Here is a 57,351-nt window from a genome sequence, read left to right as displayed (position 1 = left end):
GTGGTGTCGAGCAGGAACTCGTCGGCATAGACCATCAGCCACTGGGCCGGAAAACTGATGTGCGCAATGCCCTGGGGCACCGGCTTGTCTTCGGCCAGGCGCACCTTGAGCGGCACGCCGTCGAGGTTGAGGGTGAGGATCTTGTAGGTGCCGAGGTCTTCGACGTGCACGACCTTGGCCTGCAGGGCGTCCTCGAACGGCTCGTCCCAGACATGGACGAACTCGGGGCGGATGCCGACCTTGAGGTTCTTCCACTGGCCGTGCTCGATGTGGCGCTGCAGGGCCTCGGACAACGGCAGGTGGGTCGAGGCGAACCCCACCCCGCCGGGCTGCGGCTGCACCTCGATCAGGTTCATCCCCGGGCTGCCGATGAAGTAGCCGACGAAGGTGTGGCTCGGCCGCTCGAACAGTTCCCGCGGCGTGCCGAACTGGACGATCTGGCCGCCGTACATCACCGCGATCTTGTCGGCGAAGGTCGAGGCCTCCAGCTGATCGTGGGTGACGTAGACCATGGTGATGTTGAACTGCTCGTGGATCTGCTTGAGCTTGCGCCGCAGTTTCCATTTCAGGTGCGGGTCGATCACCGTCAGCGGCTCGTCGAACAGGATCGCCGAGACATCGTCGCGCACCAGCCCGCGGCCCATGGAGACTTTCTGCTTTTCGTCGGCGGTAAGGTTGCGGGCCTTCTTGTTCAGCAGGCTCTGCAGGTCGAGGACGTCGGCGATCTCCTGCACCTTGCTGTGCACCTTCGCCTCCGCCAGCCCTTGGTTGCGCAGCGGGAACGCCAGGTTGTCGAACACCGTCATGGTGTCGTAGACCACCGGGAACTGGAACACCTGGGCGATGTTGCGCTGCTCCGGCGACAGGTCGTTGACCGCTTTGCCGTCGAACAGCACATGACCCTGCGACGGGCTGAGCAGGCCGGAAATGATGTTGAGCAAGGTGGACTTGCCGCAGCCCGACGGGCCGAGCAAGGCATACGCGCCGCCCTGCTCCCAGACGTGATCCATCTCGCGGATCGCGTAGTCCTCAGGCCCCGCCGGGGTGCGGGTGTAGCTGTGGGCCAGGTGCTGCAAGCGGATCTCGGCCATCAGGCGACCCTCGCGACGCGCCGGCCCGGTGCCTGCACCAGACGGCCCTGCGCATCGAACACGAACAGTTTATGGGTGGGGATGTAGATGCGGATCGGCGCGTCGACGTCGTACTCGTGGACGCCCGGCAGGTGCAGCACCAGCAGGAAATGCTCGTTGCGCACGTGCAGGAAGGTTTCCGAGCCGCTGATCTCCGCCACTTCGACGGTGACCGCCAGCTCCAGGTCGTCATCGTTGCTCGGCACCAGCGAGATGTGGCTGGGACGCACGCCGAAGCGGAATTCGCCCTCGCCCACCGGGCGCAGGTCGACGTTCAGCGGGAAGTGCACGAAGTTGGCGAAGCTCACCTCGTTGCCGGCGATCCGGCCCGGCATCAGGTTGATCGGCGGCTCGGAGAACAGCTCGGCGGCCAGCACGGTCTTGGGCTGCTGGTAGACCTCGGTCGAGACGCCGCTCTGGATCACCCGGCCCTCGTGAAGGATGGTGGTGGTGCCGCCCAGGGCCAGCGCCTCGTTGGGCTCGGTGGTGGCGTAGACGGCGATGGTGTGGCGGGCCTTGAACAGCTCGCGCATTTCCTGGCGCAGTTCCTCGCGCAGCTTGTAGTCGAGGTTGACCAGCGGTTCGTCGAACAGGATCAGCTCGGCGTCCTTGACCAGTGCCCGGGCCATGGCCGTGCGCTGCTGCTGGCCGCCGGACAGTTCCAGCGGATGGCGCTTGAGGAACTTCTCGATGCGCAGCATCTTCGCCGTCTCCAGCACCTTGCCCTGGATCACGTCGTCGGCGATCCCGGCCTGGCGCAGCGGCGAGGCGATGTTCTCGAACACCGTCATGGTCGGGTAATTGATGAACTGCTGATAGACCATCGACACGTTGCGCAACCGCACCGGGCGCTGGGTGACATCGACGCCGTTCATCAGGATGCGGCCGCTGTCGGGCTTGTCCAGCCCGGCCATCAGGCGCATCAGGCTGGTCTTGCCGGACAGCGTGCGCCCCAGCAGAACGTTGAAGGATCCGGGTTCGAAGGTCAGGCAGGCATCGTCGATCCAGGTCTGGCCCTCGACGGTGCGGCTGACATGCTCCAGGGTGAGTGACATGGCTCGGCCTTTTTATTGTTGGAGTCCTGTGGCGTGTGCAGCAGAGCGACATTCGTGCCAGAAATCCCAAGCCGTTGATTTGTCGCGAAAATCGCCGAAAGCGCCGACAAACCCTGTTCATTGCTGAACACATTTGAACACCTCGGCGATTGACAATGAACACAGGTGAACAACACTCTACCGAGGCTTTCGCCCGGTTCCGTGGGCCCCATAACAACAATAAGAACGCTGCATCCGGAGGCTGACCGCCATGGCCGCACCCGCCCCGCCGCTGTCCCATGACGCCATCGTCCAGACCTCCTGGTCCCGCTGCCGCGCTTACGGCCTGAGCCATCAGAGCGTCCCGGCGTTCGACCAGTTGCCCGCCGCCGGCATCGCCCGCCTGCTCGACAGCCACCACTCGCTGGTGCAGACCACCCACCAGGAAGTGCTGCCCTACTACGAGAACATCCTGAGCAACTCCAACTGCCTGATCATGCTCGCCGACAACCAGGGCCAGGTGCTGACGTCCTGGGGCACCCAGCGCTTCATCGAGCCGAACCTGGCCCGGGGTTTCCAGGCCGGCGCCAGCTGGATGGAACGCTCCAGCGGCACCAACGCCATCGGCACGGCCCTGGCCTGCGAGCAGGCGGTGCACATCGAGCACGACGAGCATTTCCTCAAGGCCAACCGCTTCATGACCGGTTCGGCCGCGCCGATCTTCGACGCCGAACGCAAGGTGATCGCGGTGCTGGATGTCTCCAGCGACAGCTACCTGCCGCCCTCCCACACCCTGGGCATGGTCAAGATGATGAGCCAGACCGTGGAGAACCGGCTGATCCTCAACCTGTTCCGCGGCCAGCACTTCGAGCTGACCTTCAACACCGGGTTGAACAACCTCGACAGCCAGTGGGCCGGGCTTTTGGTCTTCGACGAAAGCGGCCAGGTGCTGTCGGCCAACCGCCGGGCCGACAACCTGCTGGGCCTGCGCCTGTCGCGGGTGAGCGTCGAAAGCCTGTTCCAGGTGTCGCTGCTGGAATTGATCAACCAGCCCGACGGCCTGCCGTTCGCGTTGCAGACCGCAGGGCGCAACCGCTTCCAGTGCCTGCTGAGGCGGCCGAAACAGGCGCTCGTCCAGCCCCGGGTGTTCGCCGAACCGAAGGCGGCTGCGCCCGCCGCCGTCAGCCTGGGCACCCTGCACTTCGGCGACAGCCGCGTGGAAAAGGCCGTGCGCCAGGCCGAACGCCTGCTGGAGAAAGACATTCCGCTGCTGATCCACGGCGAGACCGGCGTCGGCAAGGAGGTCTTCGTCAAGGCCTTGCACCAGGCCAGCTCCCGCAGCAAACAGGCGTTCATCGCCGTCAACTGCGCGGCGATCCCCGCCGAACTGGTGGAGTCCGAACTGTTCGGCTACGAAAAGGGCGCGTTCACCGGCGCCAACCAGAAAGGCAGCATCGGCCTGATCCGCAAGGCCGACAAAGGCACGCTGTTCCTCGACGAGATCGGCGACATGCCCCTGCCAACGCAGGCCCGCCTGCTGCGGGTGCTGCAGGAGCGTTGCGTGCAGCCGGTGGGCAGCGGCGAGCTGTTCCCGGTGGACTTGCGGATCATCTCCGCCACCAACCGCTCGTTGCGCGAACAGGTGCAGCTGGGGCGCTTTCGCGAAGACCTGTATTACCGCATCGGCGGCCTGACGCTGGAACTGCCGCCCTTGCGCGAGCGCAGCGATAAGGAGGCGCTGTTCAAACGGTTATGGGAACAGCATCGCGAACCCACGCAATGGGCGGGGTTGAGCCAGGAGGTGCTGGAATTGTTTGGCCGTCATCCGTGGCCCGGCAACCTGCGCCAGGTCAGCAGCGTGATGCAGGTGGCGCTGGCCATGGCCGAAGATCAACCGGTGCGACCCGAACACTTGCCGGATGATTTTTTTGTCGATCTGGAGATGGAGCCGGTGGAGACGATGGCGCCGTTGGGGATCGACCTGAACGATGCCGAAGCGCTGAACCGGGAGTTGCGGGCGGCCGGAGGGAACATTTCCCACTTGGCGCGGCGATTGGGGGTCAGCCGCAACACCCTGTACAAGCGGTTGCGCCAGGCTGAATGACGCACTAGACGGGCGGGCCTGATCGCTGGCAAGCCAGCTCCCACAGGGAATTGAGTCGTCCGCAAAACTGATGAACACCTGTGAAATCTGTGGGAGCTGGCTTGCCAGCGATAGCGTCAGCCCGGACGCCTCAGGATCCTGAGGCAGCAAAAAAACAAAACCCGCACAAGGCGGGTTTTGTTTTGCGGCAAGCAACGGCAATCAGTCAGCCAGACGCCAGGTCGTGCCGCCCTTGCCGTCTTCCAGCACCACGCCCATGGCGGTGAGCTGGTCGCGGATGCGGTCGGATTCGGCCCAGTCCTTGCCGGCCCGCGCCGCCAGGCGTGCAGCGATCAGCGCTTCGACCTCGGCCGCATCGACACGCCCTTCGGCGCCGGCCTGCAGGAAGTCGTCGGCCTCCAGCTGCAGCACGCCCAGCACGCTGGCCAGTTCCTTCAGGCGCGCCGCCAGACCGGCCGCCGCGTCGATGTCGCTTTCGCGCAGGCGGTTGATCTCGCGCACCATCTCGAACAGCACCGCACAGGCTTCCGGCGTGCCGAAGTCGTCGTTCATCACCGTGGTGAAACGCTCGACGAACGCCTCGCCACCGGCCGGCGCCACGGCCGGCAGGCCTTTCAACGCATGGTAGAAACGCTCCAGGGCGCCCTTGGCGTCCTTGAGGTTGTCTTCCGAATAGTTGATCGCGCTGCGGTAGTGGCTCGACACCAGCAAGTAACGCACGACTTCCGGGTGGTACTTGTCGAGCACGTCGCGGATGGTGAAGAAGTTGTTCAAGGACTTGGACATCTTCTCGCCATTGATGCGGATCATGCCGCAGTGCATCCACGCGTTGGCGTAGGTCTTGCCGGTGGCCGCCTCGCTCTGGGCGATCTCGTTCTCGTGGTGCGGGAACTCCAGGTCGCTGCCGCCGCCGTGGATGTCGAAGGTCTCGCCCAGGCAGCAGGTGGACATCACCGAGCACTCGATGTGCCAGCCCGGACGCCCGGCGCCCCACGGCGATTCCCAGCTCGGCTCGCCCGGCTTGGCCGCTTTCCACAGCACGAAGTCCAGCGGATCCTGCTTGGCCTCGTCGACCTCGATCCGCGCGCCGATGCGCAGGTCTTCGATCTTCTTGCGCGACAGCTTGCCGTAGCCCATGAACTTGCCGACGCGGTAGTACACGTCGCCGTTGCCCGGCGCGTAGGCGTAGCCCTTGTCGATCAGGGTCTGGATCATCGCGTGCATGCCCGGGATGTGGTCGGTGGCACGCGGTTCCATGTCCGGCTTGAGGATGTTCAGGCGCGCTTCGTCCTCGTGCATCGCCGCGATCATGCGCTCGGTCAGCGCTTCGAACGACTCGCCGTTCTCGTTGGCCCGGTTGATGATCTTGTCGTCGATGTCGGTGATGTTGCGCACATAGGTCAGGTCGTAGCCGCTGAACCGCAGCCAGCGGGTCACCAGGTCGAACGCGACCATGCTGCGGCCGTGGCCCAGGTGGCAGAAGTCGTACACGGTCATGCCGCACACGTACATGCGCACCTTGTTGCCGTCCAGCGGCTTGAAGGCTTCTTTGCTCTTGGTGAGCGTGTTGTAGATCGTAAGCACGTTAATTCCTTGACTGAATCACTGACCCCAGGAGTCGCGCAGGGTCACGGTACGGTTGAATACCGGTGCGCCCGGTTTCGAGTCCTTGATGTCTGCGACGAAGTAGCCTTCGCGCTCGAACTGGAAACGGTCTTCCGGCTGTGCGTTGCCGAGCGAAGGTTCGGCACGACAACCGGTGAGGACCTGCAGGGAGTCAGGGTTGATGTTGTCCAGGAAGCTGGCGCCGTCCTCGGCCTTCTCCGGGTTCGGAGAACGGAACAGGCGATCGTACAGGCGCACTTCGCACTCGACGCTGGCGGCCGCCGGCACCCAGTGGATCACGCCCTTGACCTTGCGGCCTTCAGGGTTCTTGCCCAGGGTGTCCGGGTCGTACGAGCAGCGCAGCTCGACGATGTTGCCGTCGGCGTCCTTGATGGCCTCGTCCGCACGGATCACGTAGCTGCCGCGCAGGCGCACTTCGCCGGCCGGCTCCAGGCGCTTGTAGCCCTTGGGCGGCTCTTCCATGAAGTCGTCGCGGTCGATGTAGATTTCCCGGGCGAACGGCAGGACGCGTACGCCCATGTCCTCTTTCGGGTGGCACGGCAGTTCGAGGTTCTCGACCTGGCTTTCCGGGTAATTGGTGATGACCACCTTCAGCGGACGCAGCACGCACATGGCGCGCGGCGCGCTCTGGTCGAGGTCGTCGCGGATGCTGAACTCAAGCATGCCGAAGTCCACCACGCCGTCGGAACGGTTGGTGCCGATCATTTCGCAGAAGTTGCGGATCGATTTCGGCGTGTAGCCACGGCGGCGGAAGCCCGACAGCGTGGACATGCGCGGATCGTCCCAGCCGTTGACGTGCTTCTCGTCGACCAGTTGCTTGAGCTTGCGCTTGCTGGTGATGGTGTAGTTCAGGTTCAGGCGACTGAACTCGTACTGGCGCGGGTGCGCCGGCACCGACAGGTTGTCGAGGAACCAGTCGTACAGCGGACGGTGGCCTTCGAACTCCAGGGTGCAGATCGAGTGGGTGATGCCTTCGATGGCGTCCGACTGACCGTGGGTGAAGTCGTAGTTGGGGTAGATGCACCACTTGTCGCCCGTCTGGTGGTGATGGGCGTGGCGGATGCGGTACAGGATCGGGTCGCGCAGGTTCATGTTCGGCGAGGCCATGTCGATCTTGGCGCGCAGCACGCGGGCGCCGTCCGGGAACTCGCCGGCGCGCATGCGGGCGAACCAGTCCAGGTTCTCTTCCACCGAACGGTCGCGGAACGGGCTGTCCTTGCCGGCCTCGGTCAGGCTGCCGCGGTATTCCTTGGCCTGGTCGGGCGTCAGGTCGCAGACGTAGGCCTTGCCGGCCTTGATCAGCTCGACGGCCCAGTCGTGCAGCTGGTCGAAGTACTGCGAGGCGTAGCGCACTTCGCCGGCCCATTCGAAGCCCAGCCATTTGACGTCGCTTTCGATGGCGTCGATGTATTCCTGGTCTTCCTTGGCCGGGTTGGTGTCGTCGAAACGCAGGTGGGTGACGCCGCCGAACTCCTGGGCCAGGCCGAAGTTCACGCAGATCGACTTGGCGTGGCCGATGTGCAGGTAGCCGTTGGGCTCAGGCGGGAAACGGGTGACGATCTGCGTGTGCTTGCCCGAGTCCAGATCCGCCTGGATGATCGGGCGCAGGAAATTGACCGGCACGGCTGGGCCGGTCTTGGCGTTCGAGGTCGGGTCGACGGTGGGCTTGCTCATAGGATCCTTGACGTACATGTGCGCGGCCGCCGTGAGGGGGCCAGACAAAACAAAGCCGCTATCATAGCCGATGCCGTCAAGGGGCTGACAGAGCAGGCCCCACAAAAGGAACGCATTTAATCGCGGACCGGTGAAAAACAGCCTCGAAATTCGCGCCCGTCACGCTAAACTGCGCACCTTGGCCGAAACCGGCTGAACCGGTGGCGGGGCCTGAGGCTCCAAGACCACGAATTCCTTATAAAGAGTAATGACCATGACTCAAGTCAAACTGACCACCAACCACGGTGACATCGTCATCGAACTGAACGCTGAAAAGGCCCCGATCACCGTGGCCAACTTCATCGAATACGTTAAGAAAGGTCACTACGAAAACGTCGTGTTCCACCGCGTCATCAAGGGCTTCATGATCCAGGGCGGCGGTTTCGAGCCGGGCATGTCGGAAAAGAAAGACAAGAGCCCGAGCATCCAGAACGAAGCCGACAACGGCCTGAAGAACGACAAGTACACCATCGCCATGGCCCGCACCATGGAGCCGCATTCGGCTTCGGCGCAGTTCTTCATCAACGCCTCCGACAACAGCTTCCTGAACCACACCGGCAAGACCGTTCAGGGCTGGGGCTACGCCGTGTTCGGCAAAGTGGTTGAAGGCACCGACGTGGTCGACAAGATCGAAGGCGTGTCCACCACCTCCAAGGCCGGCCACCAGGACGTGCCGAAAGACGACGTGATCATCGAGAAAGCCGAGATCATCGAAGCGTGATATTGCTGATTTCAGACTTGCATCTGGAAGAGGAGCGCCCGGACATCACCCGGGCGTTTCTGGATTTGCTCGCCGGACGCGCCCGCTCGGCGAGTGCGCTGTACATCCTGGGCGACTTTTTCGAGGCGTGGATCGGCGACGATGCCATGACTCCGTTCCAGCGTTCCATCTGCCGGGCCCTGCGCGAACTGAGCGACAGCGGCACCGCAATCTTTCTGATGCACGGCAACCGCGACTTCCTGCTCGGCCAGGCCTTCTGCAAAGAGGCCGGCTGCACGCTGCTGAAGGATCCGAGTGTCGTGCAACTCAACGGCGAACCCGTCCTGCTGATGCACGGCGACAGCCTGTGCACCCGCGACGAAGCCTACATGAAGCTGCGCCGCTACCTGCGCAACCCCGTCACCCTGTTCATCCTGCGCCACCTGCCCTTGGGCACGCGGCACAAGCTGGCGCGCAAGCTGCGCAGCGAAAGCCGTGCGCAGACGCGGATGAAGGCCAATGACATCGTCGACGTCACGCCCGAGGAAATCCCGCGGATCATGCAGGAACACGGGGTGAAGACCCTGATCCACGGCCACACCCACCGGCCGGCCATCCACAAGCTGCAACTGGGCGACCAGGCGGCCAAGCGGATCGTGCTGGGGGACTGGGACCGCCAGGGCTGGGCATTGCAGGTGGACGACAACGGCTTTGCGCTGGCGCCGTTCGATTTCGCTCCGCCGCCGGCGTTGCCTTCTCCCGCGCCTTAATCCTGCGGCGCCTGAACCGGCGTCATCGCCAGCAGGCTGGCGATAGCGTCCGCAAGGACGCCAAAGCGCACACCTCAGTGGCCGCTGGCCTCCGGCCCCGCCTTGGCGGAAAACGGCGGCTTGGCCAGCCACACGATCAGGATCAGCGCCATGAACCCCCACCCCAGCAGCGTGAAATAGTCCACGGTGGAAAGCATGTAGGCCTGGCCGGTCAGCACATGGTCCAGTTGCGCATACGCCGGGTTGCCCGCCCCGCCCAGGTTGTTCAGCGCCTCCCGGGTGGCCGGCTCGTAGGTGCTGATGCTTTCGCTCATGTAGGCATGGTGCTGGTCGGCGCGGCGGATCCAGATCCAGGTGGTCAGCGAGGCCGCGAAGCTGCCGCCCAGGGTACGCAGGAACGTCGCCAGCCCGGCGCCGTCGGCGATCTGGTGCGGCGGCAGGTCGGACATCAGGATGCTCAGGGTCGGCATGAAGAACAGCGCCACGCCGATGCCCATGAACAGCTGCACGAGGGCGACGTGCTGGAAGTCCACCTCGTTGGTGAACTCGGCGCGCATGAAGCAGCTCAGGCCGATCGCCAGGAACGCCAGCCCCGCCAGCAGGCGCAGGTCGAACTTGTGCGCGTACTTGCCGACGAACGGCGACAGCACCACCGGCAAGATCCCGATCGGCGCCACCGCCAGCCCGGCCCAGGTGGCGGTGTAGCCCATCTGGGTCTGCAGCCATTGCGGCAGGATCAGGTTGATGCCGAAGAACCCGGCGTAGCCCAACACCAGCACCAGCGTGCCGATGCGAAAGTTGCGGTGCGAGAACAGGCGCAGGTTGACCACCGGGTGCCGGTCGGTCATTTCCCAGATCACGAACACCGCCAGCGCCACCACCGAGATCGCCGCGCCGATGATGATGAAGCTCGACTCGAACCAGTCCAGGTCATTGCCCTTGTCGAGGATCACCTGCAACGCGCCGACGCCGATGATCAATGAGATCAGCCCCACGTAATCCATCGGCTGACGGCTGGTGACCACCGGCCGCTTGGCCAGTTGCTGGCGCACCACCATCACCGCGAAGATCCCGATGGGCACGTTGATGAAGAAGATCCACGGCCAGCTGTAGCTGTCGGTGATCCAGCCGCCGAGGATGGGGCCGGCGATCGGCGCCACCACCGTGACCATCGCCAGCAACGCCAGGGCCATGCCGCGCCTGGCCGGCGGGTAGACCGCGATCAGCAGGGTCTGGGTCATCGGGTACAGGGGACCGGCCACCAGCCCTTGCAGGACGCGAAAGCCGATCAGTTCCGGCATCGACGTGGAAATGCCGCACAGGAACGAGGCCAGCACGAACAGCATGGTCGCCCACAGGAACAGCTTCACCTCGCCGAAGCGCCGGCTCAGCCAGCCGGTGAGCGGCAGCGCGATGGCGTTGCTCACGGCAAACGAGGTGATCACCCAGGTGCCCTGCTCCGAACTCACGCCGAGGTTGCCGGAGATGGTCGGCAGCGCCACGTTGGCGATGGTGGTGTCGAGCACTTGCATGAAGGTCGCCAGCGACAGGCCGATGGTGCTGAGCACCAGGCTGGGCGGCGCAAAAGAGGCGTTATTGCTCATTGCGGATCCTTGGAGCCTGTTTGTAGGAGCAAGCGGGCGCGCGAGGGCGACGCTCTTGCCGGCATCTGCGTTGCCGGGATGGTCGCCTTCGCGGGCAAGCCCGCTCCCACAGGGAGGGTGTCAGCGTTGCGCGGTCTTGCTGACGGCGGCGCTGTTGTCGTGGATCAACTGGGTGATCATCGCGTCGGCCTCGGACAGCTGACGGTCATACACGCTGGTGGTGAACGACGCCTTCTGCGGCGGCTGCTGGGCCAGCACCGGACCGCTCTGGTCGTGCAGGTTGACCTCGACGTTGGTCGACAGACCCACGCGCAGCGGATGCTTGGCCAGCTCTTCGGCGTTGATGTGGATGCGCACCGGCACGCGCTGGACGATCTTGATCCAGTTGCCGGTGGCGTTCTGCGCCGGCAGCAGGGCGAACGCGCTGCCGGTGCCGGCGCCGAGGCTGTCCACGGTGCCGCTGTACTTCACGTCGCTGCCGTAGATGTCCGACTCGATCTCCACCGGCTGGCCCATGCGCATGTCGCGCAACTGGGTTTCCTTGAAGTTGGCGTCGATCCACAGTTGGTTCAGCGGGATCACCGCCATCAGCGCGGTGCCCGGCTGCACGCGTTGGCCCAGCTGCACGGTGCGCTTGGCGACATAACCGGTGACCGGCGCGATCAGCGTGCTGCGCGCGTTGTTCAGGTAGGCCTGACGCAGTTCGGCGGCGGCGGCCATCACGTCCGGGTGCGACGACACCACGGTGTCATCGACCAGCGCACTGGTGGTCTTGAGTTGCTGCTTGGCGTTGGCCAGGGCGTTCTGCGCCGAGGTCAGGTCGTCACGGGCGTGGGACAGCTCTTCCTGGGAAATCGCCCCGCCGGCGGCGAGGTTCTTGCGGCGGTTGAAGTTGTCCTGGGCCTTCTGCACTTCGGCCTGCTGGGCGTTGACCTGGGCTTTCATGCCGTCGACGTTGCTGTACAGGCCGCGCACCTGGCGCACGGTGCGGGCCAGTTTGGCCTGGGCGCTCTGCAGGCCGACTTCGGCGTCGTTCGGGTCGAAGTTCACCAGCACCTGGCCTTCTTGCACCAGGTCGCCGTCGTCGGCTCCGATGCTGACCACGGTACCGGTCACCAACGGCGTGATCTCGACCACGTTGCCGTTGACGTAGGCGTCGTCGGTGCTTTCGCTGAAGCGGCCGTAGAACTGGTGATAGCCCCAGACGCCGGCGCAGGCGACGGCGACCGCAACGGCCAGCCCCGCCAGCATCGCCTTGCGCTTGCGCGGGTTGCCGGTGTCTTGAGCGTTGTCTTGAGCTTGAGTGTTTTGCGCAGTGGCCATGGCAAGTACCTTGAATTAGTTGTGCGGCGTGGCTGGAACGGCGTTGGCTGCGCTCAGGGTGTCACCCTGGAAGCCGCCGCCCAGCGCTTGCATCAGTTGAATCGACAGGTCGATCTGCTCGGCGTTGAGGCTGGCCAGCTGTCGCTGGGCCTGCAGCAGTTGCTGCTCGATGCTGAGCACGTCCAGGTAGTTGCCGATGCCGGAACCGTAACGCTGGACGACGGTGTTGTAGGACTCCTGGGCGATCTCGGTCGCATGCTGCTGGGCGCCGATCTGCCGGCCGATGTCACGCAACTGGTTGAGGCTGTCGCTGACATCGCCCAATGCTTTCACCAGGCTTTTGTTGTACTGCGCCACCGCCAGGTCGTAGTCGGCGTCCTTGGCGTCGAGGTTGGCCCGCAAGCGTCCGCCGTCGAAGATCGGCACGGACAGGGTCGGCGCGATGTTGAAGAAGCGGCTGGCGGAACCGAACATCGCGTCGCCCAGCAAGGACTCGGCGCCGGCGGCGGCCGTCAGGTTCAGGTTGGGGTAGAAGCGGGTCTTGGCCGAGGCGATGTCCTTGCTCGCGGCCTCCACGCGCCAGCGTGCGGCCACCAGGTCCGGGCGACGGCCGAGCAGTTCGGCCGGCAGCACCGACGGCAGCGCCACGGCGCTGGCCTTGAGGACGTTCGGCCGGGCGATTTCGTTGCCGCGGTCCGGGCCTTTGCCGAGCAGCACGGCCAGGGCGATCTTGGCGCTGTTCAGGCGTTTTTCCGCGTCGACCAGGCTGGCTTCGGAGCTGGCCTCCAGGCTTTGGGTCTGTTGCAGCTGGTATTGGCTGTCGATGCCGGAACGCAGGCGCCGCTCGCTCAGGTCGAGCATCTGCCGGGTGCGCTTGAGGTCTTCGCTGGCCAGGTCGTGGACGATGTGCGCCTGACCGAGGTCGCTGTAGGCCCGGGCCACGTCGGCGGCCAAGGTCAGTTGCGCGGCCTGGCGGTCGACTTCGGCGGCGCGGGCCTGGCCCAGGGCCGCTTCCCACGCGTCACGCTGGCCGCCCCACAGGTCGAAGTTGTAGTTGAAGCCGGCGCTGAGGTTGCGCACGGTGGAGTACGCCCCGCCCTGCCCCCGCGGATCCTGGTCGCGGGCCAGGCGCGAACGGCTGATGCCGGCGCTGGCGTCGAGGGTCGGGTAGCGTTCGGCATCGGCGGCGGACGCGGCGGCGTTGGCCTGGTGGGCGCGGGCTTCGGCGATCTGCATGTCCGGGCTGTCGCGCAGGGCTTCGCGGATCAGGCCGTCGAGCTGGGGATCGCCGAGGCCGGTCCACCAGTCGCTTTTCGGCCAGGCGGCGGGCGACAGGGTCACGCCGTCGAGCGACTGTCCTGCCTTCAGGCTTTTGGCGTCGAGCCGCACGCCTTCGGTTTCGAGGCCGCTGTAATTGGCGCAGCCGGCGAGGATCATCGCCGACAGCAGCAGCGTCACGCCGCTGCGCAAGGTCTTACCGCTCATTGTGCTCACCCAGGCGCAGCACGGTGATCGAGTCCCCGGCGGCCAGCAGAATTTTCTTGAGGATGTGTTGCAGGGTCACCAGCTCGTCGGGCGTGATCGCCCCGGCCAGTTCGTTCATGGCGTCGGCGCCGATCTGCGGCAGGCGGTCGGCCAGTTGCTGGCCCTGCTCCGTCAGCTTCAGCCGCACCTGACGGCGATCGTCTTCGCTGCGCTGGCGGATCAGGAAGCCTTTCTGCTCCAGACGGTCGAGCATGCGGGTCATCGAACCGCTGTCCAGCGACAGGTGCCGGCACAGCTCGGCCGGTGTATCGACGCCGTACTGGGCCACGATGATCAGCACCTTGAACTGCGCGGCGGTGATGCCGTGGGGCTCCATGTGGGTGTCGATGATCCGGTCCTTGAGCAACGCGGCACGGCCCAGCAGCAGGCCCAGATGGCAGTTCTTGAATTCGTCGGGGGTGAAATGCTTCATTTGCGCACCTAATGACTGCCTAGGCAGTGAATGTGTGACGAGATATTACTGCTTAGGCAGCGAATGTCAACGCAATCGTTAGGTTGCTTTGTTATTAGTTGACTGCCGGACTGGGTCTTTGGTTGCACACAGGCGGACGCCATCGCGGGCAAGCCCGCTCTCACAGGGTTCGGCGTCGTGCACTAATTGTGTATACGACCCAGGAACCTGTGGGAGCGGGCTTGCCCGCGATGGGAACGACTCGGTTTCGGAGTGAGCGGCCTAGAAATCCCGCTTGTAGAAGATGTCCAGCGAACTGGCCACGCCGCTGGCGGCTTCGAGGTAAACCTTCTTGCTCAGTTTGTAGCGCAAGGCAATGGTGTTGGCCGGCTCGAACACCCCCACGCCGTAGCGCAGGCTGAGCTTCTCGGAAATGTTGCCGCTGGCCACCACGCTGGTGGTGTTGCCGCTGCCCTGGGTGTCGAGCTGGAAATCCTGGATCCCCAGGTTCTTGGCCAGCCCGCTAGTGACCCCGGAGCTGCCCATCAGCCCCAGCCCCAGCGCGGCCTGGGCGAGCATGTTGTTGTCCTCGCCGTTGCTGCTCAGCGGACGGCCCAGCACCAGATAGGACAGTGCCTGCTCCTGGCTCATCGCCGGCTCCGAGAAGATCTGCGTGGTCGGCTGTTCGGCGCTGCCGCTCAAGCGGATGCCGGCGATGACGTTGTCGGTCTGGCGGATCGCTTCGATGTCCAGGTACGGCTGGTCGATGGGGCCTGCGAACAGCAGCCGCGCCCGGCGCACGTTGAGGCGCTGGCCGTAGGCGCGGTAGCGGCCGTCGTTGAGCCACAGTTCGCCGCGGGTGTCGAGGTTGTCGCCGATGTGCACCTGGCCTTGCAGGTTGGCGGTGAGGCCGAACCCGGCGAAGCTCAGCTTGTCCTGGCCGACGATCACGTCGATGTCCATCTTCATGGCCAGCGGCGTTTTGCCCTCTTCGGTCTGTTGGCCGACGATGACTGTGTCATCGGAGACTTTCACGGTCGATGGCGGTAATTCGCGCACGGTGATCTCGCCCTTGGGCACCATCACCTTGCCGGCGATGGCCAGTTCGTCGCCGGCCATGGAAATCTTCAGGTCCGGCGCCACTTCCAGTTTGGCGTAAGGTTCGACCGTGACCGGCAACTGCGTGCCCTTGAGCGCCAGGTCGACCGCCAGCGCCTGGCCCCAGGCGACATTGCCGTTCAGGCTGCCCTGCCCGGCCTTGCCGCTTTTCCAGCCGCCGTTCAGTTGCACGCTTTCCCCGGCGATCACCGCTTGCAGCTGCAGGGCCTGCAACTCCATCGGCAGCTCCGGCCCCGAGACTTCGCCGTCGCTCAACTGCACGGTGCCGTTGACCTGCGGCGCCAGCAGGCCGCCGGACACCGTGCCGCTGCCGTTCAGGCGCCCGGTGAGTTTCTCGACCATCGGCACGAACGGCCGCGCCACCGACAGGTCCAGCCCGGTCAGGCGGAACGAACCGCTCAAGGGTTTATTCTTCGGCAGCGGGTTGAGCTGGGCCTGCACCATCAGTTCGCCCAGTTTGCCGCCGACGAAGTTGAGGTCGGTGTCGATCCGCTTGGGCGTGAGTTTGCTGGACAGGCGCAAGGTCTGGTACGGGAAGTCCAGCCATTGGTCCTTTTCACGCACGCGCAAGGTGCCGCCGCTGGCGTCGACGCTGATCAGGCCGTTGGGGCCGCTGGCCGGCAGGTCCAGTTGCAGGTCGGCGTTGAGCCGGCCCTGCCAGGCGAAATCCTTGGGCAGCCAGGCGGCCAGGCTTTCGATCGGGAATTGCTTGAGGTGGTAGCGCAGTTTCGGGTCGGGCATCAGACGCTGGTCTTCGCCGCACAGGCTGGCGTTGCCGGAGATCCAGCAATGGGCGCCGAAGTTGATTTTGCCGTCGGCCAGGCGTTCGAGCTTCGCCGGCCCTTGCAGCTTCCAGTCCTGGCCGCCGGCCTGGATGTCGCCGCTGGCCAGGCGCCCGCGCCAGTTGCCCTTGTCCAGATTGCCGTCCAGGCCCAGGGCCAGTTTGAGCTTCGGCCCGAGCAGGTCGAGGTTGAGCTTCTGCTGCCGGATGTCGCCCTGGCCGCTGACGGTCAGCGTGCCCAGCGAGGTGTCGCCGGCCTGAATGCCGCTGCCCTTGAGGTCGATCTTCGCGCGCTGCGCGCCGTCGAGGGTGGCGTCGAGGTTGAGGCTTTGCAGGCGGTTGTCCTGGAACGCCAGTTGCGAGCCTTGCAGATCCAGCTTGCCCTGCGGCGCCTTGAGCGTGCCGGCCACATCGACCCGGCCGTTGACCTGCCCGCGCAGTTGCGGCCAGAGCTGGGCCAGGCGTTGCAGCTTGATGTCGATCTGCCCGGTGAACTTCTGCTGCAGGCTGCCCTTGCCGCTGATGCTGTTGTCGCCGAGGCGGATCTGCAGGGCGTTGAGGTTCCATTGCTCGCCGGCGCCGTCGGCCTTGGCTTGCAGCACCGCCGGCTGGCCGCGCAGCTTGCCCTTGAGGTCGAGGTCGGCGTTGAGGCTCAGGCGTTCGCCTTTCATCTCGCCTTTGCTTTTCAGCGGCCCGGCCAGGGTGCCCGGCAGTTCCGCCAACCAGTACGCCGGGTTGAGGGCCGACAGTTCCAGCGCGGTGTCCCAGGCAATGCCGTCGGCGAACTGCACGTTCACATGGCCCTCGGCCTTGCCCTGCCCGGCCTCCAGCTTGAGTTGCGGCAGAAAGACTTGCTTGAGGTTGCCGCTGAACGGGCTGCTCAGGCTGAACGCCCCCGCCGGGCCGTCCAGGGCGGCGGCGAAATTGCCGAGGTACTGGCCGTCGGTGTAGGAGACTTCGCCGGTGAAGGTGCGCAAGGCGACTTGCGGCTCGTCGATCTCCGGGTAGAGCCGATGCCACGGGAAGTCCCGCCAGTCGATGTTGGCCTGGGCGCTCAAGCCCTTGCTCCAGTCGATATGACCGGTGAGTTTGAGGCTTTGCTTGTCGTTGGCGTTCAGGTCGAGGCCGGCGATCTGCGCGCCGCTGGCATCCACCTGGCCTTGCAGCACCAGCGCCACCGGGCCTTGCTCGGCGGGCAGCGTGGCGTTGCCTTGCAGGCGGTAGCCGTTTTTCAGGTCGCCTTCGCCGGTCAGCAGCAATTGGTTGAATTGCAGGGTGTCCGGCAGATCGGCGCTCGGCTTGAAGGCGTCGCTGGTGATGCGCACCTTGGCGGGCAGGTGTTCCGCCAGCGGCTGCAGTTCGCCGCTCAACTGGCCGTCGAGGTAGCCGTGGCTGTCGGCGTGCAGATTGAGGGTTTTCAGCAGGTCGCCGTCGACCTTCAGCGCCAGCGTCCACGGTTCGGTGCCCGGCGCCGGCAGCGTCAGCTGGCCTTCGACGGTCAGCGGCCAGTCGCCGGTCGGTTGCAGCAGGCCGGCCAGCTTCAGGCTCAGGTCGTCGCGCTGCAACTGCACGTTGTCGATCTGCATGCCCTTGGCCGTCCAGTGCGCGGCCAAGCGCAAGTCCTTGAGCTGTTCATTGCCGTCCAGCAACAGGCTGTCGACCTGCACGTCGCCCAGCTCGATGGCCACGGGCAGTTGCAGGTTCGGCAGCTTGACCGGGCCGCTCTCGGTGGTTTCCGTGCCCGGCGCAAAGTGCAGGCGCACCTGTCCGGCCTTGAGCTGTTCGATGCACAGGGTCATGCGGGCCAGGCACAGCGGCGACCACTCGAACACCGGCCGGTCCAGCTCGACCCGGTTGCCGTCCTGTTGCCACAGCAGGTGATCGGCGCTCCACTGCCCGCCGAGCCGGCCCTGGAAATTGTCCACGCTCAGGCCCGGCACCAGGCCCAACGCCCAACGGCTGCCGGTCTCGGTGCCGAGCACCAGCCCGGCGCCCGACACCAGCAAAAGCGCCAGCGCCCCGGGCGCCAGCAACGAAATCTTCACAGCACGCTTCACAGCTCAGGCCCCATCGAAAAGTGCAGCCGGATGCCGCCGTCGTCCAGCGCGTGGGCCAGGTCGAGGCGGATCGGCCCCACCGGCGACACCCAGCGCACCCCGATGCCGACCCCGGTCTTGAGGTTCGGCAGTTCGAGCTTGTTGAAAGAGTTGCCTTGATCGACGAAGGTCGCCACCCGCCACTTTTCGGCGATCGAGTATTGGTACTCGACGCTGCCGGCCACCATGTAGCGGCCGCCGATGCGGTCGCCCTTGGCGTTTTCCGGGGACAGGCTCTGGTAGTCGTAGCCGCGCACGCTCTGGTCGCCGCCGGCGAAGAACCGCAGCGACGGCGGCACCGACGTGTAGCCGTTGGTGGCGCTGCCGCCGACCTGCACCCGCCCGAGGAAACGGTGCTTGTCGAACACCGTGGTCAGGCCCTTGACCAGCGCCGTGCCGTACAACAGGTTGTTGTCCGAGCCCAGCCCTTCCTTCGCCACCTTGCTTTCGAACGCCAGGCGATAGCCGTTGTGCGGGTCGATGCGGTTGTCGCTCTTGAGGTACGCATAGCTGATGCCGGGCATCAGCAGGTTGCTGAGGCCGGAGTCATCGCCGAGCTGGTATTCCTCGCGCTGCCATTTCAGCGAGATCACCCGCTGCCAGCCGCTGGGCAGCTTGCTGTGCCACTCCGGGCCGAAGGTGAGCAGCTTGCTCAGGGTGTCGGAGCCGTCGATGTCTTCGTATTGGTAACCGCCGGCCCAGCGCAGCTTGTCGGTCAAGGGCGGGTCCAGCGGGATGTCGTAGAACAGCCCGACGTTCTGCCGGGGCGCCGACAGTTCGGCCTCCCAGCCGTAGCTATCGCCCTGGGGGTTGACCCAATGGCGCGTCCAGTTGGCCTTGACCCGCGGGCCGACGTCGGTGGAGTAGCCCAGGCCCAGCCCCATGGTGCGCGGCTTGCGGGTGTCGAGCTTGACGTCCACCGGGATCACGTCGTTCTTGGCCGCCGTCGGCGCGGCATCGACGCGCACGCCTTCGAAGTAGCCGCTCGATTGCAGGGCCCGGTTGAGTTCGGCGATCAGCTCCGAATCGTACGGTTCGCCGGCCTTGAACGGCACCATGCGTTGCAGCAGGTCTTCGTCGAACGGCGTGTCGCCTTCGAACTTGACCGGGCCCAGCGCATAGCGCGGGCCGCTGTCGTAGATCAGTTCGATGTCGGCGACGCCGGCGCGGGGATCGACCGACAGCTTCTGACGAGTGAAGCGGCCACTGAAGAAACCGTAGCGCGAGGCCTGGTTCTGGATCAGCCGCTTGGCGTCTTCGTAGCGGCCATGGTTGAGCACCGAACCGGGCTTGAGCGCGTCGCTTTTCGGTACGCGGAACACCTTGAGCGACGCGGCCGGGCCGTCGATGCGCACGGTGACGTTGCGCAGGCGCACCGGCTCGCCCGGATCGACCTTGAGCACCAGGCGCGGCTTGTCGCCGCCCTTCACTTCGCTGTCGATCTGCGGCTGGTAGTAGCCCAAGGCCTGGGCGGCCTTGCGCGCCTGCTCTTCGGCACCGCGGCTGAAGCGCAGCAAGGCTTCTTCGTCGCGGTCGCCGAGGCTGCCGATATAGCCTTCTATATTGGCCTTGAGTTCATCGTTGGACGGTTTGACCCGCACATCCAATTCACTTTGCGCCAGCGCCGCGCAGCTGGTTAACAGCAGGAGCACGCCACCGGTAAATCTTCCTGGAAACTTCATAGGCGCGGATGCTATCACGAGCTCGGGAGCGTGATAGAGCCTTGGGGTGCGCGGAAAGTTCGCCCCTCAAGCCGTTGCAGTATGTAACACCTGCGGATTGGCATGGAAAAACACATGCTCGCGCACCGGCCCGACCGCCACCTCACCGATTTCTTCATAGCCCTGGCGCTGGTAGAACGCCAGATAGCGCGGGTTGCCGCTGTCGAGCACCACGCCGCGGGAGTGCTCGTCCACCGCGCACCAGTTGTGCACCGCCTGCAGCAACTGCTCGCCGAAATGCTTGCCCTGGAACTGCGGGTGAATGCCCAGCAGCGGCAGCACATGCACCGCCTCGCCGGGTACGCAGGCCGCCACGGCGGCGTGGTATTCCAGGTAGCGCCGGGTGCAGCGCAGACCGGTGCTCAGCACCATGCGCAGGCGCCAGGCCCAGCTCTCGGTGACGCCCAGCCGCCGCTGCGGCGGCGCGATCAGGGCGATGCCGATCAGGCGGTCGTTGACCAGCAGGCCGATGGCCGGCAGCTCCTGGGCGAAATGCTGCTTGACCAGTTCGCGCACCGTGGCCCGCACCCGCTGCTCGTAGCCCGGGCGCTCGGCCTCGAACAGGTAGGCGAACGTCGGCTCATGACGGTAGGCCTGGTACAGCAGCGATCGCGCCTCGCGGGAATAGCCGCGGTCGAGCATGTGGATGTCGGCGATGGCGGTCGAGGTCTCAGGCATGGCGGTGATTCTCCCCGGTGGCGCGGCTGCGGCGGCGCTCTTGTTGGTACGAACCTGCCGGTGGCGGCGCAGTTCCCAAAAGGTATAGACCACGTCAGGACAACGCACATCTGACAGAACACCGCGAATCCCCCTACCCCACACTGGCCCCCATCCCACATGTCAGCTAGCATCGCCCTTTTGCCAGGACTGCCGACCATGAAGATTGTTTCCTTCAACATCAACGGACTGCGCGCCCGTCCGCATCAGTTGACGGCGCTGATCGAGAAACATCAGCCGGATGTCATCGGCCTGCAGGAAACCAAGGTGCACGACGACCAGTTCCCGCTGGAAGAGATCCGCGCCCTGGGCTACCACGTGCATTTCCACGGCCAGAAAGGCCACTACGGCGTCGCCCTGCTCTCGCGCCAGGCGCCCATCGCCGTGCATAAAGGCTTCGCCACCGATGAAGAAGACGCCCAGCGCCGCTTCATCTGGGGCACCTTCGCCGATGCCGACGGCACACAGGTCACCATCATGAACGGCTACTTCCCCCAGGGCGAAAGCCGCGACCACCCGACCAAGTTCCCGGCCAAGCAGCGCTTCTACAGCGACCTGCAACAGTTGCTGGAAAGCCAGTTCAAGAACGATCAGGCGCTGGTGGTGATGGGCGACGTGAACATTTCCCCGGAAGACTGCGACATCGGCATCGGCCCGGACAACATGAAACGCTGGCTGAAGACCGGCAAATGCAGCTTCCTGCCCGAGGAGCGCGAGTGGATGGCGCGCCTGAAGAACTGGGGCCTGACCGACAGCTTCCGGCACCTGAACCCGGACGTGGCCGACACCTTCAGCTGGTTCGACTACCGCAGCCGCGGGTTCGAGGACGAGCCCAAGCGCGGGCTGCGCATCGACCTGATCCTCACCTCCCAGGCCTTGCTGCCGCGGGTGAAGGCCGCGGGCGTGGATTATGAGCTGCGCGGCATGGAAAAGCCGTCGGACCATGCGCCGATCTGGCTTGAGCTGAGCTGATCCCCACCTGTGGGAGCGGGCCTGCTCCGGGCGGCGATAGCGTCCACCCCGTCGCCGCAACGGTGACTGAAACGGCCTCATCGCGAGCAGGCTCGCTCCCACAGGTTTTGCGGTGACCGCAGATCCTGTGGGGCCGCTGTCATTTTTCCGAAACCCTTCTGACTTAATCTCCCCGGCAATCCCCTTGGCCGCAAACGGTGCCGGCATGACCCTGCGTGTTCTGTTGACCCTTGTGCTGGGCGCCTGGCTGCCAGCGATGGCCTGCGCCGACGGCTTGCCGATCCCGGAACACGGCCCGGCGCTGCGCATCCAGGGTTCCAACACCATCGGCGCGGCGCTGGGGCCTGCGCTGGTCGAAGGGCTGCTGCAAGAGCAAGGCCTGCTCAAGATCCACCACGAAGACCCGGACACCGCCAACGAACAACGCATCGTCGGCCAGACCGCCCAAGGCCAGCGCGTGGTGGTGGAGATCGCCGCCCATGGCTCCAGCACCGGCTTCACCGCGCTCAAGAACGCCGGTGCCGACCTCGCAGCGTCGTCGCGCCCGGTCAAGGACAGCGAACTGGCTGCCCTGCAAGCCCTCGGCGACCTGAAGAGCCCCGCCGCCGAACAGGTGATCGCCATCGACGGCCTGGCGATCATCCTTCACCCCGACAACCCCGTGCGGCAACTGGACACCGAACAGCTGGCCCGGATCTTCAGCGGCGAGGCGAAGACCTGGGAAGCCGTCGGCGCCAGCGGCGGGCCGATCCACCTGTATGCGCGGGATGATCAGTCCGGCACCTGGGACACCTTCAAGGAACTGGTGCTCAGCGGACGCGGCAAGACCTTGAGCAGCGCAGCCAAGCGTTTCGAGTCCAGCGAGCAGTTGTCCGACGCGGTGAGCGCCGACCCGCAGGCCATCGGCTTCATCGGCCTGCCTTACATCCGCCAGGCCAAAGCGGTGGCGATCATCGATGGCCAGTCCCAGGCCATGCCACCGTTGCCGGGGCTGATCGCCACCGAGGACTACCCGCTGTCCCGGCGCCTGTTCTTCTATTTGCCGCCCGCCAGCCGGAACCCTTGGGCCATGGCGTTGGCGGCGTTCGCGCAAAGCCCTCAAGGCCAGGCGATCGTGGCGGCCAACGGGTTCATCGCCCAGACCATCCATCCCATCGCCGTCTCCCCGAACGCGTTGATGCCCGAGGGGTATCAATCCCTCAGCCGCCACGCCCAGCGCCTGACGGTGAACTTCCGTTTCGAAGAAGGCAGCGCCAGCCTGGACAACAAGGCCCGCCAAGACCTGGCCCGGGTGCTCGATTACCTGCAACGCCACGGCAAGACCGACCGGGCGGTGACCCTGGTGGGCTTCGGCGACGCCAAGGACGATCCGGCAAGGGCCGACCTGCTGTCGAAGCTGCGGGCGATGGCGGTGCGGCGCGAGTTGGTGAAAAACGGAGTGACGCTGCGCGAGGTGCGGGGGTTCGGCGCGCTGATGCCGGTGGCGGCCAACAACGCCGACGAGGGGCGGATCAAGAATCGGCGGGTGGAGGTGTGGGTCTACTGAGCGTCGGGCGAGGGAGTGTGCTCCCTCGCCACAACAAAGCGCCGGCTCAGCGCTCGCTACGCAGCATTTCCTTGGGCACGTACTTGCCGATCTCGAACTTGCCGATGGCCGCGCGGTGCACTTCGTCCGGGCCGTCGGCCAGGCGCAGGGTGCGTTGCATCGCGTACATGTAGGCCAGCGGGAAGTCGTTCGACACCCCGGCCCCGCCATGGATCTGGATCGCCCGGTCGATCACCCGCAACGCGACGTTCGGCGCCACGACCTTGATCTGCGCGATCTCGCTCTTGGCCACCTTGTTGCCGACGGTGTCCATCATGTACGCCGCCTTCAGCGTCAGCAGGCGCGCCATGTCGATCTCCATGCGCGAGTCGGCGATCTTGTCGACGTTGCCGCCCAGGCGCGCCAACGGCTTGCCGAACGCGGTGCGGCTCACCGAGCGCTTGCACATCAGTTCCAGTGCCCGTTCGGCCATGCCGATCGAACGCATGCAGTGGTGGATCCGGCCCGGGCCGAGGCGACCCTGGGCGATCTCGAAGCCGCGCCCCTCGCCCAGCAGCACGTTTTCGTAAGGCACCCGCACGTTGTCGAACAGCACTTCGGCGTGGCCGTGGGGCGCGTCGTCGTAGCCGAACACCGGCAGCGGACGGACGATCTTCACACCGGGGGTGTCCACCGGCACCAGAATCATCGAGTGCTGGGCGTGACGCGGCGCGTCCGGGTTGCTCAGGCCCATGAAGATCAGGATCTTGCAGCGCGGATCGCAGGCGCCGGAGGTCCACCATTTCTTGCCGTTGATCACCCACTCGTCGCCGTCGCGCACAGCCCGGGCGGCCATGTTGGTGGCGTCGGAGGACGCGACGTCCGGTTCGGTCATGGCGAACGCCGAGCGGATCTCGCCGCGCAGCAGCGGTTCGAGCCAGCGCTGCTTCTGCTCTTCGTTGGCGTAGCGCACCAGCACTTCCATGTTGCCGGTGTCCGGCGCCGAGCAGTTGAACGGCTCGGGGCCCAGCAGCGAGCGGCCCATGATCTCCGCCAGCGGCGCGTATTCGAGGTTGGTCAGGCCGGCGCCCAGCTCCGATTCCGGCAGGAACAGGTTCCACAGGCCTTCGGCCCGGGCCTTGGCCTTGAGCTCTTCCATGATCGCCGTCGGCTGCCAGCGGTCGCCTTCGGCCACCTGGCGCTCAAACACGGCCTCGGCGGGGTAAACGTAAGTGTCCATGAACGCGGTCACGCGCTCACGCAGTTCCTGAACCTTGGGCGAATAAGCGAAATCCATGGGCACTACCTTTTGGTGAGAGGTTGTTCAGATCATGCAATCGATGCTAGAACAGCGCTGATAATTTACCTAGCCTATTCTCGGCATGTATAAACATTCATCACCGATATATGATCGGTTGATTTTCCGGGCCGCCTACAAAACAAGAGAAGCCGCGCAATGAATCTGAGCAAGGTCGACCTCAACCTTTTCATCGTCTTCGACGCGATCTACACCGAAGCGAACCTGACCCGCGCCGGGCAGATCGTCGGCATCACTCAGCCGGCGGTGTCCAACGCCCTGGCCCGCCTGCGCGAGACCTTCAACGACCCGCTCTTCGTGCGCACCGCCCAGGGCATGGTGCCCACGCCCATGGCGCAGAACATCATCGGCCCGGTGCGCAACGCGCTCTCGCTGCTGCGGGTGTCGGTGCAGGAAAGCCGGATCTTCAACCCGGCCCAGGCCGTCAAGACGTACCGCATCAGCATGACCGACCTCACGGAAGCCGTGATCCTGCCGCCGCTGTTCCAGCGCCTGCGGCGCCTGGCGCCGACGGTGGTCATCGAAAGCTTCCTGTCCAAACGCCGGGAAACCACCAAGGAACTGGCGGCCGGACGCCTGGACTTCGCCGTCGACGCCCCGCTCAACACCGACCCGCAGGTGCGCCACGTCAAGCTGATGGAAGACCGTTACGTGTGCGCCATGCGCAAGGGCCATCCGCTGGCGGGCAAGGAAAAGGTCACCCTCGACGACTACCTGGGGCTGACCCACATCCACATCTCCAGCCGACGCAACGGGCTGGGCTATGTGGACCTGGCGCTGGGCAAGATGGGCATCCAGCGCAAGATCGCCCTGCGTTCCCAGCATTACCTGATGGCGTCCCAGGTGCTGCAGCAGACCGACATGGTCATGACCGTCCCGGAACGCTTCGCCCGCCGCCATGACCTGCTGACGTTCAACCTGCCGGTCAACGATGTGCCGCCGGTGGAGACCCACCTGTACTGGCACGAAAGCACCGACCAGGATCCGGCCAACCGCTGGATGCGCGAACAGATGATCGAGCTGTGCCAGCAGGTGACGGCGCAGGAGAAGAAGCTGGACAGCGTGTAGGGCTTTTCTGCGCGTCATCGTTCATCGCCAGCAGGCTGGCTCCCACATGGGCCTGTGTTGCGCACATGGCTGTAGGAGTCAGCCTGCTGGCGATGGGGCCGGCACAGACACCGAATCCGCCGCCCCTTGACGTAAACGTCAACCTGCCATTAGCTTAGCGCCAAGTACCCCTTTTCGAGCGCTTCCATGAGCAGCCAGACCTACAGCATCTCCGACCTCGCCCGCGAGCTGGACATCACCACCCGGGCGATCCGCTTCTATGAAGAGCAAGGCCTGCTCAGCCCCGAGCGCCGAGGCCAGGAACGCATCTACTCACCGCGCGACAAGGTCAGCCTGAAGCTGATCCTGCGCGGCAAGCGCATCGGTTTCTCCCTGGCCGAATGCCGCGAACTGATCGAGCTCTACGACCCGTCCAGCGGCAACACCAAACAGCTCAACAGCATGCTGGCGAAAATCAGCGAACGCCGCGCGCAGCTCGAACAGCAACTGCTGGACATCGAACAGATGAAGCTGGAACTCGACACCGCCGAAGAACGCTGCGTGCAGGCGCTGGAGCAGACGCTCAAGAGTCAGCAGGCCGTGCAATAGCCCCACCCCATCCCCTGTGGGAGCCAGCCTGCTGGCGATGGCGGAGCGTCAGGCGACATCGACGTGGCTGAACCACCGCAATCGCCGGCAGGCCGGCTGCCACAAGGGCTCTCGTAGACGCCAGACACATACAACAGGTCAACGCCATGTCCCTCCCCTCCCAAGTACGCCTGATCGAAGTCGGCCCGCGCGATGGCCTGCAGAACGAAGCCCAGCCCATCAGCGTCGCCGACAAGGTGCAACTGGTCGACGCGCTCAGCGCCGCCGGCCTTGGCTATATAGAAGTCGGCAGTTTCGTGTCGCCCAAGTGGGTGCCGCAGATGGCCGGCTCCGCCGAGGTGTTCGCCCAGATCCGGCGCACGCCGGGCGTGACCTACGGCGCGCTGGCGCCGAACCTGCGCGGTTTCGAGGACGCCGTGGCGGCCGGGGTCAAGGAAGTCGCGGTGTTCGCCGCCGCGTCCGAAGCCTTCTCCCAGCGCAACATCAATTGCTCGATCAACGAAAGCCTGGCGCGGTTCGCACCGGTCATGGAAGCGGCGAAACAGCATGGCGTCACTGTGCGCGGTTACGTGTCCTGCGTGCTGGGCTGCCCGTATGAAGGTGCGGTGGCACCGGAGCAGGTCGCGGCGGTCGCCCGCGAGCTGTACGCGATGGGCTGCTACGAAGTCTCCCTCGGCGACACCATCGGCACCGGCACGGCGGGCGCGACCCGTCGGCTGTTCGAGGTGGTGTCGGCCCAGGTGCCGCGGGAGAAGCTCGCCGGCCACTTCCACGACACCTACGGCCAGGCCATGGCCAACATCTACGCCAGCCTGCTCGAAGGCATCAACGTGTTCGACAGCTCCATCGCCGGCCTCGGCGGCTGCCCGTACGCCAAGGGCGCCAGCGGTAACGTCGCCACCGAAGACGTGGTGTACCTGCTCAACGGCCTGGGCATCGAGACCGGCATCGACCTGGACGCCTTGATTGCCGCGGGCCTGCAGATCAGCGCCGTGCTGGGCCGCCCGACCGGTTCGCGCGTGGCCAAGGCCCGCAGCGCACAGTGAGGGGACACGGTGTTACCGCTGCGGCCCGGAATGCGGGCACGAACGAGTAACACGGAAACAAATTGTCTGGTTTTGCCTGAGTGAAAAATCCTTCAAAAAACCTAAATTATTGAATTTAAAGGATTTTTAAAAGTTGGCACGGCAACTGCAATCTCTATGGCATAACAAGAATAAAAAAGTGGCAAACCAATAAAAACAAGACGAAACGACTCTGACATAACAAAAACAACACGGCAGAGACGCAGCTAACAGATTTTTTTGGAGAAGGTGTGCTTTTCAGGGTGCTCTTCGGAGTGACCCGCAACCGGGCAGAGAACAATAAAACTACCTTCAGGTAGCTCCCGTATCGGTTGGATCGCCTAGCGAGAAAGCAGATCAGCGCTCAAAAAAATACGTTTGCTCTTGATCCCGGATGGGGATCGCCAAAAAACGCAGCAAAGGGCCACGGTCACCAAAAACAACAACAGGCCGCCCCTCAATAATAAAAAAGAGCACGCGACGACAAAATTAAAGGGGAGCTTCGGCTCCCCTTTGTGCTGTCTGCGATCCTGAAAACACCCCCGACGACCGATCCCCGCGCTCCCACACGGCAATGCGCGAAGCAAAGCCTGTGGGAGCAGCCTGCCGGCGATGGCGTCAGCCCAGCCTGTCGCGCAACTCCTCGATGCTGATCTCGCGCATGCGGAACTTCTGGATCTTGCCGGTCACCGTCATCGGGAACTCCTCGACGAAACGGAAGTAACGCGGCGTCTTGAAGTGGGCGATGCGCTCCTTGCACCAGGCCTGCAACTCCTGCTCGGTGGCGCTGTGGCCGGGGTGGAACTTGATCCAGGCGACGATTTCCTCGCCGTAGCGCGAACACGGAATGCCGATGACCTGCACATCCGCCACCGCCGGGTGAGTGAAGAAGAACTCTTCGAGCTCGCGGGGGTAAATGTTCTCGCCGCCGCGGATGATCATGTCCTTGTTGCGCCCGGCGATACACACGTAGCCTTCGTCGTTCATGCTGGCCAGGTCGCCGGTGTGCATCCAGCCGGCGGAATCGATGGCTTCGGCGGTCGCCTGCGGGTTGTTCCAGTAGCCGAGCATCACGCTGTAGCCACGGGTGCACAGCTCGCCGATGGTGCCGCGCGGCACCGGGTTGCCCGCCTCGTCGATGATCTTGCTTTCCAGCTGCGGCTGGGTGCGGCCGACGGTGGTGACGCGCAGTTCCAGTTCATCTGCGGGACCGGTCTGCAACGACACCGGGCTGGTCTCGGTCATGCCGTAGGCGATCTGCACCTCGCTCATGTGCATGTCGCTGATCACCCGGCGCATCACTTCGATCGGGCAGGTGGCGCCGGCCATGATCCCGGTGCGCAGGGCCGACAGGTCAAGTTCCGTGCGCTGCGGCTGATCGAGCATGGCGATGAACATGGTCGGCACGCCGTACAGCGCCGTGGCTTTCTCTTCGGCGGCGGTGCTGAGGGTCAGCAGCGGGTCGAACGCATCGTTGGGGTAGATCATGGTGCTGCCGTGGGTGACGCAACCGAGGTTGCCCATGACCATGCCGAAGCAGTGGTACAGCGGCACCGGGATCACCAGCCGGTCGGCGGCGGTCAGGCCCAGGCTTTCGCCGACCATGTAGCCGTTGTTGAGGATGTTGTAGTGACTGAGGGTCGCGCCCTTGGGGAAACCGGTGGTGCCGGAGGTGTACTGGATGTTCACCGGTTGGTCGAAGTGCAGGCTGTCGCTGCGTTCGCGCAGTTGCTGCGCCGTGACCCCGGCGGCCAGGTCCGCCAGTTGCGACCACGGCAGGATCCCCGACGGCGGCTGCGCATCCAGGCTGATCAGCCCGCGCAGGTCCGGCAGGCGCTCGCTGCGCAACTGGCCGATGGACTGCTCGGCCAGCTCCGGCAGCAGGCCTTGCAGCATGCCGTGGTAGTCGGAGCTCTTGAACGCGCCGGCGCACACCAGCCATTGGCAGCCGGACTGCTTGAGCACGTATTCCAGTTCGCTGCTGCGGTAAGCCGGGTTGATGTTGACCAGGATCACGCCGATCTTCGCCGTGGCGAACTGGGTGATGCACCACTGCGCGCAGTTCGGCGACCAGATGCCGAGCCGGTCGCCGGCCTCAAGCCCCAACGCCAGCAAGGCCCTGGCGTGCAGATCCACCTCTTCGGCCAGTTGCCGCCAGGTGTAGCGCCGCTGCTGATGGCGCACCACCAGCGCCTCGCCGTCCGGGTAACGCGCGACGGTCTCGTCGAACTTCTGACCGATGGTCATCGCCAGCAAGGCTTTGTCCTGGGAACCGCGGGTGTAGCTGCGCTGCGGGTTTGCACTGGGTTGATCCATGACGACCCCTATTGTCTTTTTTGTAGGAGCGTGGCGCTGGTGGCGAGAGGCTTGCGCAGCAGTCGTGAAACCGGCAGGCCGACGATGCCAGACGCACCGCAGACTGCGATTTTGCGACCGCTTCGCGCTCCAGCGGGAGCAAGCTCCCTCATCACAAAGAGCGACGCCGGTCTTTCAGAACTGGCTCTACTCTCGCTCAAGTTGACGTTAACGTAAAGGGCGATTGACAGCCATTCGTCACAGGCTTACGTTAACGTAAAGGTGAGAGCCAAACCGCCGCCCTCCCCACCCGACAAAAAAGCCAAAAGGTGACCCATGAGCTACCCAACCCTGAACTTTGCCCTCGGTGAAACCATCGACATGCTGCGCGATCAGGTTCAGTCCTTCGTCGCTGACCAGCTCGCCCCGCGTGCCGCCCAGATCGACAGCGACAACCTGTTCCCCGCCGACATGTGGCGCAAGTTCGGCGACATGGGCCTGCTCGGCATCACCGTGCCGGAAGAGTACGGCGGCGCCGGCCTGGGTTACCTGGCGCACGTGGTGGCCATGGAAGAGATCAGCCGCGGCTCGGCCTCCGTCGCGCTGTCCTACGGCGCCCACTCCAACCTCTGCGTCAACCAGATCAACCGCAACGGCAACCACGAACAGAAAAGCAAATACCTGCCCAAGCTGATCAGCGGCGAACACGTCGGCGCCCTCGCCATGAGCGAACCGAACGCCGGCTCCGACGTGGTCTCGATGAAACTGCGCGCCGACAAGCGCGGCGACCGCTTCGTCCTCAACGGCAGCAAGACCTGGATCACCAACGGCCCCGACGCCAACACCTACGTGATCTACGCCAAGACCGACCTGGAAAAGGGCCCTCACGGCATCACCGCCTTCATCGTCGAGCGCGACTGGAAAGGCTTCAGCCGCAGCAACAAGTTCGACAAGCTCGGCATGCGCGGCTCCAACACCTGCGAGCTGTTCTTCGATGACGTCGAAGTGCCGGAAGAGAACATCCTCGGCGTGCTCAACGGCGGCGTGAAAGTGCTGATGAGCGGCCTCGACTACGAGCGCGTCGTGCTGTCCGGCGGCCCGACCGGGATCATGCAGGCGTGCATGGACCTGATCGTGCCGTACATCCACGACCGCAAGCAGTTCGGCCAGAGCATCGGCGAGTTCCAGCTGATCCAGGGCAAGGTCGCCGACATGTACACCCAGCTCAACGCCAGCCGCGCCTACCTCTACGCCGTGGCCCAGGCCTGCGAGCGCAACGAGACCGCCCGCAAGGACGCCGCCGGGGTGATCCTCTACACCGCCGAACGCGCCACGCAGATGGCCCTGGACGCGATCCAGATCCTGGGCGGCAACGGCTACATCAACGAATTCCCGGCGGGCCGTCTGCTGCGTGACGCCAAGCTGTACGAAATCGGCGCCGGCACCAGTGAGATCCGCCGCATGCTGATCGGTCGCGAACTGTTCAACGAAACCCGCTAAACGGAGCTGTCCATGGCAATCCTGCACACCCAGCTCAATCCCCGTTCAGCGGAGTTCGCCGCCAACAGCGCGGCGATGCTCAAGCAAGTGGACGCCCTGCACACCCTGCTGGCCCAAGTGGCCCAGGGCGGCGGCGCGAAAGCCCAGGAACGCCACACCTCGCGCGGCAAGCTGTTGCCGCGCGAGCGGATCAACCGTTTGCTCGATCCGGGCTCGCCGTTCCTTGAGATCAGCCAACTGGCCGCCCACGCGGTGTACGGCGAAGATGTACCCGCCGCCGGCGTGATCGCCGGCATCGGCCGGGTCGAAGGCGTCGAATGCATGATCGTGGCCAACGACGCCACGGTGAAAGGCGGCTCGTACTACCCGCTGACCGTGAAGAAACACCTGCGCGCCCAGACCATCGCCCAGCAGAACCGCCTGCCGTGCATCTACCTGGTGGACTCCGGCGGCGCCAACCTGCCGCGTCAGGACGAGGTGTTCCCGGACCGCGAACACTTCGGGCGGATCTTCTTCAACCAGGCCAACATGAGCGCCATGGGCATCCCGCAGATCGCCGTGGTCATGGGCTCGTGCACCGCCGGCGGCGCGTATGTGCCGGCGATGGCCGACGAAGCGATCATGGTGCGCCAGCAGGCGACCATCTTCCTCGCCGGCCCCCCGCTGGTGAAGGCCGCCACCGGCGAGGTGGTCAGCGCCGAAGACCTGGGCGGGGCCGATGTGCACTGCAAGGTCTCCGGGGTGGCCGACCACTACGCCGAAAGCGACGAACACGCCCTCGCCCTCGCCCGCCGCAGCGTGGCCAACCTCAACTGGCGCAAGCTCGGCGAAGTGCAGCAACGCGCGCCGATCGCCCCGCTCTACGGCAGCGACGAGCTGTACGGCGTGGTGTCCGCCGACGCCAAGCAGCCGTTCGATGTGCGCGAAGTCATCGCCCGGCTGGTGGACGGCTCGGTGTTCGATGAGTTCAAGGCCCTGTTCGGCACCACGCTGGTGTGCGGTTTCGCTCACCTGCACGGCTACCCGATCGCGATCCTGGCCAACAACGGCATCCTGTTCGCCGAGGCCGCGCAGAAAGGCGCGCACTTCATCGAACTGGCCTGCCAGCGCGGCATTCCGCTCTTGTTCCTGCAGAACATCACCGGGTTCATGGTCGGTCAGAAGTACGAGGCCGGCGGCATCGCCAAGCACGGCGCGAAACTGGTGACCGCCGTGGCCTGCGCCAAGGTGCCGAAGTTCACCGTGATCATCGGCGGCAGCTTCGGCGCCGGCAACTACGGCATGTGCGGCCGGGCCTATGACCCGCGCTTCTTGTGGATGTGGCCGAACGCGCGGATCGGCGTGATGGGCGCCGAACAGGCTGCCGGCGTGCTGGTTCAGGTCAAGCGCGAGCAGGCCGAACGCAGCGGCCAGGGCTTCAGCGCCGAGCAGGAATCGGAGATCAAGCAGCCGATCCTCGACCAGTATGAAGAGCAAGGCCACCCCTACTACTCCAGCGCACGGCTGTGGGACGACGGCGTCATCGACCCGGCGCAGACCCGCGACGTGCTGGCCCTGGCCTTGTCCGCGTCGCTGAACGCGCCTATCGAACCGAGCCGCTTCGGCGTGTTCCGGATGTGATCGGGAGAACCTCATGAGCGACTTCAACACCCTCGAACTGCAGAGCGACCCACGGGGCTTCGCGACCCTGTGGCTCAGCCGCGAAGAGAAGAACAACGCGTTCAACGCCGAGATGATCCGCGAGCTGATCCTGGCCCTCGACAAGATCGCCAGCGACGCCAGCCTGCGTTTCCTGCTGGTGCGCGGCCGCGGCAAGCATTTCAGCGCCGGGGCTGACCTGGCCTGGATGCAGCAGTCGGCCGAACTGGATTACCACACCAACCTCGACGACGCCCGGGAACTGGCGGAACTGATGTACAACCTCGCCAAGCTGAAGATCCCGACGCTGGCCGTGGTGCAGGGCGCGGCGTTCGGCGGCGCGCTGGGCCTGATCAGTTGCTGCGACATGGCCATCGGCACCGACGATGCGCAGTTCTGCCTGTCGGAAGTGCGCATCGGCCTGGCGCCGGCGGTGATCAGCCCGTTCGTGGTGCAGGCCATCGGCGAGCGTGCGGCGCGGCGCTACGCCCTGACCGCCGAACGCTTCGGCGGCCAGCGGGCCCGGGAGATCGGCTTGCTGTCCGAGAGCTATCCGGCCGACGAGCTTGAGCACAAGGTCGCGCAGTGGGTCGACAACCTGCTGCTCAACAGCCCCGCCGCCCTGCGCGCCAGCAAGGAGCTGCTGCGCGAGGTGGGCAACGGCGCGCTGACTCCGGCCCTGCGCCGCTACACGGAAAACGCCATCGCCCGCATCCGTGTAAGCCCCGAAGGCCAGGAAGGCTTGCGCGCCTTCCTGCAGAAACGTCCACCTAGCTGGCAAGCCGCAACCACCACCAAGGAGCCGCGTTGATGAGCGCACCTGTTCTCACCACCCTGTTGGTGGCCAACCGCGGCGAGATCGCTTGCCGGGTGATGCGCACCGCCAAGGCCCTGGGCCTGACCACCGTCGCCGTGCACAGCGCCACCGACCGCAACGCCCGGCACAGCCGGGAAGCGGACATCCGCGTCGACCTGGGCGGCAGCAAGGCGGCCGACAGCTACCTGCAGATCGACAAACTGATCGCGGCGGCCAAGGCCAGCGGCGCCCAGGCGATCCATCCCGGCTACGGGTTCCTTTCGGAGAACGCCGGGTTCGCCCGCGCCATCGAAGACGCCGGCCTGCTCTTCTTGGGCCCGCCCGCCTCCGCCATCGATGCCATGGGCAGCAAGTCCGCCGCCAAGGCCTTGATGGAAACCGCCGGCGTGCCGCTGGTGCCGGGCTATCACGGCGAAGCGCAGGACCTGGACACCTTCCGCGAAGCCTGCGAACGCATCGGCTATCCGGTGCTGCTCAAGGCTACGGCCGGCGGCGGCGGCAAAGGCATGAAAGTGGTCGAGGACGTCAGCCAACTGGCCGAAGCCCTGGCCTCGGCCCAGCGTGAGGCGCAATCGTCCTTCGGCGACTCGCGGATGCTGGTGGAGAAATACCTGCTCAAGCCGCGGCACGTGGAGATCCAGGTGTTCGCCGACCGTCACGGCAACTGCCTGTACCTGAACGAGCGCGACTGCTCGATCCAGCGTCGGCACCAGAAGGTCGTCGAAGAGGCCCCCGCGCCCGGCCTGAGCCCCGAACTGCGCCGGGCCATGGGTGAGGCGGCGGTGCGTTCGGCCCAGGCCATCGGCTATGTCGGCGCGGGCACGGTGGAGTTCCTGCTGGATGCACGCGGCGAATTCTTCTTCATGGAAATGAACACCCGACTGCAAGTGGAACACCCGGTCACCGAAGCCATCACCGGGCTGGACCTGGTGGCCTGGCAGATCCGCGTCGCCCGGGGCGAAGCGCTGCCGATCACCCAGGATCAAGTGCCGCTGAACGGCCACGCCATTGAAGTGCGGCTGTACGCGGAAGACCCCGCCAACGATTTCCTGCCGGCCACCGGCCGCCTGGCGCTGTACCGCGAATCGGCCGCCGGGCCGGGTCGGCGGGTGGACAGCGGCGTGGAGGAAGGTGACGGGGTTTCGCCGTACTACGACCCGATGCTGGGCAAACTGATCGCCTGGGGCGAAGACCGGGAACAGGCGCGCCTGCGTTTGCTGAGCATGCTCGATGAGTTCGCCATCGGCGGCCTGAAGACCAACATCGGCTTCCTGCGGCGGATCATCGCGCATCCGGCCTTTGCCGCTGCGGAACTGGATACCGGGTTCATTCCCCGTTATCAGGAACAATTGCTGCCGGCGCCTAGCGCATTGAGCGATGCGTTCTGGAACGCGGCGGCGCAGGCCTTCGCGCAAAGCCTGCCGGGTGCGGCACGGGCGGATGACCCGGCTTCACCGTGGTCCTTGCACAGCGGTCTGCGCGCGGGCTTGCCGCAAGAGATCACGTTGCATCTGAGCTGCGAGGGACAGGATCGGGCGTTGACCCTCGGCGCCGCCGGCGACGCCAGGCTGATCGGCGAACAATTGTCGATCGAACGCGACGGCCTGCGTCGTCAGCACCGGGCGATCCGCCACGGGGAGGCTCTGTACCTGCAATGGGACGGCGAATGGCGCCGCATCGAAACCTACGATCCGATCAGCGCGGTCGAAGCCAGCCACAGCCACCAGGGCGGCCTGACGGCGCCCATGAACGGCAGCATCGTGCGTGTGCTGGTCGAGGCCGGGCAAACGGTCGAGGCCGGCGCTCAATTGGTGGTGCTGGAGGCGATGAAGATGGAGCACAGCATCCGCGCGCCCCACGCCGGCGTGATCAAGGCGCTGTATTGCCAGGAAGGCGAAATGGTCGGCGAAGGCAGCGCGCTGGTCGAGTTGGAAGAGGCGTAAAAGGAAGATCGATCCTACGCCTGGCGAGGATCGATCCGACTAGAACCTGGCTGTTGCCTGCACCACGACACCGATGATTCGACACGCGTCGGTGAACAGGGCTTTCGGCCAGGTCGGATTGAGCGGCAACAGGTAACGCTGGCCGCCCTCTTCGATCAACTTGCGGAAAATCGCTTCATCGCTGTCCGCCCATTGGGCGATCACCAGTTTGCCCGGCTCCGCCTCCAATGCCGGATCCACCAGGATCAGCATGCCTTCGGCGATGCTCGGGCCGCTGGGCGCCGTCATCGAGTCCCCCGTCACCAGCAGCCAGAACGCCGCGCCGCGGGCATGGTAGTCCGTCAGTTCGAAGCGGCGCTTGTCCTGGACGCCCGCATACGCAGGTTCGGCTTCACGCACCTGCAGGGGCTCGCGCCAGTCGTTGACGGGGTAGCGGAAGTACGGGTTGTACTTCTGCGCCAGCGGCATTCCCTCGTCGGCGTCCGGCTGCGGTTCGCGGATCACCAGCGCCACCTCGAGAAAGTCCATTCCCAGCGCCTTGAGCACCCGGTTCATCTCATCGACGCCCGGCTCCCGACGCTTGTTCAGCCAATGGCCGATGCCGCCCTGAGACATGCCGACGCGTTCGCCGAGCTCGACTTGAGTGACTTTGAGTTCACTCATTTTGGCCTTGACCAATTCAATCCATTTATCCATGTGCGGCACCATACGTGGACGCCTTCGGCCAGCAAAACACATATTGTAGTATTTAAATTCTGGTCACAAATACGACGAGTATTATGCTTGGGTCATGGATTCAAACACGAACAGGGAGTGACCTCACGCCATGAACATCACCAGCAAAGACTTGCCCGACCTGCAGATCGACACCACGCTCACTTCACCTCAAGGCAGCGCTGCCGCGCAACGCGCACTGGACTATTACTTGAAACCGACTGTGTCCGAGCCCGACACCGAGGATCGCTTCTTCGGCGTCAACCGCAACCTCAGCAGCGAAGAATCCCTGGTGCATGCCTCCGACCTGCTGCGCTGCGCGGCGGCAACGGCGATCAAGGCCACGGACGGGCTGCAGGGCGTCAGTCGGGATCTGGCGTTTTCGGTGGTGCACATGGTGGACATGGCACGGGCGATGGTCGATCACTCGCTCGATGGCGGCGGTCATTGAGAAACGGAATCGGATCGGAAAGATTTTTCCGATCGCGCAGATAAAATCATTTGACTTGCAAATGATAATGATTATTATTGGACGCAGCTGGTCGCGAGACCGGCCGATGGACCAGAGACCTTAGGTCGGTCTTCTGGACTATCTCCTCATCAGGCTAATCACGGTTTTTGACCCGGCTTTTTGCCGGGTCTTTTTTTGCCAGTTTTCTGGCTTGTGGCTTCAGGCTAATGAAGTCTTCAGGTGCTGCAAATTCAGTGGCGCGGATAATATCAAAAGAATATCGCTTGGCAAGCCGAACCCGGCCGAACCGGCACCAGACAATGACATTTAGCACTTGAGAATCAATCGCACAGCCACTAAGCTGCCTGCGCGTCATGGAGGACGCCCCCACCCGCACACCCCGCAAATTCCCTCGGTTTCACCCCTGTCTTGCGTGTAGAGTAGCCACCATAAAAATCCTGTTCAGGAACCGATATGACCGTGGCCAAATCTTCGTTCGACATCAGCGCCAACTTCGACAGCGGCAACATCCAGGTTGTCGACATCAGCAACCCGCTCAACCCGGTGCTGGCGATCCGCCCTGACACCCGCAGCAACCATTTCCAGTGGTTCCACTTCAAGGCCAGCGGCCTGCATGTCCACCAGGAGCATTGGTTCCGCCTGGTCAACGCCAGTCAATCGTCCTACAACAAAGCCTGGACCGGCTATCAGGCGGTCGCCTCCTACGACCACGTCAACTGGTTCCGCATTCCGACCCAATTCGAAGGCGACAGCCTGCGCTTCTGCCTCGAAGCCGAGCAGACCCACGCCTGGTTCGCCTACTTCGAGCCCTACAGCCGCGGCCGTCACGACTGGCTGATCGACCAGGCCCTGACCAAGGCCGGCACCGAACTGCTGGCCACCGGCAAGAGCGTCGAAGGCCGCGACATCCAGCTGCTGCGCAAGGGCAGCGGCGCCGAGGGCCGGCGCAAGGTCTGGATCATCGCCCAGCAGCATCCCGGCGAGCACATGGCCGAATGGTTCATGGAGGGGGTGATCGAACGCCTGGAGCGCCACGACGATCCGGTCCTGAACGCACTGCTGGCCAAGGCCGATCTGTACCTGGTGCCGAACATGAACCCCGACGGCGCGTTCCACGGGCACCTGCGCACCAACGCCATGGGCCAGGACCTGAACCGCGCCTGGCAGACCGCCAGCCAGGAAATCAGCCCCGAAGTCCTGTTCGTGCAGCAGCAGATGGAAACGTACGGCGTCGACCTGTTCCTGGATATCCACGGCGACGAGGAAATCCCGCACGTGTTCACCGCCGGCTGCGAAGGCAACCCCGGCTTCACGCCGCGCCTGGAGAAACTCGAAGAGGATTTCCGCAGCCACCTCAAGCGCATCACCAAGGACTTCCAGACCAAGCACGGCTACACCCGCGACGAACCGGGCCAAGCCAACATGAACCTGGCGTGCAACAGCGTCGGCCAGCGGTTCGACTGCCTGTCGCAGACCCTGGAGATGCCGTTCAAGGATCACGACGACAACCCGAACGCCCTCACCGGCTGGTCGGGCAAGCGCTCCAAGCAACTGGGCAAGGACGTGCTGACCGCCATCGCCGAGATCGTCGACGGCCTGCGCTGATCTCCCCTTGCACCAAAAAAAGATCGCAGCCAGGCTGCGATCTTTTTTTGCGACGGCGATTCGCGCTCAGGCGGTCAGCCGCGATCCCGCCCGCGCAACATGCTGTCGAGCACGCCATCGCGGCGCACCCAGCCGTGGAACAGCGCGGCCGCCAGATGCACCAGCACCGTCACGAACAGCAGGTACGCCAGATAGCCGTGGGCCTTGCGCAACAGCGCGAACACCTGCGCATCGGCCGGCAGGATCGACGGCAGCTGCAGCGAACGGCCCAGCATCACCGGGTCGCCCGCCGCGCTGATCATCGCCCACCCCAGCAGCGGCAGCACCAGCATCAGCCCGTACAGCAGGACATGGGACGCCTTGGCCGCCATCGCCTGCCAGCCCGGCAGGTCTTCGGGCAACGGCGGCTGGCGGGTGGAGAACCGCACCAGCAGCCGCACGACCGCCAGCGCCAGAATCGCGATGCCCAAGGGCTTGTGCAGGTTGATCAGCCATTCATGCCGCGCCGACACCGAAGCGACCATGCCCGCGCCGATGAACAGCATCGCGATGATCATCAACGCCATCAGCCAGTGCAGCAGCCGCGCCGGAAACGCAAAATGGGTCGGTTGCTTGCTCATGGGCGAGCCTCCTGTCGGGTGGCGGGCAATTGGCTGACTTCACTGGTGCGGCGCAGGTAGGAATCGGCGTAACCGGCCGAACGGGCGGCCAACAGCGGGTCGTCTGAACCTTCGATGCCGGCCGGCAGCACCAGCGGGTCGTAATTGATGTCACGGCACTCGCCGCTCAGTTGCGGTTGCGTCTTTTCCAGCACCAGCGTGCCGGCGTTCAGCACCTTGCGGCCGGCGGGCCAGGCCTTGCTCGCATCGTTCACCGGGTCGGCCGGGTCGGCCAACGTGATGTTCAACTGAAAGCGCAGCGGCCCTGCGGCCAGGCGCTGCACCAGATCCTTCTCCAGAAAGTCGGCGCCCTCCGGCGCAGAAGCGCCGGCGGCGTCCTGGGCCTGCGGCGCCATGCTCCAGCGCACCGCCTGCTTTTTCCCGCCGGCGTCGACCAGGTAGAACGCATTCACACTGTTGTAGGTTTCCGTGGCATAGCTGGCCGACGGCTTGGCCGTCTTCACCCAAGTCAGGAACGGCACCGTTTCCGGGTGGGCGGCGAAGAACGCCGGCACCTTCGACGGGTCAGGCTTGCCGGTGGCCGGATCCGGCGACTGCGCCTGCAACAGTTGATAGAACGCCTCGGGCGTGCCCACCGGGAACACCGGCATGCTGTTCATGCCGGTGCGCCATTGCTGCCCGTTGGCTTGCTTGAAGCGCAGGGCCAGGCTGCGGATCGGCACACTGCCGTCCGGCGCATAGGGACTGCCCGCCGGCAAGGCGAATCGGCCGACCACGGGCGTGACGGGCTCGTTGAACACTTGCGCGGCGGAAAACGCCCGCGCCTCGCCGCTGCTTTCGAAATGCCCGATCACGCACACACCCTTGGCGTGGTTGCGGCGAAAGCCTGGGTGGATGCCGTTGTTCTTCTCCAGCACATCGACCAACGCCTTGGGCGTCAGGCGTTGCGGGTCGAAGCTGCCGTGCACGTAGGCAAACGCCCCGGCCACTGCGGCAACCACCACGGCAATGCCGGTCAAGCGCACTAGCAGGCTTGCGGCCCCCAACGGCGGACGCTGCGGCCCGCCGGGTGGTGAAGTGTCGGGCGAGCGGTTCGGTGAACTGCGATCAACCATAAAAGACTCCAGGGCCATCGGCCATAGGAAAAGGTGCTATGAGACGAACGCCTCGTAGGATTATTCCCTTTGAACTGTAGTTTCTTTCAGTTAACCGCGAGCGAGCCGGTGCTCAGTTGTCTAGCTCCGGTTGAAGCAAGGCTCGCGTTTCTCCAGGAAGGCCTGCATGCCCTCCTTCTGCCCCGGCGTGGCGAACAAGGCATGAAACGCACGGCGCTCGGACAGCACGCCTTCGCGCATCCCCACCTCAAGCGCACGGTCCACCGCCTCCCGGGCAGCCAGCGTGGCCGGCCGGGAGAAACCGCTGATCCGCTGCGCAATCGCCAAGGCCTGCTCCAACACGTCCTCGTCGCCCGTCACCCGAGAGACCAGGCCGGCCCGCTCCGCCTCATCGGCGGACATCGAACGCCCGGTCAGAATCATGTCCATCGCTTTGGCGCGCCCGACCAGGCGGGTCAACCGTTGGGTGCCGCCCATGCCCGGCATCACGCCCAAGGTGATTTCAGGCAGGCCGAACCGGGCGGATCCGGCCGCGACGATCACGTCGCACATCATCGCCAGCTCGCAGCCTCCGCCATAGGCATAGCCGGCGACGGCGGCGACTTTCGGCGTACGCAGCCCGGCGAACGCATCCCAGCCGGAAAAATAGTCTTCCTGCACCATGTCCAGGCAAGACTTGCCGTGCATTTCCCTGATGTCGGCACCGGCGGCAAAGAAATCCTTTGTTCCGGTCACCACGAAACAGCCGACCGCAGGATCGCTGTCCAGACGTTGCAGGGTTTCGATCAACGCCTGCATCAAGGGGGTGTTCAGCGCATTGCGCGCCTGCGGACGATTGAGCCGGACCAACACGACACGCCCCACCCGCTCGACCAAAATATTCACATTCGTCATCCTGACTCTCCTCAATTGATGTGCGACAGCCGCGACGGCGGCGTGTCAGGAATCCCAGATCGCGCCGTAGGCCGGAATGCCCCGCGCTTCCATCTCCTCGACCACCAGCTCGGTCAAGTGCTGGTTGGAGATGCAGATCACCGCCTCCGCACCGAAGGAACGGACGGCCGCGTACGCCAAAGCCACCAGATCCGGTTTTCCCGACTCGCGGGTATCCCAGATCAGTGCCTCGGGCTGAGCTTCGAGAATCTCGTCCACCAGCGCATCGCCGTAGGTGGCCCTCGGGCTGCGCGCCGACCAGACCAGGCGCGCCGGCACCTGTCCGGCCAACAGGTGAGGCAGGACCGGGCCGATGCCGCTGCCGGTGGCGATGTACACCACCGACTTGAACAGTGTTTCGATGCGGGCCACGCCCGCCGTGGTGATGCCTTTGACCCAGACGTGGGACGGCGGCTGTTCGATGAAGGAGCCGGTCCAGTCGCCCGCCCGGGAAATGATCAGGCGAAAGCCGTTTTCTCCCGGTGCGGGAATGTTGGCGAAGGCGTGCCACTCCCACAGCGGGTGACGACTGATCGCAACGGAAGAGCCGGTGAACGGTGTGTGATGGGTGAACCGGGCAATCACCGCATGCGAAGAGGGCCTGATCCATGTCACCGGGACTCTGCGCAGGCGCAGCCACGGCAACGCGATGCTGCACGTGACCACCAGCAACGCCCAGAACGGAGGCGACCCGACAAGCACCTGCGCCAGCGGTTCGGCCGGATGCCGGTCGGCTGCGAACGCCAGCGTCATCGCCCAGAACAACCCGAGCGCCGTCCACCCGCCGAACCGGTGCATCCGTTCGAAGCCGTTGTGATAGCGCGAGCGAATCCGCGGCAACGCCAGCACCGCGATCAGCGCCAGCAGCCCGAGCAGCGTACCGCTGATCCCCAGCAACGTGAGCGAAACCCCGTCGCCCGCGCTACTGCGCCAGGCCAGCGAACCGAAGAACGCAGCGAACCAGCCGATTGCCGCCACCGCCGCGCCGCTGTGCAGCCCCCCGAAATGGTAGACCTTGGCCAGCGAGCGGCGCACCGCCAACGGCCACGTCGTCGGCACGCGCGTCGCCAGCCAGAACAACAGGTTGATGAGGTACTGCTGGCGGATCAGCACCGCCAACGACAGGTTGACCACCACCAGGTTCACCAGCGTCTGCAAGGCGATGCCCGTCGGCGACCACCACTGCCCACCCGTCAATCCGTACGCCAGCGCCATGCAATTGCCCGCGATCACCATCGCGAACAATCGGTTGTAGTGGGAGAACAGCGGCAGCGTTCCCAGGCGGCGCCAAAGCGGGCGCCGCGCCGGGAGGCCCGGATCCAGCCCCTTCATGCCGACACCTCCTGCCCGGAGCCTGCACCCTGCGCCAAATGCACCTGCGCCCGTTCCAGCAACAGACGCTTGTCGGCCTTGCCCCTGGAGGTCAGCGGAATGTCGTCCAGCGCCAGGATCAGGGACGGGACGCAGTAATAGGCCAGCCGCTCCTCGCAGCGTCGCCGTGCGGCGTCGATGTCCGTGCCGGCCGGCGAGACGAAGGCCACCAGGCTCCGGTCGTCGAGCTTCAGCGTGACCGCGCGCTCACAGCCCGCCGACGACTCCAGGACCGCGGACACCGCATCGAGCTCCACCCGAAACCCGCGCACCTTGACCTGGTCATCGACGCGCCCGAGGTGTTCCAGTTCGCCATCCTCCGTCCAGCGGCCCAGGTCACGGGTGCGGAACATCAGCCGGCCCCCTCCGAGGAACGGATCGAGCCGATAGCGTTCGGCCGAAAGCTCAGGGTTGCCGAGGTAGCCGGCCGTCACGCAATCGCCGCCGGCCCACATTTCGCCCGCTTCGCCCGGCCCGCACAGTTCGCCCGACTCGTTCAGCACATACACTGTGTTGTTCGGCGTCGGCTTGCCGATCGTCAGTGCGCCTTCGCCCCGGTAATGCTGCAGGGTGTTGATGATCGTGGTCTCGGTAGGCCCGCACGCGTTGTAAAAGGTGCAGAACGAGGCCCAACGGTCCGCCAGGGGACGCGGGCACGGCTCACCGGCCAGGGCCACCACCCGCATCCGCGTGCAGCGCGCCGGGTCGAGACGGGCCAGGATCGACGGCGTCGCGATCAGCACATCGCATTGTTCGGCCGTTTCGGCGATGTCCTTGCCGCGGATCAGCAAGGTGGCGCCGTGGGCCAGGCAACCCAGGGTCTCCCAGGCCGCCATGTCGAAGGCGATGTTCAGGATCTGCCCCACCTTGAGCCCCGGGCGCAGGCCGAGGTTGCCGGGAGCGGTCAACAGAATGTTGCAGACGTTGCGGTGGGTGACGCGCACGCCGTTGGGCACGCCGGTGGTGCCGGAGGTGAACAGCACGAAGCACAGCGCCTGCGCCGAGACGTCGTTGCCCGTCGGGTTCTCGTCATCGCCCGCCCCTCCCGGCGTCGCCATGAAGGTGTCCAGTTCGATGCAACGATGTTCGCCGGTCAGCGGGATCGCCTGGCTCAGCGACGACAGCGTCAGCACCACACGGATCGAAGCGACCGACAGGATGTGGCTCAACTGCGCAGCCGGTGTGATGCCGACGTGCTGCGGGACGTAGGCGGCCCCCACTTTCAGCACCGCCAGCATCCCGACCAGCATGGGAATGGAACGCTCGACGAACAGGGCGACATGATCCCCGGCCGCCACACCCTGCGCCTTCAGGTGCGCCGCCAGACGATTGGCCTGGCGGTTCAGCTCGCCGTAGGTCACGGTCTGCCCGAGATGACGGGCGGCGATGCCTTCCGGCTGGTTCGCCGCCTGCGCTTCGATGGCGCGGTGGATCAGGAAAAAGTCGGGCGTGACGGTCGGGCCTTGGCCGAATCGCCGCCACCGGTCATGGTCGGCATTCGCCACAGGCCCGCACCGGGATTCCGACTGACCGCTCATCGCGAGAGTTTGCATGTATAACGTCCCCTTCTGACTCAACAGGTTGTCCGGGCGCATCAGGCATGACTGGCCTGAATGCGCGGTTCCAACGGGTTGAGCGGGAAAACGTTGGGCAATTACAGGGATGACAAAACGCGATGAACTGTCCTACAAAGCTGGTAAAAACATCCTTCACAGGAATGGAATAACGGGCCCCGGGCGGCGTCTTCCTGTCGATGCCGCCTCCGGCCTAGAGCTTGCACCCTCCATGAACACATTCGACGAACAGCTGCGCGAACTGCTCCCCCGATTGCGGCGCTTTGCCGTCTCGCTGACGCATGAAGCCGCCAGCGCCGACGACCTGGTGCAGGCCAGCCTGGAGCGGGCCCTGTCGGGCTGGCGGGACAAGCGCCCGGACGGCGACCTGCGCGCCTGGCTGTTCGCGATCCTCTACCGTCAGTTTCTCGATGCCCACCGGCGTTCGCGGCGCTATGCCCGCATGCTCGAATTCTTCACCGGCCGCGACGACGCCGAACCTTCGGTGGAGCGCACGGTGATCGCCCGCTCCACCCTGCAGGCCTTCGACCGCCTGCCCGCCGAGCAGCGCGCCCTGCTGCTGATGGTGTCGGTGGAGGGCTTGAGCTACAAGGAGGCCGCCGAAGTCCTCGACGTCCCCATCGGCACCGTGATGTCCCGCCTGTCCCGCGCCCGCCAGGCCTTGCGCCAGCTCAGCGACGGCGAAATCAGCAGCCCTTCCCTGCGGATACTCAAATGATCAGTCTGCCCCCCAGCGAGCGTGACCTTCACGCCTATGTCGACCGCCAGCTCAGCGACGCCGACCGGCAACAGCTGGAAACCTGGCTCGCCAGCCACCCGGACGAAGCCGCACAAGTGCGCGCCTGGCAAACGGATGCCCAGCACCTGCGGGCGGCCCTGAGCGGCGCGCTGCAGCAACCGGCCAATGCGCAGCTCGACCCGTTGGCCATCCGCCAGCGGCTCAAGCGCAACGCCCAGCGCCGCTGGGCCAGTGCCGCCGTCTTGATGCTCGCTGTGGGTGTAGGCGGCTTCGGCGGCTGGCAGGCCCGGCAAATGACCCTGGTGCACGTCCCCGCGCCCATGACCGACGCCTTGCAGGCCTATCGCCTCATCGCCCAGCAAGGCCTGCTGCCGGCGGACTACACCGTGGCCGACGACAGGAGCATGCAGGAGTGGCTCGACCGTTACTTCGCCCGCGCCAGCCGTTTGCCGGATCTGTCGGCGGCCGGTTTCCGGCCGGTCAGCGGCCGCTTGCTCAGTACCGACGAGGGTCCTGCGGCGATGGTGATGTACGAGGACGCCAGCGGTCACAAGGTCAGTTTCTACCTGCGCCCGCCGGGCCCGAAAAACACGTTCCTGCCCCGTGGCAGCCGCAGCGACGGCGAGCTGCGCGCGGACTATTGGTCCGGCGACGGCTACAACTACGCGATGGTCAGCCCGACCGACACACCAGGGGCGCCGTTGCTCAAGCAGTCGCTGCCCTTCTGAACGTATCCTGGCGGCGCCTTCACCGACGCCATCGCCAGCAGGCTGGCTCCCACAGGCATTGGTGGTGTCTGAGGAAATGGCAGATCACCGCAAATCCTGTGGGAGCCAGCCTGCTGGCGATGAGCCCGACACCCCGGCACCTGCCCCATCGCCGGCCGACGCCCGCAAAATCCCCCCGATTCAGAACCCCACATCCAGCACCACATTGTCCAGGTACGTCCCGGCCGGCGGCGTGGTCTGGTCGGTGTAGACCTTGGCGTTGTAGTTGAAGACCTGGCTGCCGGTGCCCAGCCCGTTGCCGGGATTGACCTCGGCGTCGCTGCTGGCCCGGCGGGCGGCGCCGACGCTGCCCCAGCGGGTGGTGCCGGCGCTCTTGAAGATGTCGTAGGCCAGGTAGTTGCCGCCTGAGACCATCCGCCGCCGCCCGCCGGCGCTGACCGGGTTCTGCCCGTCGCTCAGGCCCACGGTGTAAGCGCTGCCCTTGGTGCAGGCCAGGTTGATGGTCTGCCCGGTCACCGGGGCAAAGGCGCTGACCACCGGCGCGCTGCCGAAGGCGATGTTCGGCGCGGTGATGGTGCAGTCGTTGGCCACGGTCATGTTCACCGTCAGCGTGGTGGTGCCGCTGGCGATGTCGCGCCCCAGGCAGAGGCCGCCGATGCCGATGCCGGAGCAGTAGTTCCAGCTCCAGAAGATGCTCAGGGTCTCGCTGTACGTCCCCGCCGCGACGTTGCTGCCGATCGTCGTGCCGAAATACAGCGGCACGGTCTTGGGCGTCGTGCCGTTGAGCAGGCCGAGGGCATCGATGATGCCGTTGCGGGCGAAGTCGTAGGCAGTGCCGCGGGTCAACGGGTAACTGGTGCTGTTGTTGGCGTAGATTGTGTAGCCGATGACATCGCCGGTGGGTCCGAGCAGGCCGCTCTGGGTCGAGGTGACCGTTGCCCAGAAATGATCGTTGCTGGCCAGCAGCGACAGCAGCGAACCGGTGCAACTCAGGCCGGCGTTCAAGGTCGAGCCCGGCTGCGACGTGGTGCGCACGGAAATCGAACTGACCGTGCCGAACGCCACCGGGACGGTGCTGACCACCGAACACAACGCGTGGGCCACGCCCGGCAGCATCAGCGCCAGCCACAGGCAGATCCGCGCGCCGCTCATTGGCACACCAGCGGGCCGATCAGCGGCACCTGATCCTGGTTCACGTCCACGCCGAACTGCGCCTTGCAGGTCTTGCCGCCCGCCAGCGTCACGTGCAGCGAGTTCTCCGCCGACAGGTTCTCCAGGTACACCAGCCCGTCCCAGCCGACCACCGTGCGGGCGCCGCTCTGCTCATGCAGCACGCCGCTGCCCAGCGGCAGCTCGCGCTGCTGCGCGTCCACCAGCACGACGCTCGCGGCGACCACCCGGCTCAGCGGGAACTCCAGCAGATAGCCGCTGCCCCGGCGTACGGCGATGCGCTGCTCGACATTCGGGCTGCGCACGTTGGCCGGCAGGTTCAACGGGTCGATTTCGTACTTGCCGCGGTAGTAGGCGCTGCTCCACGGCACCAGCAGGTGGCCGTTGCGGTCGGTGCGGCCGACCTGCTGATTTTCGTAGCGCACCGGAATGTCGGCGAAACCGTCGGTGCTGACCACCACGAACGCATCGTCGATGCGGTTGGCGGCGAACACCTGGTGGTCCATCCACACCAGCGACCCGCTGGCATCGGCCCAGCGGGTCTCGGCCTCGGACGTGCCGTAGACCCCGGCCTGCAACTGCACCGACTGCAGGCGCCAGGTCAGGTCCGCCTGCCGGTAATCGGCGCCGTCGCCCCTGGCGTAGCCGAGGTTGAAGCCCACGCCGCCCTCGATCGGCACCGCGCGGCTGAAGTTGACCCGTTGCTGCGACTGCCCGGTCTTGCTGCGCTCGCTGCTGACCGCCAGGCTGCCGTACAGGTCGAACGGGATCACCAATTGCGCCTGCACCGCCCAGTTGCTGTCGCCGATCTCGCGGTTGGCCGACAGATAGAAACTGCTGTTGCGCCACAGCGGCTTGCTCCACGTCAGGTTGAGCAACCGGGTACGTGTGTCGTCCGCCGCGCGGATGTCGAAATACCCGGCGCCGAGGCTGCCCCAGCGCTCCAGGTTGACGCTCAGGGTCGCCTGTTCGCTGCGCCGGCTCAGGCTGGCGTAAGGGGTGTCGATCACGCTCAGGTCGGCGTACCGGTCGCGGCGTTGCAGCCGTTGCCAGGAAAAGCTGTAGCGCTGGCTGCTGTACTGGTAGCCCACGCTCAATTGCTGGCCGGTGTCGCCGTCGAACCGGCTTTGGCTGACCGCCGTGTTGAGCACCCCGAAGTTGCCCAGCCGAAGGTTGCCGCCGACGCCGCCCAGCGTCAGCGCCTCGGCGGCTTCGGCATGGCTTTCCAGGGTGAACGCGTCACTGACGCCATACCGCAGGCTGCCCGAGGTCACGCCCGGCCCGTAGCTGAAATCCTTCAGGCCGTAATCACGGCGCAAGGTGCCGGCGGACACCGAGAAATCACTGAGGCCCTTCTGCAGCAGGCTGCTGGTGACATAGAACGGCACGGTGGTCGAGACCTGCCGGCCCAGGGCATCGGTGGTCACCACCACCGCCTCGCCCGCACCGTTGATGAACGGAATGTTGGTCAGGGTGTACGGCCCCGGCTGCAGGTCGGCGCTGCTGGATTTGTAGCCGTTGATGAACAGGTCCACCGAGGACGGCACCGCCGCCTCGCCGGCGAACTGCGGCAGCGGGTAGGTCACCAGGTCCGGGCGCACGGCGAAATCCCTGGAGAACTGAACGCCGCCCAGGCGCACGGAACTGCTCCAGGGCAACGCGCCGCTGACCACGTCGCCGGCTTCGTAGGTCAGCATCCGGTCGTCGTCGGAATAGCGCCAGGCGGTGTCGTAGCGCAGGTAACCGTTGTCCAGGGAACCCACCGCATCGCCCGACAGCGTGCGCCGGTACTGCCCGGTGTTGGACAACGTGCCCCAACTGTCGAACACCCGCACTTCGTTCCACGCCGCCAGGTAAGTGCCGGCGTCGTCAGTGTCGTTGAGGTACAGGTCGTAGTTGAACAGCGCCCCGAAACTGCTCAGCGCCGGGGTGCGCGGGTAGGCTTGGCGGTTGCCCACGAATTGCTCCGGCAGCCAGTCCGGCGGCACGTCGAGCAGCAACCGCTGGCCGGCGCTGTCGTATTCGCTGTGCAGCCCCGGCAAGCCGTCGAGGTCGACCTCGGTGCCCAGCCCTTGCGGCAGGTCCATGCCGGTCTCGCGCAGCGTCGCGACCGGCACGTACAAACGCCCGCCGCGCTGCTCGACCGCCACCACCCGTCCGGTGTTCATCCGGTTCACCACCAGATCCAGAAACAGCTGCGCATCGCTCACGGCCTCCATGCCGCTGGGAGGCGGCGGCAGTTCGCCGGCCCCGGCCAGATCAACGAACACCAGGCAACACGCGCCGGTCATGAGCCACAACGGACGCAGGATACGTCGAGCCCATCCCGGACTCATTCGCGCTTCACGTCCATCAATGGACTGGTTCCTCCTGATACCGCCACATCCCGTAACGGATTTCACTCACCCCACCGGCCCGCTACCGCGTCGGGGCGATGCTCTGCACCTGCGTCGCACCATTGACGCGCACCTGCAACGCCGCCTCCCCTCCCGGCGGCACCGGTGCCGGCCAGCGCATCACGGCACCGGGCAACACATAGCCCAACAGCCCTTCGGCCAAGGCCCTGCTTTGCCCGCCCTGACGCAACGCCACATCGGTCAACCGCGCATGCACCGCTCCCTGGTTGCGCACCTCCACGAAAGGCCGGCCGTCCACCGCCACCGTGCGCCAGCTCAACTGCGGCACGCCGATGCCCTTGGGGTCGCGCTGGCGCGTGCTGTCCTCCTTGCTCCACAATCCGGCGCCGTAGGCGAACAGCGGCACCGAGTAACGCATCTGAAAGCGGATCGCCGCCGCGGTCTTGCCGTCTTCGGCAGCGGGCGGCAAGGCCGACGGGATTTCGTCGATGATGATCCGGTACGCCAGCTCCTGACCGGGCGGGACGTCCTGGGTGCGGGTCAGGCGCACCAGTTGCTTCTGCCCCGGTTCGATCTTCGCCACCGGCGGGCTGCCGATCACTTCGCGCTGGTTGCGGTACTGCTCCTCGAACCCGCTCTGGCTCCAGCCGAACACGCGGATCTGCAGGTTGGCGGTTTCATTGCCGCGGTTTTCCAGCCACAGCGCGCTGGCCTGCTGATCGGCCTCCAGCACCGGGTCGATGGGCCAGATCAGCACCGAACTGGCGGCCTGCGCCTTGAGCGCCGCGGCCAATGCCAGCAGCGGCATCACCCAAAACCGATGCCGTGACGTGAATGCCCCCATGTGACTGCTCCTTGTCGGCCGTCCGAACGCCGTGTCACCACGACAGCTGCACCTGCAGCACGTCGCTGTAAGTCCCCCCAGGCTGATTGCCCGGCAATTGCACCCGGCCGTAGATCGGCAGGCTGATGTTGTTCGCGTCGCTGTAGGTCACCGCCACGCTCTGACCGATGCCCAGGCTCTGGCTGTAGGCGGCATCGCGAAACAGCGAGTAGGCCACCCGCGCACTGCCGCTGTTGAGCTGCAGGTTGCGCCCGCCGCTGCTGTACAGCCCACCGTCGACGGTCATGTTCAGCGCCACCCCCGGCGTGCACTGCAACTGCACGCCCCCCGTCAGCGCCACCTGCACCGTGCCGGTGGCCAGGGCCGAACTCGAACCGAAATTCAAGGCGCCGTAGTTCGACACGCCGCCCACCACCAGGCAGCCCGGCGTCACCGTGGCGCTGACCTGGAAGCTCTGGCTGGTCACCGCCGCCAACGGCAACGGCACGCCGCACCCGCAGAGCAGGAGCAGTGCCGTCCAGCCCTGCCGGCCCATGGGCTAGAACGTCAGTTCGACGGAAATGGTGTCGGTGTAGGTGCCCGCCGGCAGTCCGGCCTTGCCCACCGCCTGACCGTAGATGTTCACGGTCTGGGCCACGCCAGTGCTGGCGGCGAGGTTGATGGTGCCGTCGATGGCCAGCAACTGCGAATGCCCCGCGTCGGTGTACAGGTCGTAGGGCACGTAGTTGGCGACGCCGTCGTACAGCGCCCGCGTTCCCCCGGCGGACTGCCCGTCGTGGGCGCCGGCCCGCACCTTGACCACCGGCGTGGTGCCGGCCGAACAGAGGATCGACAACGCACCGCCCCCGCCGCCCAGCACCTGCCCGGTGGCGGTGGTGAACAGGCTGTTGCTGGTGCCGAAGTTCAGGGCGCCGAAGTTCAGGCCGGACGAACCGCCCGAGCCGTTCACCTGGCAGCTGCTGATCAGGATCAGGCTGGAGGTGATCTGACCGGTGACCGTGGTGGCGGCGCCGGCGCTGGAGGCCAGCGTCAGGCCGAGCAGCGACAGGCCTATCCTTGATGCAAACGTACGCATGGTGTCCTTCCTCTACGGTTTACCAGTCGAGCGTCACCGTCAGGGTGTCGGTATAGACACCGGCAGGCAGCGCACGGGTGTTCGCCACCACCGAGCCAAACACCGGGATGGGTATCTGCGCACCGCTGGTGACAGCGAAATTGTGTTGTTGGCCGATGCTGTAGCTCTGGTGGCCCGAGGCATCGAGGAACAGTTGATAGGGAATGGTCTGACGGCCGTTGCTCAAGCGCCGGGTATTGCCGTCGCCGTGGGCACCGCCGTCGATGGTCACGGTGAAGCCGGTCACCGAGGGGTTGCAGGCGACATTGAGCCGACCGCTGCCCTGCTGGTCGATGCTGGCCTTGAGCGGGGCGTCCCAGGTCGGCCCCTGCCGGCCGAAGTCCAGCGAGCCGAAACCGTCGGCGGGGCCGCCGGGGCTCGCGGCGTTGGTCACCTCGCAACCGGCGATCAGGGTCAGCCGCGCATGGATCTGCCCGCTGACCACCGCCTGCGCATCCTCGGCGAGCCACAGCAACCCGCCTGCGGCCACCATCAGCCAGTGCTTGCTTGTCATCGCGTGCGTCCCTACTCCTTCAGGTGGTTTCATCACCGCGCCCGACCTTGAGCGCCCTTCCCTTCGCACCCGAATCCGTCGGGCCCTTTACCGGTTGTCCTGCTGCGGACCGTCGCCTACCAGGTGACCGTCACCTTGATCAGATCCGAATAGCGACTGACCCGCGGCACCTCCGCCAGCCGTTCTATCCGCGCATACAGCGGAAGCTCCACCGTGCCGCTGTCCGGCACCCGCCCGCCGAGCGGCACGTTCACACCCAGCGGCACTTGCCGTGCGGCATCCCGGTACAGGCGATAAGGGATGGGTTTGCCGCCCGATGTCCCTGCCAGGTAGCGCACGTCGCCGACGCCGCCATGGAGCCCCCCGTCGATGCGGATCTGGTACGGCGTGTCCGGGTTGCATTCCAGCCGCGGCAATCGCCGGTCGGCGAGCGCAGCCCCCAGCGGCCCCGCCGGATCGTCCAGGCGTGCGGTGCTGCCGAAGTCCAGCACACCCGCTTGGCCGATGCCTGCCTCGCGTGGCTGGCCGATCAGGCGGCAACCGCGCTGCACGTCGACCCGCACCTCGACCTGCAGGTCGGCGGCTGGCAGCGGCGCCGCCAGTGCCCACAACGCGATCGTTTTCCATGCCGTCTTCAGTGCTGCCTTCACGGCCCTGATCCCTGTACGCGACCTGTGCGTCGCAACTGTGTTGAAGGTTAGCAATGGACGACGATTCCGCCAGTCGATTGGATCCAGCGTTCTGACGGGATTTGTTTCGAAAGATTGGCGAACGGTCGACAGTTGCCGCTATGAAAACCTGTACCCGCCGCAAGATGCTGTCCAACATCGGCGTTGCGCCGATGAACCGTGGTGGAAGGCAAACTACCCGTCTGGTTACACTACGCCGCCGAGCTCGGGGAGCCGGCCTGACCACGGAGAGCCCCCACAGTGTCCGCCCAACCGCCCGAACGCCCGCGCCTGACCCATCGCTGGTCGGCGCTGCGCCGCTTGTTCGGCAAGGGTGCCCCGGCCGGTGCCGGCCATTGCGCCGGTGCCCAGGCGATCCGCGACTACTTCCGGCACAAGGCCCACGGCCAGGGCTATACCCTCAGCCACAGCCAGCAGCGGGTCATCGACTGCATGGCGCGGCAAGCGGGCCTGTTGCTCGGCGCGACCGCGCAGACCCCGCCCAGCCTGTACCTCCACGGCGCCGTGGGGCGCGGCAAGAGCTGGCTGCTCGACGGTTTCTTCCAGGCGCTGCCGACCGAACGCAAGCGGCGCCTGCACTTCCATGAATTCTTCGCGCAACTGCATCAAGGCATGTTCAGCCACCGCGCGCAGGACGACGCCCTGGCCGCCACCCTGGACGACCTGCTGCACGGTTGCCGGGTGGTGTGCTTCGACGAATTCCATGTGCACGACATCGGCGATGCGATGCTCATCGCCCGTTTGTTCAAGGCCCTGTTCGAACGCGGCACCGTGCTGCTGGTGACGTCCAACTACCCGCCCGAAGGCTTGCTGCCCAACCCGCTGTACCACGCCCGGTTCAAGCCGGTGATCGATCTGATCAACGCGCGCATGCAGGTCATGGAAGTCGGCGGCCCCCATGATTACCGCAGCCAGGCCCGTCAGCACGCGCATCAGATATTCACCCAAGGCCATTACGTCTGGCCGGCGACCCCGGCGCAGCGCGAACGCCTGGGCCTGCCGCCGCGCGACGCCAAGCCGCAGCCATTGGCGGTGGGCAGCCGGCACGTCCGGGCCTGGCTGCTGGACCGGCGCCGCGTCGGCTTCACCTTCAGCGACCTGTGCGAACAGCCCACGGCGGTCATGGACTACCTGGAGCTGTGCCGGCGCTTCGACCACTGGATCATCGACGACCTGCCGGAGCTGGGCGAATGCTCCATCGCAGCCCAGCAGCGCTTCATCAACCTGATCGACGTGCTCTACGACCAAGACAAGCACCTGACGCTGCTGGGAAGCCTGCCCCTGCGCGAAAGCCTCGGCGGCCACGCCACCGACCTGGCCCGCACCCGCAGCCGGCTGGGGCAGCTGTCGGAAGTGCACGATCCCGCCTGAGCGGAGCAGGTTCCCTTGCATGAGCGGACTTGCCCGCGAAAACGGCGACAAGTTCGGCATCGATGCGCCAGACAGGTCGCCATCGCCAGCAGGCTGGCTCCCACAGGGAAGCTTCATGAGCCACAACACTGCGCCGGTTCCGATCTGCCGTTATCATGTCGCCCATTTCCGGTGCCCCGCGCGCCTTCCCTCTCAAAGCGGAACTGTTCATGCACACCCTTGCTCAATTGCGCGCCGGCGAGTTGTCGGGCATCACCCGGCTGGACCTTTGCGAAGGCCTGACCGAATTTCCCCGCGAGATCTTCGAGCTGGCGGACAGCCTGGAGGTGCTCAACCTCAGCGGCAATGCCTTGAGCAGCCTGCCGGACGACCTGCACCGCCTGCACCGCCTGCGGATCCTGTTCTGCTCCGACAACCGCTTCACCGAGCTGCCGGCCTGCGTCGGCCGCTGCGACACCCTGTCGATGGTCGGCTTCAAGGCCAACCGCATCACCCATGTGCCGGGCGCGGCGCTGCCGCCGAACCTGCGCTGGCTGATCCTCACCGACAACCGCATCGAGACCCTGCCGGACGAGCTGGGCGAGCGGCCCGCGCTGCAGAAACTGTTGCTGGCCGGCAACCGCCTCACCCGACTGCCGTCGAGCATGCAGGCCTGCCATCGGCTGGAGCTGATTCGCATCGCCGCCAACCGCTTCACCGAACTGCCGCAATGGCTGCTGACCCTGCCGGCCCTGACCTGGCTGGCCTACGCCGGCAATCCGCTGGAGACCGAGGCGGACTCGGCCGCGCTCGACGCAACGCCGGTGATCGACTGGTCGGCGCTGCGCCTTGAGCACAAGCTCGGCGAAGGCGCTTCAGGGGTCATCTCACGGGCGCTCTGGCAACGTGACGGTCAGTCGGACACGCCGGTGGCGGTCAAGCTCTACAAAGGGGAAATGACCAGCGACGGCTCGCCGCTGCATGAGATGAACGCCTGCATCACCGCCGGCCGACACCCGAACCTGATCCGCGTCGAAGGGCGCATCGGCCACCATCCGGAAGGTGCGCAAGGGCTGGTGATGCAACTGATCGATCCGCACTACCGCAACCTGGCCGCCTTGCCGAGCCTGGCGTCCTGCTCGCGGGACGTGTATGCCGACGACTGCCGATTCCATGCCGACGCCGCCCTGCGGGTCGCCCGCGGCATCGCATCGGTGGCCGAGCATCTGCACGGGCACGGCATCACCCATGGCGACCTCTACGGGCACAACATTCTGTTGAACGGTCAGGGCGATTGCCTGCTGGGGGACTTCGGTGCGGCGTCGTTCCATGCCACCGAGGACAACCTGGAGACCCGCGCGCTGCAACGCATCGAAGTGCGTTCGTTCGGGATCTTGCTGGGTGAATTGCTGGAGCGGATCGACTCGGGGTTGAGCGATGAACGGCGCGCGGCGCTTCAGGCGCTGGAGCAGCGCTGCTGCCAGCCGGACGTGCTGTCGCGGCCAGGCTTCAGCGAAGTGACGGCGCTGCTCGACAAACTGTGAACACTTGATCGTGTGGCGAGGGAACTTGCTCCCGTCGGACGGCGAGGCCGTCCCGGAAAGAGGCGACCGCTGCGCAGTCGAGCGGGAGCAAGCTCCCGCGCCACAGGCTGATCAGCCGGCCAGGCCGACGAACATGTCCTGCACGTCGTCGTGGTTGTCGAGGCCTTCCAGGAACGCTTCGACTTCGGCCATCTGCTCGGCGCTCAGGCCGCTGACCGGGTTCTTCGGCTGGTAGCCCAGCTTGGCCGACAGCACGGTGAAGCCTTGCTCCGGCAGGGCTTTCTGCACGGCGTCGAGGTCGGTCGGATCGGTCAGGAACAGGGTCGCGCCCTCTTCAGCCGGCTCGAAATCCTGGGCACCGGCCTCGATGGCGGCCATTTCCGGATCGGCGTCCGGGGTGTCCGGCGACGCTTCGATCATGCCGACATGGTTGAAGTCCCACGACACCGAACCGGAAGCGCCCAGTTGACCCTTGCGGAAGGCCACGCGGATTTCCGCGACGGTGCGGTTGACGTTGTCGGTGACGCACTCGACGATCAGCGGCACCTGGTGCGGGGCGAAACCTTCGTAGGTCACGCGGTGGTACTGCACGGTCTCGCCCAGCAGGCCTGCGCCTTTCTTGATGGCGCGGTCCAGGGTTTCCTTGGGCATCGAGGCTTTCTTGGCCTGTTCGACCACCAGACGCAGGTGTGCGTTGGTGGCGGTATCGGCACCGTTGCGGGCAGCGATGGTGATTTCCTTCACCAGTTTGCCGAAGATCTTGCCCTTGGCGTTGGCTGCCGCTTCTTTGTGTTTAACCTTCCACTGTGCGCCCATTACTCACTCTCTTGATCTGTGGCGCCGAGACATCTATTGGCCGACGCAGGGGGCCAAGTTTATACGGCCTAAAGTCGGCAATCGACCAAAAAATCCATCGGCGGAATCGACATCTTCACCACTGCTTGTAGGGCGATTCGGAAAAGCCGGTTTGCCATGTCCATTCAGCACCACGGTTTCGTACCCTTTCACGCCCGTACCGTTCGACAGAATCGCCGCCCATGCACAACGACAAGGAAAGTCCCTTCACCCTGACATTGGCCGATGGCGCCCTGACGCTGCCGGTCTTGCGGTTCAGCGGCCGGGAAGCGCTGAACCAACCCTACCGCTTCGAGGTGGAAGCCATCGGCGTGACATCGGCCCTGGCGCCCGACGCCTTGCTGCACCAGCCGGCCTTTCTGAGGCTCAATGACCACCAAGGCATCCACGGCACGATACACAGCGTCGGCTGCGAACACCGGGCCGTCCACCAGACCGGTTATCGGCTGGTGCTGGTGCCGCACCTGCAACGGCTCGACCAGGCGGCCCGCCGTCGGGTCTTCGTGAACCACAGCGTGCCGGCGATCATCGAGCGGCTGTTGGCCGAGCATCGCCTGCCGGCCGCCGGTTACCGCCTGGAAATGACGGTGGGGCAGTACCCGCCGCGCCCGTTCTGCATCCAGTACGAGGAAACCGACCTGGCGCTGTTGCAGCGCCTGTGCGAGGAAGAAGGCATTCACTTTCACTTCGAACACCGGTGCGACGGCCATGTCGCCGTGTTCGCCGACGACAGCCTGAGCCTGCCGCCGGCGCCGGCGACCGTTGCGTTCGGCGCACAGGCCGGTGCGCCCCCTTCTGCCATCCGCGTTCTGTTCCAACGCCATGACGCGGTCTGCCCGCCCATGCCGCCCACTGTTCTCGAACGGGGGCACGGCAATTCAGACGGTGCAGCCGCCAACCATACGGTGCCGCCCCTGCCGACAGCGCCGGGCACTCGGTCTGCCGAGGCCCTCCATGCCGATCAACGCAGCCGTCGCCATCTGCAGCGCCAACGTTGCGCAAACCGCTGCATCCAGGGCCAAAGCGATGCGACCGAACTGCGCAGCGGCCATCTGCTGCTGGTGGCGGATCACCCGATGAGCACCTTCAACGAACAGTGGCTCATCACGGAACTGCGCCACCAAGGCCGGCAGCCGTCGATCCTGCAACCGGCGTCGCTCCCCCGTCATTACCGCAACGATTTCACCGCGCAACCCTGGTCGACCGAATACCGCCCGCCCCAGACCCGGCCCCGCCCCCGTATCCCGGGGTTTCAGCCGGCGCAAGTCGTCGGTGCGCCCGGAGCGCCTGCGCAGCTGGACGAACAGGGGTGCATGGCCGTGCACCTGTGGCCTGAGCAATGCCACGGCGCCGAACCCGGCGTCCTGTGGCTGGCGATCGCTTCGGCCACGGCCGCGGGCCAGATTGCCTGCGAACATTTGCCCTGCGCCGGCAGCCGGGTTTGGGTGAGTTTCCTGGACAGCGACCCGGACCGGCCGATTGTGTTTCTGGACGCCTGCCACACCCGGCCTGCGCCTTGCGTCACGCCTGCACCGGCCGACGGATTGCTGCTGGATTGGCTGCTCAACCGCGCGGCGCCTTCTTGAACGGTGCCGACGCTTTCTCTCAGGCCGGCGCGAGCGCCAGAAACGCCTGGATCAGACGCAGTTCCCGCCGCCGCTCCAGGCAGCCGATCATGTGCCGGTTCTCCAGCCCGTCCCCGGCCAGCGGCAGCGCCACCACCCGCGGGTCATGGCTGACCTCCACCGACGAGACCACGCCGACGCCCAGGTTCGCCGCCACCGCCTCGGTCACCGCTTCGCGGCTGTCCAGTTCCAGCAGCACCCGCGGCTGAACCGAGGCCTGCGCGCACGCGCCGTCGAAAGTGCGCCGGGTGATCGAGCCCGGCTCCCGCAGCACCATGATGACCTGATCCAACTCCTTGAGCGTCACGGCGCCCGA

48 protein-coding genes (2 of these 48 running past the window's edge) are annotated in these 57,351 nt (G+C 65.6%); 19 read left to right on the top strand and 29 right to left on the bottom strand.

Features of this window, described 5'->3' with window-relative positions; translation table 11 throughout:
• On the bottom strand, positions 1–1,091 hold the 5' portion of the coding sequence (locus CAG29_RS16665) for an ABC transporter ATP-binding protein (protein ID WP_085579753.1). The gene continues 25 nt to the left of window position 1, outside the view; the window shows 1,091 of its 1,116 coding nt (coding positions 1–1,091); the start codon lies at positions 1,089–1,091; its stop codon lies off the left edge, out of view.
• The gene (locus CAG29_RS16660; protein WP_085630558.1) at positions 1,091–2,185 is read right to left on the bottom strand and encodes an ABC transporter ATP-binding protein; all 1,095 of its coding nucleotides are present in this window, start codon (positions 2,183–2,185) and stop codon (positions 1,091–1,093) included. The genes CAG29_RS16665 and CAG29_RS16660 overlap by 1 nt, the downstream gene beginning before the upstream one ends.
• A 250-nt stretch (positions 2,186–2,435) precedes the next feature.
• Here CAG29_RS16660 and CAG29_RS16655 point away from each other — a divergent pair, with 250 nt between their 5' ends.
• Entirely contained in the window at positions 2,436–4,268 is a 1,833-nt protein-coding gene (locus CAG29_RS16655) for a sigma-54-dependent Fis family transcriptional regulator (RefSeq protein ID WP_085694828.1), read from the top strand.
• 201 nt (positions 4,269–4,469) lie between these two features.
• Here the strand turns inward: CAG29_RS16655 and cysS are convergent, their stop codons facing one another.
• Together cysS and CAG29_RS16645 are read right to left on the bottom strand one after the other, a co-directional pair.
• Positions 4,470–5,852 carry a cysteine--tRNA ligase gene (gene cysS, locus CAG29_RS16650; protein ID WP_085579747.1) on the bottom strand — a complete coding sequence of 461 codons (1,383 nt, stop codon included), beginning with the start codon at positions 5,850–5,852 and terminating at the stop codon, positions 4,470–4,472.
• Between the two features lie 18 nt (positions 5,853–5,870).
• Positions 5,871–7,568 carry a glutamine--tRNA ligase/YqeY domain fusion protein gene (locus CAG29_RS16645; protein ID WP_085694827.1) on the bottom strand — a complete coding sequence of 566 codons (1,698 nt, stop codon included), beginning with the start codon at positions 7,566–7,568 and terminating at the stop codon, positions 5,871–5,873.
• A 253-nt stretch (positions 7,569–7,821) separates the two neighbouring features.
• Between CAG29_RS16645 and CAG29_RS16640 the strand changes: the two genes are divergently transcribed.
• On the top strand, positions 7,822–8,328 hold the full coding sequence (locus CAG29_RS16640) for a peptidylprolyl isomerase (protein WP_085579743.1): 507 nt from the start codon (positions 7,822–7,824) through the stop codon (positions 8,326–8,328).
• Positions 8,325–9,077, top strand: coding sequence for a UDP-2,3-diacylglucosamine diphosphatase (gene lpxH / locus CAG29_RS16635; protein WP_085579741.1), 753 nt, complete (start codon positions 8,325–8,327; stop codon positions 9,075–9,077). Before CAG29_RS16640 ends, lpxH begins: the two co-directional genes overlap by 4 nt.
• Before the next feature lie 74 nt (positions 9,078–9,151).
• Here lpxH and CAG29_RS16630 read toward each other — a convergent pair whose 3' ends face one another.
• The 7 genes from CAG29_RS16630 to CAG29_RS16600 all read right to left on the bottom strand — a co-directional run bounded on the left by CAG29_RS16630 (position 9,152) and on the right by CAG29_RS16600 (position 20,335).
• Positions 9,152–10,681, bottom strand: a complete 1,530-nt coding sequence (locus CAG29_RS16630) for a DHA2 family efflux MFS transporter permease subunit (RefSeq protein WP_085579739.1) — start codon at positions 10,679–10,681, stop codon at positions 9,152–9,154.
• Between the two features lie 120 nt (positions 10,682–10,801).
• Positions 10,802–12,004, bottom strand: a complete 1,203-nt coding sequence (locus CAG29_RS16625; protein ID WP_085630565.1) for an HlyD family efflux transporter periplasmic adaptor subunit — start codon at positions 12,002–12,004, stop codon at positions 10,802–10,804.
• A 15-nt stretch (positions 12,005–12,019) separates the two neighbouring features.
• The gene (locus CAG29_RS16620; protein ID WP_085630567.1) at positions 12,020–13,489 is read right to left on the bottom strand and encodes an efflux transporter outer membrane subunit; all 1,470 of its coding nucleotides are present in this window, start codon (positions 13,487–13,489) and stop codon (positions 12,020–12,022) included.
• Complete coding sequence (locus tag CAG29_RS16615; protein WP_085579733.1) at positions 13,479–13,961, bottom strand: MarR family winged helix-turn-helix transcriptional regulator; 483 nt, start codon at positions 13,959–13,961, stop codon at positions 13,479–13,481. Before CAG29_RS16615 ends, CAG29_RS16620 begins: the two co-directional genes overlap by 11 nt.
• 261 nt (positions 13,962–14,222) lie before the next feature.
• On the bottom strand, positions 14,223–17,897 hold the full coding sequence (locus CAG29_RS16610) for a translocation/assembly module TamB domain-containing protein (protein ID WP_085694826.1): 3,675 nt from the start codon (positions 17,895–17,897) through the stop codon (positions 14,223–14,225).
• The gene (locus tag CAG29_RS16605; protein ID WP_085694825.1) at positions 17,894–19,618 is read right to left on the bottom strand and encodes an autotransporter assembly complex family protein; all 1,725 of its coding nucleotides are present in this window, start codon (positions 19,616–19,618) and stop codon (positions 17,894–17,896) included. The genes CAG29_RS16610 and CAG29_RS16605 overlap by 4 nt, the downstream gene beginning before the upstream one ends.
• A gap of 66 nt (positions 19,619–19,684) precedes the next feature.
• The gene (locus tag CAG29_RS16600) at positions 19,685–20,335 is read right to left on the bottom strand and encodes an N-acetyltransferase (protein ID WP_085630571.1); all 651 of its coding nucleotides are present in this window, start codon (positions 20,333–20,335) and stop codon (positions 19,685–19,687) included.
• A gap of 198 nt (positions 20,336–20,533) precedes the next feature.
• On the opposite strand from CAG29_RS16600, the gene xthA reads away from it, so the two are divergent.
• Both xthA and CAG29_RS16590 read left to right on the top strand, forming a co-directional pair.
• Entirely contained in the window at positions 20,534–21,346 is an 813-nt protein-coding gene (gene xthA / locus CAG29_RS16595; RefSeq protein ID WP_085579725.1) for an exodeoxyribonuclease III, read from the top strand.
• A gap of 205 nt (positions 21,347–21,551) precedes the next feature.
• A complete protein-coding gene (locus CAG29_RS16590) occupies positions 21,552–22,892 on the top strand; it encodes a substrate-binding domain-containing protein (RefSeq protein WP_085694824.1) in 1,341 nt (446 codons plus the stop codon).
• 46 nt (positions 22,893–22,938) lie between these two features.
• Here the strand turns inward: CAG29_RS16590 and CAG29_RS16585 are convergent, their stop codons facing one another.
• Positions 22,939–24,168 carry an acyl-CoA dehydrogenase gene (locus CAG29_RS16585; RefSeq protein WP_085630575.1) on the bottom strand — a complete coding sequence of 410 codons (1,230 nt, stop codon included), beginning with the start codon at positions 24,166–24,168 and terminating at the stop codon, positions 22,939–22,941.
• Positions 24,169–24,327: 159 nt separating this feature from the next.
• Between CAG29_RS16585 and CAG29_RS16580 the strand changes: the two genes are divergently transcribed.
• The 3 genes from CAG29_RS16580 (at position 24,328) to CAG29_RS16570 (ending at position 26,891) form a co-directional block, all read left to right on the top strand.
• Positions 24,328–25,257 (top strand): LysR family transcriptional regulator, encoded by a 930-nt coding sequence (locus CAG29_RS16580; protein WP_085579719.1) that lies wholly within the window; start codon positions 24,328–24,330, stop codon positions 25,255–25,257.
• 186 nt (positions 25,258–25,443) lie between these two features.
• Positions 25,444–25,845, top strand: coding sequence for a MerR family DNA-binding transcriptional regulator (locus CAG29_RS16575; protein WP_085579717.1), 402 nt, complete (start codon positions 25,444–25,446; stop codon positions 25,843–25,845).
• A gap of 146 nt (positions 25,846–25,991) precedes the next feature.
• Positions 25,992–26,891 (top strand): hydroxymethylglutaryl-CoA lyase, encoded by a 900-nt coding sequence (locus CAG29_RS16570; protein ID WP_085579714.1) that lies wholly within the window; start codon positions 25,992–25,994, stop codon positions 26,889–26,891.
• A 636-nt stretch (positions 26,892–27,527) separates the two neighbouring features.
• Here the strand turns inward: CAG29_RS16570 and CAG29_RS16565 are convergent.
• Complete coding sequence (locus CAG29_RS16565; protein ID WP_085694823.1) at positions 27,528–29,225, bottom strand: AMP-binding protein; 1,698 nt, start codon at positions 29,223–29,225, stop codon at positions 27,528–27,530.
• A 315-nt stretch (positions 29,226–29,540) separates the two neighbouring features.
• Between CAG29_RS16565 and CAG29_RS16560 the strand changes: the two genes are divergently transcribed.
• The 4 genes from CAG29_RS16560 to CAG29_RS16545 are packed head-to-tail and all read left to right on the top strand — an operon-like array spanning position 29,541 to position 35,102.
• Positions 29,541–30,704, top strand: coding sequence for an isovaleryl-CoA dehydrogenase (locus CAG29_RS16560; RefSeq protein WP_085579710.1), 1,164 nt, complete (start codon positions 29,541–29,543; stop codon positions 30,702–30,704).
• Positions 30,705–30,716: 12 nt separating this feature from the next.
• Complete coding sequence (locus CAG29_RS16555) at positions 30,717–32,324, top strand: carboxyl transferase domain-containing protein (protein WP_085579708.1); 1,608 nt, start codon at positions 30,717–30,719, stop codon at positions 32,322–32,324.
• A 13-nt stretch (positions 32,325–32,337) separates the two neighbouring features.
• A complete protein-coding gene (locus tag CAG29_RS16550; protein ID WP_085579707.1) occupies positions 32,338–33,153 on the top strand; it encodes a gamma-carboxygeranoyl-CoA hydratase in 816 nt (271 codons plus the stop codon).
• Positions 33,153–35,102: an acetyl/propionyl/methylcrotonyl-CoA carboxylase subunit alpha gene (locus CAG29_RS16545; RefSeq protein ID WP_085579705.1), complete on the top strand. Its 1,950-nt coding sequence runs from the start codon at positions 33,153–33,155 to the stop codon at positions 35,100–35,102. Before CAG29_RS16550 ends, CAG29_RS16545 begins: the two co-directional genes overlap by 1 nt.
• A gap of 39 nt (positions 35,103–35,141) precedes the next feature.
• Here the strand turns inward: CAG29_RS16545 and CAG29_RS16540 are convergent, their stop codons facing one another.
• Entirely contained in the window at positions 35,142–35,798 is a 657-nt protein-coding gene (locus CAG29_RS16540; protein ID WP_085580093.1) for a LexA family transcriptional regulator, read from the bottom strand.
• Between the two features lie 130 nt (positions 35,799–35,928).
• Between CAG29_RS16540 and CAG29_RS16535 the strand changes: the two genes are divergently transcribed.
• On the top strand, positions 35,929–36,267 hold the full coding sequence (locus tag CAG29_RS16535) for a DUF6124 family protein (protein ID WP_085579703.1): 339 nt from the start codon (positions 35,929–35,931) through the stop codon (positions 36,265–36,267).
• 154 nt (positions 36,268–36,421) lie between these two features.
• Here CAG29_RS16535 and CAG29_RS28275 read toward each other — a convergent pair whose 3' ends face one another.
• Positions 36,422–36,643: a hypothetical protein gene (locus tag CAG29_RS28275; RefSeq protein ID WP_139831503.1), complete on the bottom strand. Its 222-nt coding sequence runs from the start codon at positions 36,641–36,643 to the stop codon at positions 36,422–36,424.
• 98 nt (positions 36,644–36,741) lie between these two features.
• Here CAG29_RS28275 and CAG29_RS16530 point away from each other — a divergent pair, with 98 nt between their 5' ends.
• A complete protein-coding gene (locus CAG29_RS16530; RefSeq protein ID WP_085579701.1) occupies positions 36,742–37,893 on the top strand; it encodes a M14-type cytosolic carboxypeptidase in 1,152 nt (383 codons plus the stop codon).
• A gap of 74 nt (positions 37,894–37,967) precedes the next feature.
• Here the strand turns inward: CAG29_RS16530 and CAG29_RS16525 are convergent, their stop codons facing one another.
• The 5 genes from CAG29_RS16525 to CAG29_RS16505 form a co-directional block, all read right to left on the bottom strand.
• The gene (locus CAG29_RS16525) at positions 37,968–38,513 is read right to left on the bottom strand and encodes a cytochrome b (protein WP_085579699.1); all 546 of its coding nucleotides are present in this window, start codon (positions 38,511–38,513) and stop codon (positions 37,968–37,970) included.
• The gene (locus tag CAG29_RS16520) at positions 38,510–39,628 is read right to left on the bottom strand and encodes a catalase family peroxidase (RefSeq protein ID WP_085656388.1); all 1,119 of its coding nucleotides are present in this window, start codon (positions 39,626–39,628) and stop codon (positions 38,510–38,512) included. Before CAG29_RS16520 ends, CAG29_RS16525 begins: the two co-directional genes overlap by 4 nt.
• Before the next feature lie 120 nt (positions 39,629–39,748).
• Complete coding sequence (locus tag CAG29_RS16515; protein WP_085656400.1) at positions 39,749–40,513, bottom strand: enoyl-CoA hydratase-related protein; 765 nt, start codon at positions 40,511–40,513, stop codon at positions 39,749–39,751.
• Positions 40,514–40,567: 54 nt separating this feature from the next.
• On the bottom strand, positions 40,568–41,893 hold the full coding sequence (locus tag CAG29_RS16510) for a hypothetical protein (RefSeq protein WP_085656389.1): 1,326 nt from the start codon (positions 41,891–41,893) through the stop codon (positions 40,568–40,570).
• Positions 41,890–43,485 carry an amino acid adenylation domain-containing protein gene (locus tag CAG29_RS16505; protein ID WP_085694878.1) on the bottom strand — a complete coding sequence of 532 codons (1,596 nt, stop codon included), beginning with the start codon at positions 43,483–43,485 and terminating at the stop codon, positions 41,890–41,892. Before CAG29_RS16505 ends, CAG29_RS16510 begins: the two co-directional genes overlap by 4 nt.
• 232 nt (positions 43,486–43,717) lie before the next feature.
• Here CAG29_RS16505 and CAG29_RS16500 point away from each other — a divergent pair, with 232 nt between their 5' ends.
• Both CAG29_RS16500 and CAG29_RS16495 read left to right on the top strand, forming a co-directional pair.
• Positions 43,718–44,224 carry an RNA polymerase sigma factor gene (locus CAG29_RS16500; RefSeq protein WP_085579693.1) on the top strand — a complete coding sequence of 169 codons (507 nt, stop codon included), beginning with the start codon at positions 43,718–43,720 and terminating at the stop codon, positions 44,222–44,224.
• Positions 44,221–44,973 (top strand): anti-sigma factor, encoded by a 753-nt coding sequence (locus CAG29_RS16495; protein ID WP_085637696.1) that lies wholly within the window; start codon positions 44,221–44,223, stop codon positions 44,971–44,973. The genes CAG29_RS16500 and CAG29_RS16495 overlap by 4 nt, the downstream gene beginning before the upstream one ends.
• A 180-nt stretch (positions 44,974–45,153) precedes the next feature.
• Here the strand turns inward: CAG29_RS16495 and CAG29_RS16490 are convergent, their stop codons facing one another.
• The 7 genes from CAG29_RS16490 to CAG29_RS16460 all read right to left on the bottom strand — a co-directional run bounded on the left by CAG29_RS16490 (position 45,154) and on the right by CAG29_RS16460 (position 51,622).
• Positions 45,154–46,125 (bottom strand): spore coat U domain-containing protein, encoded by a 972-nt coding sequence (locus CAG29_RS16490; protein ID WP_085637700.1) that lies wholly within the window; start codon positions 46,123–46,125, stop codon positions 45,154–45,156.
• Positions 46,122–48,479 (bottom strand): fimbria/pilus outer membrane usher protein, encoded by a 2,358-nt coding sequence (locus tag CAG29_RS16485; RefSeq protein ID WP_085694822.1) that lies wholly within the window; start codon positions 48,477–48,479, stop codon positions 46,122–46,124. The genes CAG29_RS16490 and CAG29_RS16485 overlap by 4 nt, the downstream gene beginning before the upstream one ends.
• Positions 48,480–48,561: 82 nt before the next feature.
• Complete coding sequence (locus tag CAG29_RS16480) at positions 48,562–49,344, bottom strand: molecular chaperone (RefSeq protein WP_085656393.1); 783 nt, start codon at positions 49,342–49,344, stop codon at positions 48,562–48,564.
• 34 nt (positions 49,345–49,378) lie between these two features.
• Positions 49,379–49,879 carry a spore coat U domain-containing protein gene (locus CAG29_RS16475; protein WP_085579683.1) on the bottom strand — a complete coding sequence of 167 codons (501 nt, stop codon included), beginning with the start codon at positions 49,877–49,879 and terminating at the stop codon, positions 49,379–49,381.
• Between the two features lie 3 nt (positions 49,880–49,882).
• Positions 49,883–50,419: a spore coat protein U domain-containing protein gene (locus CAG29_RS16470; RefSeq protein WP_085579681.1), complete on the bottom strand. Its 537-nt coding sequence runs from the start codon at positions 50,417–50,419 to the stop codon at positions 49,883–49,885.
• Positions 50,420–50,438: 19 nt separating this feature from the next.
• Entirely contained in the window at positions 50,439–50,972 is a 534-nt protein-coding gene (locus CAG29_RS16465) for a spore coat U domain-containing protein (RefSeq protein ID WP_085694821.1), read from the bottom strand.
• A 116-nt stretch (positions 50,973–51,088) separates the two neighbouring features.
• The gene (locus CAG29_RS16460; protein ID WP_371857679.1) at positions 51,089–51,622 is read right to left on the bottom strand and encodes a spore coat U domain-containing protein; all 534 of its coding nucleotides are present in this window, start codon (positions 51,620–51,622) and stop codon (positions 51,089–51,091) included.
• 279 nt (positions 51,623–51,901) lie between these two features.
• Between CAG29_RS16460 and zapE the strand changes: the two genes are divergently transcribed.
• Together zapE and CAG29_RS16450 are read left to right on the top strand one after the other, a co-directional pair.
• Positions 51,902–53,032 carry a cell division protein ZapE gene (gene zapE, locus CAG29_RS16455; RefSeq protein ID WP_085579677.1) on the top strand — a complete coding sequence of 377 codons (1,131 nt, stop codon included), beginning with the start codon at positions 51,902–51,904 and terminating at the stop codon, positions 53,030–53,032.
• A gap of 209 nt (positions 53,033–53,241) precedes the next feature.
• Positions 53,242–54,555 carry a leucine-rich repeat-containing protein kinase family protein gene (locus CAG29_RS16450; RefSeq protein ID WP_085694820.1) on the top strand — a complete coding sequence of 438 codons (1,314 nt, stop codon included), beginning with the start codon at positions 53,242–53,244 and terminating at the stop codon, positions 54,553–54,555.
• Positions 54,556–54,666: 111 nt separating this feature from the next.
• On the opposite strand, the gene CAG29_RS16445 is transcribed toward CAG29_RS16450, so the two are convergent.
• The gene (locus CAG29_RS16445) at positions 54,667–55,371 is read right to left on the bottom strand and encodes a YebC/PmpR family DNA-binding transcriptional regulator (RefSeq protein WP_085579673.1); all 705 of its coding nucleotides are present in this window, start codon (positions 55,369–55,371) and stop codon (positions 54,667–54,669) included.
• 221 nt (positions 55,372–55,592) lie between these two features.
• Between CAG29_RS16445 and CAG29_RS16440 the strand changes: the two genes are divergently transcribed.
• Complete coding sequence (locus CAG29_RS16440; RefSeq protein ID WP_085637706.1) at positions 55,593–56,996, top strand: type VI secretion system Vgr family protein; 1,404 nt, start codon at positions 55,593–55,595, stop codon at positions 56,994–56,996.
• A gap of 19 nt (positions 56,997–57,015) precedes the next feature.
• Here CAG29_RS16440 and CAG29_RS16435 read toward each other — a convergent pair whose 3' ends face one another.
• Positions 57,016–57,351: the 3' end of a LysR substrate-binding domain-containing protein gene (locus tag CAG29_RS16435; protein WP_085579669.1), read on the bottom strand. The gene runs 525 nt beyond the window's last position; only the last 336 of its 861 coding nucleotides appear in the window; the start codon falls outside the window, past its right edge; it ends in the stop codon at positions 57,016–57,018.

The organism is Pseudomonas sp. B7(2017) (genome assembly GCF_002112745.1).
Classification (GTDB): domain Bacteria; phylum Pseudomonadota; class Gammaproteobacteria; order Pseudomonadales; family Pseudomonadaceae; genus Aquipseudomonas; species Aquipseudomonas ekonensis.
This window is presented reverse-complemented; position numbering and strand designations above follow the sequence as displayed.

Coding starts and splice junctions, on each gene's coding strand:
- CAG29_RS16540 (WP_085580093.1), bottom strand. CDS start 35,798: ATGGATAAATGGATTGAATTGGTCAAGGCCAAAATGAGTGAACTCAAA.
- CAG29_RS16580 (WP_085579719.1), top strand. CDS start 24,328: ATGAATCTGAGCAAGGTCGACCTCAACCTTTTCATCGTCTTCGACGCG.
- CAG29_RS16480 (WP_085656393.1), bottom strand. CDS start 49,344: ATGGGGGCATTCACGTCACGGCATCGGTTTTGGGTGATGCCGCTGCTG.
- CAG29_RS16560 (WP_085579710.1), top strand. CDS start 29,541: ATGAGCTACCCAACCCTGAACTTTGCCCTCGGTGAAACCATCGACATG.
- CAG29_RS16575 (WP_085579717.1), top strand. CDS start 25,444: ATGAGCAGCCAGACCTACAGCATCTCCGACCTCGCCCGCGAGCTGGAC.
- CAG29_RS16530 (WP_085579701.1), top strand. CDS start 36,742: ATGACCGTGGCCAAATCTTCGTTCGACATCAGCGCCAACTTCGACAGC.
- CAG29_RS16550 (WP_085579707.1), top strand. CDS start 32,338: ATGAGCGACTTCAACACCCTCGAACTGCAGAGCGACCCACGGGGCTTC.
- CAG29_RS16620 (WP_085630567.1), bottom strand. CDS start 13,489: ATGAGCGGTAAGACCTTGCGCAGCGGCGTGACGCTGCTGCTGTCGGCG.
- CAG29_RS16535 (WP_085579703.1), top strand. CDS start 35,929: ATGAACATCACCAGCAAAGACTTGCCCGACCTGCAGATCGACACCACG.
- CAG29_RS16615 (WP_085579733.1), bottom strand. CDS start 13,961: ATGAAGCATTTCACCCCCGACGAATTCAAGAACTGCCATCTGGGCCTG.
- CAG29_RS16450 (WP_085694820.1), top strand. CDS start 53,242: ATGCACACCCTTGCTCAATTGCGCGCCGGCGAGTTGTCGGGCATCACC.
- xthA (WP_085579725.1), top strand. CDS start 20,534: ATGAAGATTGTTTCCTTCAACATCAACGGACTGCGCGCCCGTCCGCAT.
- CAG29_RS28275 (WP_139831503.1), bottom strand. CDS start 36,643: ATGACGCGCAGGCAGCTTAGTGGCTGTGCGATTGATTCTCAAGTGCTA.
- CAG29_RS16630 (WP_085579739.1), bottom strand. CDS start 10,681: ATGAGCAATAACGCCTCTTTTGCGCCGCCCAGCCTGGTGCTCAGCACC.
- CAG29_RS16490 (WP_085637700.1), bottom strand. CDS start 46,125: ATGAGCGGCGCGCGGATCTGCCTGTGGCTGGCGCTGATGCTGCCGGGC.
- CAG29_RS16655 (WP_085694828.1), top strand. CDS start 2,436: ATGGCCGCACCCGCCCCGCCGCTGTCCCATGACGCCATCGTCCAGACC.
- CAG29_RS16510 (WP_085656389.1), bottom strand. CDS start 41,893: ATGAAGGGGCTGGATCCGGGCCTCCCGGCGCGGCGCCCGCTTTGGCGC.
- CAG29_RS16545 (WP_085579705.1), top strand. CDS start 33,153: ATGAGCGCACCTGTTCTCACCACCCTGTTGGTGGCCAACCGCGGCGAG.
- CAG29_RS16505 (WP_085694878.1), bottom strand. CDS start 43,485: ATGCAAACTCTCGCGATGAGCGGTCAGTCGGAATCCCGGTGCGGGCCT.
- CAG29_RS16440 (WP_085637706.1), top strand. CDS start 55,593: ATGCACAACGACAAGGAAAGTCCCTTCACCCTGACATTGGCCGATGGC.
- CAG29_RS16525 (WP_085579699.1), bottom strand. CDS start 38,513: ATGAGCAAGCAACCGACCCATTTTGCGTTTCCGGCGCGGCTGCTGCAC.
- CAG29_RS16520 (WP_085656388.1), bottom strand. CDS start 39,628: ATGGTTGATCGCAGTTCACCGAACCGCTCGCCCGACACTTCACCACCC.
- CAG29_RS16555 (WP_085579708.1), top strand. CDS start 30,717: ATGGCAATCCTGCACACCCAGCTCAATCCCCGTTCAGCGGAGTTCGCC.
- CAG29_RS16570 (WP_085579714.1), top strand. CDS start 25,992: ATGTCCCTCCCCTCCCAAGTACGCCTGATCGAAGTCGGCCCGCGCGAT.
- CAG29_RS16565 (WP_085694823.1), bottom strand. CDS start 29,225: ATGGATCAACCCAGTGCAAACCCGCAGCGCAGCTACACCCGCGGTTCC.
- CAG29_RS16465 (WP_085694821.1), bottom strand. CDS start 50,972: ATGACAAGCAAGCACTGGCTGATGGTGGCCGCAGGCGGGTTGCTGTGG.
- CAG29_RS16475 (WP_085579683.1), bottom strand. CDS start 49,879: ATGGGCCGGCAGGGCTGGACGGCACTGCTCCTGCTCTGCGGGTGCGGC.
- CAG29_RS16585 (WP_085630575.1), bottom strand. CDS start 24,168: ATGGATTTCGCTTATTCGCCCAAGGTTCAGGAACTGCGTGAGCGCGTG.
- CAG29_RS16640 (WP_085579743.1), top strand. CDS start 7,822: ATGACTCAAGTCAAACTGACCACCAACCACGGTGACATCGTCATCGAA.
- CAG29_RS16445 (WP_085579673.1), bottom strand. CDS start 55,371: ATGGGCGCACAGTGGAAGGTTAAACACAAAGAAGCGGCAGCCAACGCC.
- CAG29_RS16605 (WP_085694825.1), bottom strand. CDS start 19,618: ATGAAGTTTCCAGGAAGATTTACCGGTGGCGTGCTCCTGCTGTTAACC.
- CAG29_RS16485 (WP_085694822.1), bottom strand. CDS start 48,479: ATGAGTCCGGGATGGGCTCGACGTATCCTGCGTCCGTTGTGGCTCATG.
- CAG29_RS16660 (WP_085630558.1), bottom strand. CDS start 2,185: ATGTCACTCACCCTGGAGCATGTCAGCCGCACCGTCGAGGGCCAGACC.
- CAG29_RS16590 (WP_085694824.1), top strand. CDS start 21,552: ATGACCCTGCGTGTTCTGTTGACCCTTGTGCTGGGCGCCTGGCTGCCA.
- CAG29_RS16645 (WP_085694827.1), bottom strand. CDS start 7,568: ATGAGCAAGCCCACCGTCGACCCGACCTCGAACGCCAAGACCGGCCCA.
- CAG29_RS16600 (WP_085630571.1), bottom strand. CDS start 20,335: ATGCCTGAGACCTCGACCGCCATCGCCGACATCCACATGCTCGACCGC.
- CAG29_RS16495 (WP_085637696.1), top strand. CDS start 44,221: ATGATCAGTCTGCCCCCCAGCGAGCGTGACCTTCACGCCTATGTCGAC.
- CAG29_RS16500 (WP_085579693.1), top strand. CDS start 43,718: ATGAACACATTCGACGAACAGCTGCGCGAACTGCTCCCCCGATTGCGG.
- CAG29_RS16470 (WP_085579681.1), bottom strand. CDS start 50,419: ATGCGTACGTTTGCATCAAGGATAGGCCTGTCGCTGCTCGGCCTGACG.
- CAG29_RS16625 (WP_085630565.1), bottom strand. CDS start 12,004: ATGGCCACTGCGCAAAACACTCAAGCTCAAGACAACGCTCAAGACACC.